The sequence below is a fragment of the Solibacillus sp. iso_87 genome, assembly GCF_056173085.1.
The window spans coordinates 3,667,844-3,725,514 of record NZ_CM149656.1; the positions used below are offsets into that span (position 1 = coordinate 3,667,844).

55 protein-coding genes (2 of these 55 running past the window's edge) are annotated in these 57,671 nt (G+C 38.3%); 18 read left to right on the forward strand and 37 right to left on the reverse strand.

The genetic code is table 11. From position 1 onward, the window contains the following. The 4 genes from menC to hflX form a co-directional block, all read right to left on the reverse strand. On the reverse strand, positions 1–1,103 hold the 5' portion of the coding sequence (menC, locus tag AC0VXV_RS18740) for an o-succinylbenzoate synthase (protein ID WP_475529640.1). It extends 7 nt beyond the left edge of the window; the window shows 1,103 of its 1,110 coding nt (coding positions 1–1,103); the start codon lies at positions 1,101–1,103; the stop codon falls past the left edge of the window. Between the two features lie 47 nt (positions 1,104–1,150). Further along, on the reverse strand, positions 1,151–1,984 hold the full coding sequence (locus tag AC0VXV_RS18745; RefSeq protein WP_475529641.1) for a GNAT family N-acetyltransferase: 834 nt from the start codon (positions 1,982–1,984) through the stop codon (positions 1,151–1,153). A 401-nt stretch (positions 1,985–2,385) separates the two neighbouring features. Further along, positions 2,386–3,870: a peptide MFS transporter gene (locus tag AC0VXV_RS18750; RefSeq protein ID WP_475529642.1), complete on the reverse strand. Its 1,485-nt coding sequence runs from the start codon at positions 3,868–3,870 to the stop codon at positions 2,386–2,388. Positions 3,871–4,179: 309 nt separating this feature from the next. Further along, on the reverse strand, positions 4,180–5,457 hold the full coding sequence (hflX, locus tag AC0VXV_RS18755; RefSeq protein WP_475529643.1) for a GTPase HflX: 1,278 nt from the start codon (positions 5,455–5,457) through the stop codon (positions 4,180–4,182). Between the two features lie 135 nt (positions 5,458–5,592). Here hflX and AC0VXV_RS18760 point away from each other — a divergent pair, with 135 nt between their 5' ends. The 4 genes from AC0VXV_RS18760 to AC0VXV_RS18775 all read left to right on the forward strand — a co-directional run bounded on the left by AC0VXV_RS18760 (position 5,593) and on the right by AC0VXV_RS18775 (position 10,840). Continuing rightward, a complete protein-coding gene (locus AC0VXV_RS18760; protein ID WP_475529644.1) occupies positions 5,593–6,756 on the forward strand; it encodes a class I SAM-dependent methyltransferase in 1,164 nt (387 codons plus the stop codon). Positions 6,757–6,957: 201 nt separating this feature from the next. Next, the gene (locus AC0VXV_RS18765; RefSeq protein WP_008405849.1) at positions 6,958–7,578 is read left to right on the forward strand and encodes a DUF47 domain-containing protein; all 621 of its coding nucleotides are present in this window, start codon (positions 6,958–6,960) and stop codon (positions 7,576–7,578) included. Positions 7,579–7,597: 19 nt separating this feature from the next. Further along, positions 7,598–8,614, forward strand: a complete 1,017-nt coding sequence (locus AC0VXV_RS18770; RefSeq protein ID WP_413079742.1) for an inorganic phosphate transporter — start codon at positions 7,598–7,600, stop codon at positions 8,612–8,614. A gap of 108 nt (positions 8,615–8,722) precedes the next feature. Continuing rightward, positions 8,723–10,840 (forward strand): MMPL family transporter, encoded by a 2,118-nt coding sequence (locus AC0VXV_RS18775; RefSeq protein WP_475529645.1) that lies wholly within the window; start codon positions 8,723–8,725, stop codon positions 10,838–10,840. A 471-nt stretch (positions 10,841–11,311) separates the two neighbouring features. On the opposite strand, the gene AC0VXV_RS18780 is transcribed toward AC0VXV_RS18775, so the two are convergent. The 7 genes from AC0VXV_RS18780 to ypfJ all read right to left on the reverse strand — a co-directional run bounded on the left by AC0VXV_RS18780 (position 11,312) and on the right by ypfJ (position 17,883). Next, positions 11,312–11,536, reverse strand: a complete 225-nt coding sequence (locus AC0VXV_RS18780) for a hypothetical protein (RefSeq protein ID WP_475529646.1) — start codon at positions 11,534–11,536, stop codon at positions 11,312–11,314. A gap of 20 nt (positions 11,537–11,556) precedes the next feature. Further along, positions 11,557–12,021 carry a hypothetical protein gene (locus AC0VXV_RS18785; RefSeq protein WP_475529647.1) on the reverse strand — a complete coding sequence of 155 codons (465 nt, stop codon included), beginning with the start codon at positions 12,019–12,021 and terminating at the stop codon, positions 11,557–11,559. 109 nt (positions 12,022–12,130) lie between these two features. Then, positions 12,131–13,219: an AI-2E family transporter gene (locus tag AC0VXV_RS18790; RefSeq protein ID WP_475529648.1), complete on the reverse strand. Its 1,089-nt coding sequence runs from the start codon at positions 13,217–13,219 to the stop codon at positions 12,131–12,133. Positions 13,220–13,367: 148 nt separating this feature from the next. After that, positions 13,368–15,071 carry a M3 family oligoendopeptidase gene (locus tag AC0VXV_RS18795; protein WP_475529649.1) on the reverse strand — a complete coding sequence of 568 codons (1,704 nt, stop codon included), beginning with the start codon at positions 15,069–15,071 and terminating at the stop codon, positions 13,368–13,370. Between the two features lie 166 nt (positions 15,072–15,237). After that, positions 15,238–15,816: a methyl-accepting chemotaxis protein gene (locus AC0VXV_RS18800; protein WP_475531499.1), complete on the reverse strand. Its 579-nt coding sequence runs from the start codon at positions 15,814–15,816 to the stop codon at positions 15,238–15,240. 326 nt (positions 15,817–16,142) lie between these two features. Further along, positions 16,143–16,862, reverse strand: a complete 720-nt coding sequence (locus AC0VXV_RS18805; protein ID WP_339196418.1) for a YebC/PmpR family DNA-binding transcriptional regulator — start codon at positions 16,860–16,862, stop codon at positions 16,143–16,145. Between the two features lie 157 nt (positions 16,863–17,019). After that, complete coding sequence (ypfJ, locus tag AC0VXV_RS18810) at positions 17,020–17,883, reverse strand: KPN_02809 family neutral zinc metallopeptidase (protein ID WP_475531500.1); 864 nt, start codon at positions 17,881–17,883, stop codon at positions 17,020–17,022. 173 nt (positions 17,884–18,056) lie between these two features. Here ypfJ and AC0VXV_RS18815 point away from each other — a divergent pair, with 173 nt between their 5' ends. Then, positions 18,057–18,575: a sigma-70 family RNA polymerase sigma factor gene (locus AC0VXV_RS18815; protein ID WP_475529650.1), complete on the forward strand. Its 519-nt coding sequence runs from the start codon at positions 18,057–18,059 to the stop codon at positions 18,573–18,575. Continuing rightward, positions 18,568–19,938 (forward strand): hypothetical protein, encoded by a 1,371-nt coding sequence (locus tag AC0VXV_RS18820; protein ID WP_475529651.1) that lies wholly within the window; start codon positions 18,568–18,570, stop codon positions 19,936–19,938. Before AC0VXV_RS18815 ends, AC0VXV_RS18820 begins: the two co-directional genes overlap by 8 nt. Before the next feature lie 53 nt (positions 19,939–19,991). On the opposite strand, the gene AC0VXV_RS18825 is transcribed toward AC0VXV_RS18820, so the two are convergent. From AC0VXV_RS18825 to AC0VXV_RS18855, 7 genes are all read right to left on the reverse strand, one after another. After that, on the reverse strand, positions 19,992–20,450 hold the full coding sequence (locus tag AC0VXV_RS18825; protein ID WP_475529652.1) for a low molecular weight protein-tyrosine-phosphatase: 459 nt from the start codon (positions 20,448–20,450) through the stop codon (positions 19,992–19,994). A 54-nt stretch (positions 20,451–20,504) separates the two neighbouring features. Beyond that, entirely contained in the window at positions 20,505–21,107 is a 603-nt protein-coding gene (locus AC0VXV_RS18830; protein ID WP_475529653.1) for a lysophospholipid acyltransferase family protein, read from the reverse strand. A 66-nt stretch (positions 21,108–21,173) separates the two neighbouring features. Continuing rightward, complete coding sequence (locus AC0VXV_RS18835; protein ID WP_475529654.1) at positions 21,174–22,061, reverse strand: NAD-dependent epimerase/dehydratase family protein; 888 nt, start codon at positions 22,059–22,061, stop codon at positions 21,174–21,176. A 6-nt stretch (positions 22,062–22,067) separates the two neighbouring features. After that, on the reverse strand, positions 22,068–22,904 hold the full coding sequence (locus AC0VXV_RS18840) for a putative RNA methyltransferase (RefSeq protein ID WP_475529655.1): 837 nt from the start codon (positions 22,902–22,904) through the stop codon (positions 22,068–22,070). A 100-nt stretch (positions 22,905–23,004) separates the two neighbouring features. Next, complete coding sequence (locus AC0VXV_RS18845) at positions 23,005–23,883, reverse strand: polysaccharide deacetylase family protein (protein ID WP_475529656.1); 879 nt, start codon at positions 23,881–23,883, stop codon at positions 23,005–23,007. 132 nt (positions 23,884–24,015) lie between these two features. Further along, entirely contained in the window at positions 24,016–24,684 is a 669-nt protein-coding gene (locus AC0VXV_RS18850) for a nuclease-related domain-containing protein (RefSeq protein WP_475529657.1), read from the reverse strand. 58 nt (positions 24,685–24,742) lie between these two features. After that, complete coding sequence (locus AC0VXV_RS18855) at positions 24,743–25,462, reverse strand: YjjG family noncanonical pyrimidine nucleotidase (protein ID WP_475529658.1); 720 nt, start codon at positions 25,460–25,462, stop codon at positions 24,743–24,745. 132 nt (positions 25,463–25,594) lie between these two features. Here AC0VXV_RS18855 and AC0VXV_RS18860 point away from each other — a divergent pair, with 132 nt between their 5' ends. Next, positions 25,595–26,365 (forward strand): TSUP family transporter, encoded by a 771-nt coding sequence (locus AC0VXV_RS18860; protein ID WP_475529659.1) that lies wholly within the window; start codon positions 25,595–25,597, stop codon positions 26,363–26,365. Positions 26,366–26,442: 77 nt separating this feature from the next. Here AC0VXV_RS18860 and AC0VXV_RS18865 read toward each other — a convergent pair whose 3' ends face one another. The 5 genes from AC0VXV_RS18865 to AC0VXV_RS18885 all read right to left on the reverse strand — a co-directional run bounded on the left by AC0VXV_RS18865 (position 26,443) and on the right by AC0VXV_RS18885 (position 31,494). Further along, entirely contained in the window at positions 26,443–26,913 is a 471-nt protein-coding gene (locus AC0VXV_RS18865) for a DinB family protein (RefSeq protein WP_475529660.1), read from the reverse strand. A gap of 82 nt (positions 26,914–26,995) precedes the next feature. After that, positions 26,996–27,502: a DNA-deoxyinosine glycosylase gene (locus AC0VXV_RS18870; protein ID WP_475529661.1), complete on the reverse strand. Its 507-nt coding sequence runs from the start codon at positions 27,500–27,502 to the stop codon at positions 26,996–26,998. A 107-nt stretch (positions 27,503–27,609) separates the two neighbouring features. Then, on the reverse strand, positions 27,610–29,232 hold the full coding sequence (locus tag AC0VXV_RS18875) for a glutathione ABC transporter substrate-binding protein (RefSeq protein ID WP_475529662.1): 1,623 nt from the start codon (positions 29,230–29,232) through the stop codon (positions 27,610–27,612). Positions 29,233–29,389: 157 nt separating this feature from the next. Next, on the reverse strand, positions 29,390–30,970 hold the full coding sequence (locus tag AC0VXV_RS18880) for an amidohydrolase (protein WP_475529663.1): 1,581 nt from the start codon (positions 30,968–30,970) through the stop codon (positions 29,390–29,392). A 17-nt stretch (positions 30,971–30,987) separates the two neighbouring features. Continuing rightward, a complete protein-coding gene (locus tag AC0VXV_RS18885; RefSeq protein ID WP_475529664.1) occupies positions 30,988–31,494 on the reverse strand; it encodes a fructose-2,6-bisphosphatase in 507 nt (168 codons plus the stop codon). A 598-nt stretch (positions 31,495–32,092) separates the two neighbouring features. On the opposite strand from AC0VXV_RS18885, the gene AC0VXV_RS18890 reads away from it, so the two are divergent. Beyond that, the gene (locus AC0VXV_RS18890; RefSeq protein ID WP_475529665.1) at positions 32,093–33,835 is read left to right on the forward strand and encodes an ABC transporter ATP-binding protein; all 1,743 of its coding nucleotides are present in this window, start codon (positions 32,093–32,095) and stop codon (positions 33,833–33,835) included. Further along, a complete protein-coding gene (locus AC0VXV_RS18895; protein WP_475529666.1) occupies positions 33,832–35,568 on the forward strand; it encodes an ABC transporter ATP-binding protein in 1,737 nt (578 codons plus the stop codon). Before AC0VXV_RS18890 ends, AC0VXV_RS18895 begins: the two co-directional genes overlap by 4 nt. Positions 35,569–35,856: 288 nt before the next feature. Here the strand turns inward: AC0VXV_RS18895 and AC0VXV_RS18900 are convergent, their stop codons facing one another. Next, positions 35,857–38,058 (reverse strand): MMPL family transporter, encoded by a 2,202-nt coding sequence (locus tag AC0VXV_RS18900; protein ID WP_475529667.1) that lies wholly within the window; start codon positions 38,056–38,058, stop codon positions 35,857–35,859. A 168-nt stretch (positions 38,059–38,226) separates the two neighbouring features. Between AC0VXV_RS18900 and AC0VXV_RS18905 the strand changes: the two genes are divergently transcribed. Then, the gene (locus AC0VXV_RS18905; protein ID WP_475529668.1) at positions 38,227–39,099 is read left to right on the forward strand and encodes a MerR family transcriptional regulator; all 873 of its coding nucleotides are present in this window, start codon (positions 38,227–38,229) and stop codon (positions 39,097–39,099) included. Positions 39,100–39,231: 132 nt separating this feature from the next. On the opposite strand, the gene AC0VXV_RS18910 is transcribed toward AC0VXV_RS18905, so the two are convergent. The 8 genes from AC0VXV_RS18910 to AC0VXV_RS18945 all read right to left on the reverse strand — a co-directional run bounded on the left by AC0VXV_RS18910 (position 39,232) and on the right by AC0VXV_RS18945 (position 45,469). After that, the gene (locus AC0VXV_RS18910) at positions 39,232–39,453 is read right to left on the reverse strand and encodes a hypothetical protein (protein WP_475529669.1); all 222 of its coding nucleotides are present in this window, start codon (positions 39,451–39,453) and stop codon (positions 39,232–39,234) included. An 86-nt stretch (positions 39,454–39,539) separates the two neighbouring features. Then, the gene (locus tag AC0VXV_RS18915; RefSeq protein WP_475529670.1) at positions 39,540–39,833 is read right to left on the reverse strand and encodes a helix-hairpin-helix domain-containing protein; all 294 of its coding nucleotides are present in this window, start codon (positions 39,831–39,833) and stop codon (positions 39,540–39,542) included. A 98-nt stretch (positions 39,834–39,931) separates the two neighbouring features. Continuing rightward, the gene (gene ahpF, locus AC0VXV_RS18920; RefSeq protein ID WP_475529671.1) at positions 39,932–41,488 is read right to left on the reverse strand and encodes an alkyl hydroperoxide reductase subunit F; all 1,557 of its coding nucleotides are present in this window, start codon (positions 41,486–41,488) and stop codon (positions 39,932–39,934) included. A gap of 212 nt (positions 41,489–41,700) precedes the next feature. Next, positions 41,701–42,264, reverse strand: coding sequence for an alkyl hydroperoxide reductase subunit C (gene ahpC, locus AC0VXV_RS18925; RefSeq protein ID WP_087618112.1), 564 nt, complete (start codon positions 42,262–42,264; stop codon positions 41,701–41,703). A 444-nt stretch (positions 42,265–42,708) separates the two neighbouring features. After that, positions 42,709–42,831 (reverse strand): hypothetical protein, encoded by a 123-nt coding sequence (locus AC0VXV_RS18930; protein ID WP_008405892.1) that lies wholly within the window; start codon positions 42,829–42,831, stop codon positions 42,709–42,711. Between the two features lie 24 nt (positions 42,832–42,855). After that, positions 42,856–42,978, reverse strand: coding sequence for a hypothetical protein (locus tag AC0VXV_RS18935; protein ID WP_285848962.1), 123 nt, complete (start codon positions 42,976–42,978; stop codon positions 42,856–42,858). Positions 42,979–43,358: 380 nt separating this feature from the next. Continuing rightward, a complete protein-coding gene (locus AC0VXV_RS18940) occupies positions 43,359–43,760 on the reverse strand; it encodes a DUF948 domain-containing protein (protein WP_475529672.1) in 402 nt (133 codons plus the stop codon). A gap of 131 nt (positions 43,761–43,891) precedes the next feature. Further along, the gene (locus tag AC0VXV_RS18945) at positions 43,892–45,469 is read right to left on the reverse strand and encodes an NlpC/P60 family protein (protein WP_475529673.1); all 1,578 of its coding nucleotides are present in this window, start codon (positions 45,467–45,469) and stop codon (positions 43,892–43,894) included. 355 nt (positions 45,470–45,824) lie between these two features. Between AC0VXV_RS18945 and AC0VXV_RS18950 the strand changes: the two genes are divergently transcribed. Together AC0VXV_RS18950 and AC0VXV_RS18955 are read left to right on the forward strand one after the other, a co-directional pair. Next, positions 45,825–46,559, forward strand: a complete 735-nt coding sequence (locus AC0VXV_RS18950; protein ID WP_475529674.1) for a MerR family transcriptional regulator — start codon at positions 45,825–45,827, stop codon at positions 46,557–46,559. Then, positions 46,556–48,268, forward strand: a complete 1,713-nt coding sequence (locus AC0VXV_RS18955; protein ID WP_475529675.1) for an ABC transporter ATP-binding protein — start codon at positions 46,556–46,558, stop codon at positions 48,266–48,268. The genes AC0VXV_RS18950 and AC0VXV_RS18955 overlap by 4 nt, the downstream gene beginning before the upstream one ends. Before the next feature lie 102 nt (positions 48,269–48,370). On the opposite strand, the gene AC0VXV_RS18960 is transcribed toward AC0VXV_RS18955, so the two are convergent. The 4 genes from AC0VXV_RS18960 to AC0VXV_RS18975 all read right to left on the reverse strand — a co-directional run bounded on the left by AC0VXV_RS18960 (position 48,371) and on the right by AC0VXV_RS18975 (position 50,944). Continuing rightward, positions 48,371–48,727: a hypothetical protein gene (locus AC0VXV_RS18960; protein WP_475529676.1), complete on the reverse strand. Its 357-nt coding sequence runs from the start codon at positions 48,725–48,727 to the stop codon at positions 48,371–48,373. A gap of 76 nt (positions 48,728–48,803) precedes the next feature. Next, positions 48,804–49,850, reverse strand: a complete 1,047-nt coding sequence (locus AC0VXV_RS18965; RefSeq protein WP_475529677.1) for a DUF4097 family beta strand repeat-containing protein — start codon at positions 49,848–49,850, stop codon at positions 48,804–48,806. 2 nt (positions 49,851–49,852) lie between these two features. Next, the gene (locus tag AC0VXV_RS18970) at positions 49,853–50,167 is read right to left on the reverse strand and encodes a PadR family transcriptional regulator (RefSeq protein WP_339174242.1); all 315 of its coding nucleotides are present in this window, start codon (positions 50,165–50,167) and stop codon (positions 49,853–49,855) included. 114 nt (positions 50,168–50,281) lie between these two features. After that, the gene (locus AC0VXV_RS18975) at positions 50,282–50,944 is read right to left on the reverse strand and encodes a phospholipid phosphatase (protein ID WP_475529678.1); all 663 of its coding nucleotides are present in this window, start codon (positions 50,942–50,944) and stop codon (positions 50,282–50,284) included. Between the two features lie 120 nt (positions 50,945–51,064). Here AC0VXV_RS18975 and AC0VXV_RS18980 point away from each other — a divergent pair, with 120 nt between their 5' ends. Both AC0VXV_RS18980 and AC0VXV_RS18985 read left to right on the forward strand, forming a co-directional pair. Further along, on the forward strand, positions 51,065–52,276 hold the full coding sequence (locus AC0VXV_RS18980) for an NAD(P)/FAD-dependent oxidoreductase (protein WP_475529679.1): 1,212 nt from the start codon (positions 51,065–51,067) through the stop codon (positions 52,274–52,276). Positions 52,277–52,357: 81 nt separating this feature from the next. Further along, entirely contained in the window at positions 52,358–52,759 is a 402-nt protein-coding gene (locus AC0VXV_RS18985; protein WP_475529680.1) for a PH domain-containing protein, read from the forward strand. Positions 52,760–52,800: 41 nt separating this feature from the next. On the opposite strand, the gene AC0VXV_RS18990 is transcribed toward AC0VXV_RS18985, so the two are convergent. Continuing rightward, entirely contained in the window at positions 52,801–54,504 is a 1,704-nt protein-coding gene (locus tag AC0VXV_RS18990) for a sensor domain-containing protein (RefSeq protein ID WP_475529681.1), read from the reverse strand. A 373-nt stretch (positions 54,505–54,877) separates the two neighbouring features. On the opposite strand from AC0VXV_RS18990, the gene AC0VXV_RS18995 reads away from it, so the two are divergent. From AC0VXV_RS18995 to AC0VXV_RS19010, 4 genes are all read left to right on the forward strand, one after another. Continuing rightward, entirely contained in the window at positions 54,878–55,420 is a 543-nt protein-coding gene (locus AC0VXV_RS18995) for a GNAT family N-acetyltransferase (protein ID WP_475529682.1), read from the forward strand. 19 nt (positions 55,421–55,439) lie between these two features. Continuing rightward, complete coding sequence (locus tag AC0VXV_RS19000) at positions 55,440–56,612, forward strand: M20 metallopeptidase family protein (protein ID WP_475529683.1); 1,173 nt, start codon at positions 55,440–55,442, stop codon at positions 56,610–56,612. 42 nt (positions 56,613–56,654) lie between these two features. Next, a complete protein-coding gene (lepB, locus tag AC0VXV_RS19005) occupies positions 56,655–57,215 on the forward strand; it encodes a signal peptidase I (protein ID WP_475529684.1) in 561 nt (186 codons plus the stop codon). Positions 57,216–57,372: 157 nt separating this feature from the next. Next, positions 57,373–57,671: the 5' portion of a DUF6773 family protein gene (locus tag AC0VXV_RS19010; RefSeq protein WP_475529685.1), read on the forward strand. Its footprint extends 232 nt past the window's final position; the window shows 299 of its 531 coding nt (coding positions 1–299); it begins with the start codon at positions 57,373–57,375; its stop codon lies off the right edge, out of view.

Genomic DNA, 57,671 nt, shown 5'->3' on the forward strand with positions numbered 1-57,671 from the left:
CGATATGTTTTTTTATTTACACTGTATTTATTTATTGCTTCGCGATTTACCTTATAGCCAAGCCCTTTTGTTTTGGGAACGGTAATGTAGCCATCTGTTACGGTTACTTCCGGTTGAATAATGTCTTCATGCCAATAGCGTTCAGAAGCAGCGGTATCTCCAGGCATTGTAAAGTTTGCAAGACTTGTCAGTGCTACATTTTGTGCACGGCCGATACCCGCTTCCAGCATTCCCCCGCACCAAACAGGAATATGGTGTTCCATGCAGTAGTCATGAATACGCTTCGCCTCACTAATACCGCCAACTCGCGCAATTTTAATATTTATCACCTGACAGCTGCCTAGTTGAATCGCTTTTCTCGTATCCTCTAAAGATGTGATACTCTCATCTAAACAAATCGGTGTCTTTATTTGTTTTTGCAATACGGCGTGATCGATGAGGTCATCATGGGCTAATGGCTGCTCAATCATCATTAAATTGAATGCATCCAGCTCTTTCAAACGATCGATGTCAACCAATGTATACGCAGAGTTTGCATCTGCCATTAAAGGAATTGCCGGGAATGCTTGCCGTATTGTTCGGATCAGCTCAATATCTTTTCCCGGTTTAATTTTTACTTTAATTCGCTTATAACCTTCATCCAAAAACTGCTGAATTGTATCGATCAGCTGTTCATCTGTAGGCTGTAAACCGATGCTGATTCCTACTTCAATTTTTCCCTGGACTCCTCCAACAGCCGTTGCCAGCGATTGGTTCGTCAATTGAGCATAAATATCCCACACCGCTCCTTCAATTGACGCTTTCGCCATGTTATTGCGTCGAATCGTACGGAATAGCTCATACACATCATCCGGATGCTTCAATTCTTTCCCGAGTAATGCGGGGATTAAAAAATCATCCAATAAATGAAGTGAAGTTTTAAATGTTTCTTCTGTATAGGAAGGCTCTTCAAATGCAACCCCCTCACCCCAGCCGACTACGCCACTTTCATCCATCGCTTCCACAACTAAAAAACGCTTGTCTTGCATGGTACCTAAGCTTGTCGTAAATGGAGTCTTCATTCGCATCACTATTTCATGTATTGTCACTTCTACTAATTTCATCTTTGTTGCTCCTAATAATATTTAGCTGCGGCATCATTCACTCCTAATTAAAGAGCAAATAATGAACGCTTTACAAGTAAGTAATGGCTAATATTATCATCTATTTTGTTTAAATAAATTATCTTATAATTTCGGTCAAACATTGCCTGTAAAATATGTCTTGTTTTATAACGCCAATCTTCTGCTAAAGCAACGCTTTCCACTTTGATTTTCTGGAAATTCGTAGGGATAGGTAACAGATAGGCATCATGAATAAGCGCCTCTTCTTTATCAAACTTTTGCTCCGGATCCAATGTCGGAAGGCCCACCATATTCTCTTCCCAATTAACTACCGGCTTTGCTTCATCCAGTAATTCTTCCACTTTTGCATCCCAGCGCAAGTAATCATTATCAACAAGTTGCCATTCTACACAAAGACGGTCTGTAGGCAGTACCCGATTGAACGGGTCTTCCATTTCACCGTAGCAATTTTCTATATAAGTATCGCTATAACTACGCAACTTTGAAAAGTTCAAAAATCCGCTGCGCGCTTCAAGTGGATCAAATGTCCAGCGGCAAGTTCTGTAACCGCGCTCTATTGCGATATCCTTTAAGTAATTTTTAAGCAGTTCTCCAACGCCTTGCTCTCGATAATTACGCTTCACACCAATCATATGGGAATATAAGTATATATTCTCATCCATATATCCAGGGCAACTATAGTTAAAACCAATTATTTCATCATTTAAATATGCACCGAGTACAATCCCGCCATTGCGAATCGTCGCAATTGTTTGATGTACTGGAATGCTGCCGACAGCCCAAATTTCATGTTCTAGCTTACGTGCCTCTTCAATTTGTTCAATTGTCGTTAATTCTTTAATCGTCACTGATTCTAACATAATTCTGCCTCCCCTATAGTTACTTTTCTTCATACTTAAAAACGCCTTGCTTTACTTAGTGTCTTTCCGCAATCATGCTTTGTTGCATGATTTTTGAAAAAGATGTGTAACCATCGGGAATGTTCTACATATATCGGTTACCCCGGTTATTTTCGACCAAATGTTGCGAAATTAACCCAAATGGGTCTCTTTCGGCAAAAGTTTTTGACAATCGCTGAAAGAAGTTAATGTGAAGAATCGATACTTCCTTACTGAAAGAATTCATAGCGCTTCATTAAGTATCATCCCAATCCCATTATATACCACATACTACCTTTTTAAGTAGTTAACTTTTATTATTCCTTATTGACCAAAAGAAAAAACCTTTATTTACAGTAATTCTGCAAATAAAGGTTTGAAAATTATTTAATACCGCGCATTGCTCTAGAGATGATTGGCGAAATCAGGAGAATAATAACCCCTAATACAACCGATAAACCACCTAATACACCGAAGTAAGTTGTTTCAGATACGATTCCGTAAATTCGAACTAACTGTGCGTTAATTGCTTGTGCAGCAGCTGATGCTAAGAACCATAACGCCATTGTTTGGCCTGCGAATGCAGCTGGTGCCAATTTCGTTGTAGCTGATAAACCAACTGGTGAAAGCAATAGCTCACCTAATACTAACAAGAAGATTGAGAATACAACCCAAAGTGGGTTTACTAACGTATCTTCCGGAGTTAAAACGATTGCTGCAATCATTACGAAGAATGAAATACCTGCAAAGAATAAAGATAAAGCAAATTTCTTCGGAGTTGATGGTCCGCGATCCGCTAATTTCGTCCACATAAACGCAAACATTGGCGCTAGAACAATGATGAATAACGGGTTAAATGACTGGAACCATGCAGCCGGAATTTCAAAGCCCCATAAATTTAAGTTTGTACGAGTATCAATGAACGTTGCAATAACTGTTGAAGATTGTTCAGCAATTGCCCAGAACATTACCGCACAGATGAATAATGGGATATATGCTAATAGACGAGATTTTTCGTCTGCATTTGTTTTTGGACTACGATACATATAAATAATAAATAACGTAGGAATCATTACACCTAAGAATGTAATTAATAATGAGAAGTTCTCAATGCTTGCGTTACCTGTTTGGTAAGCTACAAAACCTAAGATTACAATAATCAAACCACCGATTGTGAAGTTACGAGTTGTCGTTTTCTTCTCTTTATCAGAAAGTGGGTTTGGTGCTACAGAACCTGCTAAACCAAGGCTCTTTTGCGACATTAAGTAAACAACTAAACCAATGAACATACCTACTGCAGCAACACTGAATCCTGCATGGAAGCCCCAGTTTTTTTGGAATAAACCAACTAATAAAGGTGCCAGGAAACCACCCATGTTGATACCCATATAGAAAATAGAGAATCCTGAATCACGACGTGCATCATTATCTGCATACAAGTCACCAACTACTGATGAAACGTTTGGCTTTAATAAACCAGTACCAATGATGATAAAGAACATCGATAAGTATAATGCTGTTACACCAAGCGGCAAGGCCAATAATATATGACCAATCATAATTAATATTCCGCCATAGAATATCGCTTTACGCATACCAGTAATACGGTCAGCGATCCACCCGCCGATAATACCTGACATGTAGATTAATGAACCGTAAATCGACATGATGATGTTAGCTTGTGTACGATCTAGTCCTAATCCACCATCTTTAACTGCATAGTACATGTAGAATAGTAGAATGGCACGCATACCATAATATGAAAAACGTTCCCAAAACTCTGTAAAGAATAGTGTAAACAACCCTTTAGGTTGACCGACAAAACCAGTTTGAGGAACGGACTTCACAATTTCTTCTTTTGAATACATTTGAAATCCTCCCGATTAATAAATATTCTGAAAATAAAATCCGTCGTCTGTTGTCTGACATTTGAAATAATATACTTGAACACTTTAGCCTAATAGTTGATTAAAATCAACAAATAATCAAAATGTTATAATTTTGCGTTTTTTCGTTATTTTCAGACAAATAAAATAAATTAGCACAACAGGATTTTTGTATTATAAAACAATTAATTCAGTAAATAAATTATTTTGACTTTTCATATAGGCAAAAGTAAAAAGAAAAAGCTAGAGTACGATGCAACTGCAACGTACTTTAGCTTGCTTAGTTCTTTATTACTTTACTACATAAGTTTCATACTTCTGATAATCCACTTCTTTAAGTTCAAGAGTTAATAATGTACCCTCTTCTTCATATTCCATTTCCAAAACAGTTGCCTGCTCATTTAAATAGGAAACAATTCCACCCTGATTATATGGAATAAGCATTTGACATGTAACATAATTAGCAAAAATTTGTTGTTTAATTTGCTGAAGTAACTCTTCCAGACCTACATCTTCCTTTGCAGAAAGCCAAATATTGTCCCCGCTAACTAACGGATATTCCACATCAGCCAAGTCGGATTTATTGTATACATAGATAGTAGGAATATTTTCAACATCAATTGCTTTTAATGTTTCATTCGTTACTTCCATCATAAAGCGGTATTCCTCATTTGAAACATCGACAACGTGCAGCAGCAAGTCGGATTCTCGTGCTTCTTCCAGTGTCGATCGGAATGCTTTTACTAAGTGATGCGGCAGTTTACTAACAAAACCAACCGTATCAGTCAGTAAAAAGGATTTATTATCTTCCAGTTCAATATTGCGGACCGAAGTTTCAAGTGTCGCGAACAACATATCCTTTTCAAATACTTGCTTCGTATCATCCTGCCCCGCCTTCGCAAGTAACTGGTTCATAATCGTGGACTTCCCTGCATTTGTATAACCGACAATTGATACGACAGGTACTGCATTTTTACGGCGTTGCTTCCGCTGTGTTTCACGCTGTTCTTTAACGGATTCAAGCTCTTTCTTGATTTTCGAAATCTGATCTTCAATTTTACGACGGTCAAGTTCAAGTTTTGTTTCCCCTGCACCACGGTTTTTAAAGCCGCCGCCTGTTCCTCCCCCTTGACGGGACAGTGAAGCATGGAGCCCAACTAGGCGCGGAAGCATATACTGTAATTGAGCGAGCTCTACTTGTAATTGCGCTTCACGTGTTTTTGCACGGCGGCTGAAAATATCTAAAATCAGCATTGTACGGTCAATTACTTTGCATTGCAAATCACGTTCTAAATTACGGATTTGTGATGGTGAGAGTTCATCATTAAAAATAACGATGTTGGCATCCGTTTCATCAAAGAACGCCTTAATTTCTTCAATCTTTCCTGTACCTACATAATGTGAAGGTGTCACACGTTCCAGATTTTGCGTCACCATGCCGACAACTTCTACATCTAAAGCTTGTGCTAAATTTGCCAACTCTTCCATTGAGTAATCAAAATGCTCATCCTTTTGTAAATTGACGCCAACTAATATACCGCGTTCAATTAATACTTCAACATCTTTCAAATTTTTGCCTCCTTGCTACCATCTATAGTTTTTCCCCATCGTAACATACAATTCAAAAGCCTGTACAATGACAACATATAAGCGCATTATGATACTATAGGGACACATTATTTTTAAAAAGAAAAGGCGGTTTTTATGGAATTCGAACAAATGAAAGTGCAGCTTCATGCACTCATTTCTAATAAAACACTACTTCAAGCAACTATTAGCCAGCCACGTCAAAAATCCAGTGACTTAAAACGGGTCAAAATCAAGCCCGTAGAAATTCGTGGAGAATATATGATCCAGCTGGAATATCAATATGAGCGCATTTTAAAGCATGAAAATATTACAGTGGATGATTTAGCCTCGAAGCTCGATGCTCTTTTAGAACAGTTCCGTCAAGTACATGCTGAGTTTCAGGAGCAGACAGTACAAGTGCAACTCTCGAAGAAAAATAAAGTGCTTTGGAAATCTGATCAAAATGCTACAACTAAACAAGTGAACTTATCCCATAACCGAAAAAAACAATATCTATTGGATGATTCCCGTATTCACACGTTTTTAGTCCGTTTAGGAGTGCAGTCAGAGGATGGGAAAATAAAGAAACAGAAATATGATAAGTTTAAACAAATCAATCGCTTTGTTGAGTTTATCGATGATTCTTTAGCCCATTTACCGAAAGACAAAACGATTCGCATACTAGATTTCGGTTCAGGTAAATCCTATTTAACATTCGCTTTGTATCATTACTTAAAAATTGAAAAGGGTCTTGATATACATGTCACAGGCCTTGATCTTAAAAAGGAAGTAATTGAGGAATGTAATCGGATTGCGAGAGATTTACAATATGAAGATCTTCAGTTTTTAGTTGGGGATATTAATGACTTCAATGAAGAAGCTGCTGTAGATATGGTCGTAACCCTTCATGCTTGTGATGTTGCTACAGATATGGCATTAGCCCGTGCAGTAAAATGGGGCGCAAAAGTTATTTTAAGTGTTCCTTGCTGTCAACATGAGCTGAACCGACAGTTGCAGACACCTGCATTATCGATTATGACACAGCATGGTTTAGTGAAGGAGCGCTTTGCCGCATTAGCTACGGATTCAATTCGAGCTGAACTATTATCACTTGTCGGCTACGATACTCAATTATTGGAATTTATCGATATGGAAAACACTCCAAAGAATATTTTAATACGTGCTTATTTCACCGGGAAGAAGCCAACAAGTGAACAGCGATTAAAGTATGATGAATTTGTGCGCTTTTTAAATGCGAAACCATTTTTGGAAAATGAGCTACAAAATTTACTATCATAGCAAAATAGTTTTCTCGTTTCATTGTATTTTTTCTATTTTTCGACTAAAAATAATTACTTATTCAATTTTTCCTTTTGTTACAGAATTGTAAAGATTGATAAGGTTAGAGTAAAATTTGTATAGATTTTTTTAAGTTTTTGTTATGATAATTTAGGTTAATTTTTAAAATTATTTTAATTATATATATCCAGGAGGCATTCCATGTTTAGTTCAAAGAAGCAAGATCCGTTTTTCTCAGCGTTATTGAAAATTGCTGAAAATATGCGTGAAGGTATCCATTATGCAAATGATTTCCGCATTGAAACGGTTGCAGACTTAAAGGAAATTAGCATTCGTATGAAACAATACGAAACAGCAGGTGATAAATTAATTCATGAATTAATCGTCATGCTTAATAAATCATTTATGACGCCAATTGAGCGTGAAGATATTTTGTCATTAGCAATTCGTATGGATGATGTGTTAGATGGCGCAGAAGGTACGATTGCACATTTCGAAATGTTTTCATTAACAGAAATCGATGAATCGATGCGCGATTTCCTAGCCTATATCGCCAAATCTACTGATGAAATCGTTAAAGCGATGGAACTGTTAAACAAAAAAGATCTTGTTGGAATGCGCCAACACGCAATTTTAATTAAAGATTATGAGCGTGAATGTGATGAAGTTTTACGTTCTTCTATTAAAAAGCTGTTTTTAAACGAAAAAGATCCTATTCGTCTAATTAAATTCAAAGATATTTATGAGCAGTTAGAAGAAATTGCCGACTACTGTCAAACAGTTGCTAACACAATCGAAACAATCATTATGCGTAATGCGTAATTAATGAGGAGTCCTTTTAATGAATACACTACTTATCATTACTGTCTTAGTAGTCTTTTTTGCACTTGCATTTGACTTCATTAATGGTTTTCATGACACGGCAAATGCGATTGCAACGTCCGTTTCAACACGTGCGCTACCTCCTCGAGTAGCGGTAATCATGGCAGCGTTTATGAATTTCTTGGGTGCCATTACATTCGTGGGTGTTGCAAAGGCGATTGCGTCAGATATTGTTGACCCGTTTGCATTATCTACTCCCGATGCACCATTAATCGGTACTGTTGTGATATTGGCCGCTCTGTTATCGGCGATCACTTGGAACTTAGTCACTTGGTATTTTGGAATTCCATCAAGTTCTTCTCATACATTGATCGGTTCGATTGCAGGTGCTGCCATTGCAGCATCTGGAATCGGGGTTTTAAACTATAGCGGATTCACAAAAATCATCATTGCTTTATTAGCATCACCAATCATTGCGATTTGTGCCGGTTATATAATGATGACAATAATGAAATTCATTTTTAAGAATATGAACCTATATAAAACAAATAAAGGTTTCCGTATTATGCAAATTTTCACTGCTGCCATTCAATCATTTACCCACGGAACAAACGATGCTCAAAAGGCGATGGGTATTATTACGATGGCGCTTATTGCAGCGAATTGGCAAACAACGGATGATGTACAAGGTTGGGTACGTTTTGCCTGTGCTTTAGCAATGGGTCTTGGTACATCAATCGGCGGTTATAAAATCATTAAAACAGTAGGCGGCAAAATTATGAAAATCCGTCCTGTAAATGGTGCTGCTGCAGACCTTGCTTCCGCATCCATCATTTTCGGTGCAACATTAATTCACTTGCCTGTATCAACAACACATGTTATTTCTTCTGCAATTATGGGTGTTGGTTCGGCTCAAAATGTAAAAGGCGTAAACTGGGGTATGGCTCGTAAAATTGTCACTACTTGGATTATTACAATGCCTATTTCTGCTGTCATGGCAGCGGTTATTTATACAATATTAAATCTATTCTTTTAGTAAAGAGGAGAGGTATGTTTCGAAACTTTTTTCGGACAAACCTCCCTCTTTTCTTTTTTTCTACGAATCCATTACACTGTATTTATGGAAAAAGAAAGGCGGTAATTTATGAGACAGTTCGCAGCATTCATTACAAAATTCGCAAAACCGATTGTTCTACTATGGTGTGCACTTTTAGTTGTTCTAGCATTTTTTGCGCTTCAACTCCCTTCTAAACTGCAAGGGGATGGGTTTTTCTATGATGGCGACCATTCGTATGTAACGAATGAGCTATCGGATACATTCAATTTACCCGCAAAGACGATTTTTGTACTGTTTGAAAATAAAACGGATGAGGAAATTTCGTCTGCCCTTGAAAGTTTAGAAACAATTGAAGAGATTCAAACAATAACATCTCCTGTAGGTGTCGAAGAATTAAATAAAGACGGCTATGCCTATGGAATGCTGGATTTTGATAATTCAGTGGATGATTACTTCCCAATTATTGATGAGCTGCGTGAAAAGCTCGGTGAAAATAACGGTATTTCCATTACAGGTGAACCGGTTATTTCAAAGGATATTAATGTCGCAAGTCAAAATGATTTAATTAAAGCAGAAACTATTGGTCTTCCGATTGCTTTAATCGTTTTATTGTTAGCATTCGGTACGATCGTCGCTTCTTTACTGCCGATTTTAGTTGGCGGTGCCACGGTTGTCATCACACTTGGTCTATTGGCTCTTTTAGGCGATAGTGTAAACTTATCGATTTTCGTATTAAATATCGTCCCAATGCTCGGGTTAGCTTTAAGTATTGATTTTGCATTGCTGCTTATTAACCGTTACCGTGAAGAACGCATTACACAATCGATTGAGCAGTCAGTTCAAATAGCTATCCAAACAGCCGGACGATCGATTATCTTCTCAGCGCTTTGTGTCATGATCGGACTTGGCGCAATGATTGTAATTGATGTAGAAATCTTCATGAACATCGCGCTTGGCGGATCAATTGTCGTTTTGTTGGCTGTTTTAACAGGGATTACACTTTTACCAGCAACATTGATGCTTCTTGGTGATCGTTTAAATAAAGGCCGTGTTTTCCGTATAAAACCGACTGCCTCTCGTTGGCAGAAGTTCGCTGCCTTTGTTATGAAACGACCTGTTACTATTATAGTTGTGGCAATCATTCTCTTATGTGTTGCAATGGTACCGATTAAAGATATCGAGTTAACGATCCCTTCAACGGAATCATTGCCGGAATCATATGAGTCGCGCCAAACGTTCGATACGCTTGATGAACAGTTTGGGCTCGGCGATAATACACCGGTATTCCTCCTGGCAGAAAGTGAAGATGCCGGTGATTGGGATACGACAGAAGGACGCGAAAAAATATTCGATATTCAGCAGCAGCTGTTGGATGACCCTCTTGTCGATCGTGTAACATCGATGTTTACTGTAGCCAATATTGAATCCGTTGAAATGTGGGAAATGGCAAACAGCAACCCGCAAGCACCCGGTGCACTGGATGAAGTGGCGGAAAACTTTATTCAGGAAGACAAAATGTATATGGTCGCTTATTTAGATGCAGAAGGTTCTTCATTCGAAGCTCAGGATTTTGTACGCGACTGGAGCGAAAAGGATTTAGGTATCGATTTTGCCTTATCCGGTCAAGCGAAGTTCAATCAGGAAATCTTTGATGAGATTGCCGGTAAAGTACTCATTGCCGTTGCGATCATCATTATATCTACATTCTTCATTTTAATGATTGCATTCCGTTCGATTTTAATTCCGTTGAAAGCGATCTTAATGAACATCCTTGGCTTAGGTGCGACATTCGGTATTCTTGTCTACATTTTCCAGTACGGTCATTTCGGTTTGGAAGCGACGACAATTGTATTGATTATTCCGGTGTTGACCTTCTGCCTAGTGTTCGGCTTAAGTATGGACTATGAAGTATTTTTAATCTCCCGTATTCAGGAAGAATATTTAAAAGGGGCAACAAATACGAGGGCAACGGTCGATGGACTTGTATCTACAAGTAAAATCATTACGTCGGCAGCGCTTATTATGATTGTCATTACAGGCGCCTTCGCATTTACGGATGTTATGCCCGTGAAGCAAATAGGAGTCGGTATTGCAATCGCAATCGCCATTGACGCAACAATCATCCGCCTGATGCTCGTTCCAAGTTTCATGAAGCTGTTTGGCGACTGGAACTGGTGGCTGCCTTTTAAAAAGAATACGAGATAATGTTCAATAAATAGTCGTCCGGCCTGTTGTAAGGGTTGGGCGGCTTTTTTTATTCTGTTAGTAGAAGAATTGTCGGGAATATTAAAAGATATTTGGTGGTTATTAAAAACTTCCATAGCTTTTATTAGAAAACCGGGTGAAACGGGTAACGGTTAAGCTGCTTTTTAGTTCAATTGAGGGCTTCCGGGTGACCGAACTTGAGTTTACTAGAACATCTTACGCAGATATTAGAACAACCTGGCAGGATATTAGTACATCCATATCCACTATATTAAATCTCGAAGACTTATTAGCATATTGAGCAAAGATATTAGAAAATCGGACCTTTATTAGAACATTTTAAAATATATTAGAACATTCCACCTGTTTATTAGAAAACAACAACACCGCCCCGCAACCCCAAATAAAGAAATCCCCCGCGCCGCATGCTATCATGCCGACGAAAGGGATTTAGAAATCGAAGCAATAAGCCTAACCTAAATACAGCTGCTCCTCAAACGGAAGCATAACTGAATTTACATCGCTCGACTCTTCACTTTTATTCAACTCGATTTGTTTCGGGTCTTTAGGTTCCCACAACATGTAAAATGCTTGAATTGCAATGACAATCACAATGGATGCTACTAAAATTGTACCGACGATAATTTTGACCATTTTATTTCCGGACATTTCTTTCGATGAATTCTGTTGTGTCATTCTTCAATTCCCTCACTTATCTATTTTGAAAGTCGGAAACCTTCATCACGTAAATAAGCCACAGCGTCTTCACGCGTACCGAAAGATTCCTCTAAATTTCCTTGATGAAAAATATTCCAAGAACGATCGTTAAACTCAAGCTCAAGCTTCGTGCCTTCACGCGATGTCCATGTCTCGACAATCGGTAAGATCTCCTCTTCTTCCTCAGATAAATAGTTGATTGCATCACGCACAATCTCACGTAACGCTTCCTCGCTGTAGTCGCGAATATTAACAAGCCCGTTATCGCCAGCTTCTTTTTCATATTTCAATAAGTCGCCCACGAAAACAAAGCCATTGCCGTTTGGATGCAATTTTTCTACAACGATTGATTTTTCGTAAAGACTTCCTTCAAAGTGATAATTTACACGTTTTAATGAAATCTCCTTTTTAGTCAACTGCGGAAATGATTCAATAATTTCTTGTTTTTGTTCAAATTTTAGCATTGTCTGCTCCTTTTAAATGTCTTTTCAATTAATAAGTATACCGTGTCCGGCGAAAATTAAAAAGCGAAGCATATGCTTGTCACATATGTCCCGCTTCTGATTCTATTTATTACACATTCTTAGTTGCAGTCTCTTTAATCTGTTTACGTTCTTCATAAATATTTTGAACGATAACTTTAATGACGCAGTAAGTAGGGATGGCGATTAAAATTCCGATAAATCCTGCAATATTCCCTGCAGCCAATACAATTGAAATTACTGTTAACGGGTGAATATCCAAAGATCGTCCCATAACATTCGGTGTAATTAAGTTACTTTCAACTTGTTGTGCGACAAGCGTTACAACACCAACCCAAATAATATCAAATGGATCATTAACCAATGCTACAATCACTGCCGGTACAAGGGAAAGCCATGGCCCGATAAATGGAATCATGTTCATGAAAAATGCAAATAAGGCAAGTAATAATGAATACTCCAAGCCAATGATTAAATAGCCGATGTACATCATAATCGCGAGTAAAAAGCTGACCAACACTTGTCCTTGAACGTAGCTTCTTAATACGTTATCAATGTCTTCTAATGTTTTCTTTACCCATGTACGGCTCTCCCCGTTAAATATACCGTAAATTTGAGGAGCGAATTTTTCATGGTCTTTCAACATAAAAATAAAGAAAAATGGTGCTAGTACTAATGTTAATGTTACCGTTACAGCTCCACTTAAGAACGAGACAAGATATTTACTACTTGCGACAGCAATATCTTGTATAGAAGTAGTGACAGATCCTATAAACTCTTCTACTTGCGGTGGCAGCATCGGGATATTTTCCTTATTATCTAAAATAAAATCAGCTGCTTCTTCAATATCCTTAGCGATTGTCGGTGCATTTTCAACAAGTCTGTTTACTTGGTTTGCAATTGGAGAACCGACTAAAACTAAAAAGGTTGCGAATAAACCTGCAATTATAAGGACTATTGTTATTAAACTTCCCCATCTCGGCATACCCCGTTTTTCCAATATACGCTGTAGCGGCTCTGAAATATAATAGAGCACCCCACCAAGTAATAACGGTACAAGGATGGTCGTAAAAATAATGATAATCGGATTAAAAATCGAATGAATTTCAATAAAATATTTGATAATTAATAATGTAATTAGAATACCTACGCCAACTTGGAACCACAGTTTTCTAGTCATCGGCTCACTCTCTTTCTCAAACTTTCTTTTACTTTTAATTTTCACTATAACTATGTACGTTTTAGCATGCCATAAAGCTTCAAAAAATACAAAAAATAAAAAAGGTTTGTTTCGCAAAATAATATTTGCGAAACGCACCTCTTAATTTTTATAGCTCTTTATCGTCGATCGAATTTAAATAGTCTTCGATTGTTCCTACAACTGATTCCACGCAGCCATCGTCAAATGGCGAGATTAAACCCGCTTCCTCAACAAGTTTTGTGAAAGCAAATGAACCGCCAAGGCTACATAAGTGCAGGTAGTCTTTCCAAGCTCCTTCAAAGTCTTCTCGTGAACGTTTCCAGAACTGGAATGCACAAATTTGCGCTAACGTGTAGTCAATATAATAGAATGGAGATGAATAAATATGCCCTTGTCGCTGCCAAATAGCTCCTGATTCTAAATAGTCATGGCCATCATAATCACGATGCGGTAAATACTTCGCCTCGATTTCTTTCCATGCAGCATTGCGCTCAGCTGGTGTCATTTGTGGATTTTCATACACGACATGCTGGAACTCATCGACTGCTACACCGTATGGTAAGAATAGTAACCCGCTGCTTAAGTGCGAGAATTTATACTTATCTGTTTGGTGCTTGAAGAATAGCTCCATCCAAGGCCATGTAAAGAATTCCATACTCATAGAATGGATTTCTGCTGACTCATATGTCGGCCATAAGTATTCCGGAATCCCAATATTTCGGCTAGAATACACTTGGAATGCATGTCCTGCCTCATGTGTTAATACATCAATATCACCAGATGTGCCATTAAAGTTCGAGAAGATGAACGGTGATTCGTAGTCTTCGATAAACGTACAGTATCCGCCGCTTTCCTTACCTTTTTTCGCAACCAGATCCATTAGGTCATGCTCGATCATATAGTTGAAGAACTCGCCTGTTTCTTTTGATAGTTCTTCGTACATTTTTTTACCGTTATTGATAATCCATTCCGGATCACCTTGAGGCACAGCATTTCCTGTTAAGAATGTTAAACCCTCATCATAGAATTTAAAGTCTTCTACACCGATACGTTCTGCTTGGCGCTCGTACAGTTTTGTTGCAAGTGGTACGATATTTTCACGCACTTGCTCCCGGAATTTTGCGACCATCTCTGCGTTGTAGTCAATACGGTTCATATTGACATAACCAAGTTCCACATAGTTTTTAAAGCCTAACTTTGTCGCGATTTCATGACGAAGCTTTACTAACTCATCATAAATCTGATCGAACTTTCCTTTGTTTGAAGCATAGAAATCTGCACTTGCTTCACGTGCCGCTTTACGAACATCACGCTCAGTCGATTCTGCATATGGTCCAAGCTGTGCCAATGTCAAAGTTTTGCCGTCAAATTCAATTTGAGCAGAAGCAACTAGCTTGCTGTATTCAGACGTTAATTTATTTTCCTTTTGCATAAGCTCGATTACTGCAGGCGAGAAACCTTTTAGCAAGTTTTCGGCTAAGGCAAATAACTGCGTACCCCATTTTTCTTCCAGTTGAGCTCGGAATGGCGATTTCACTAGTTCCGTATAGTAATTAAATACAAGCTCATCTGCCATTGGGCTTACTTCATCGAAATGGTCACGCTCTTTTTGGTAATATTCATTATTTGTATCAATTGATGCACGTACATAGACGATATTAGCCATTGTAGAAAATGTGTTGCGAATCGCATTTAATTTTTCGATAACTTCGCTTTGTTCATCTACAGTAGTTGCAGCTTTAAATTCCTCTAATAATGCTGCTGTCTGTTCTTTCATTTGTTCTAAATCTGGACGTTTATAATCAAAGTCTTTAAATGTTACCAAAATCATTCACCCCATCTGTTCACTTCATTCGGAATTCGAAATTCCCTCTTTTATTATTTATGATTATGGCAAAAATTGCAATTATTTTCAGAATATTTATCCAGCTTTATTTTGGGATTAAAGCGATAAAAATATGCAGCCGAGAAAAGGTCTCTGCTGCTTATGCCAATCTTTATATTTTGAACTTATTCATTTCCAATACAACTTGTTGTGAATGGTTATCCAATTCTTCAACCGCTTTTGTTAAATCATCGACTACGAGTGTTTGTTCATCTGAAGCAAGAGCCAAATGTTTTGCATAGTCGGATGTATCATTTACTAAACGGCTCATTTCCTCAGTCGAAGCTAAAATTTGTTCTGCACCTGCTGACATTTGCTCAACAACTGCTGAATCGTCCTGAATTCGATTGTTGACATTCAATACAGAATTTAAAATTTGTTCTAAGCGTTGGCCAATTTCACCTACTGCCATCGTTCCTTCTTTAACATCTGTTGTTGTCATATCAATCTCAACTAGTAAACGATCAGTAATATGCGAGAATTTTTGAAGATGACCTGAAATTTCCTCCGCTGATGTACGGGACATTTCAGCCAGTTTCTTCACTTCATCGGCTACAACCGCAAATCCTTTTCCAGCTTCTCCGGTACGTGCTGCTTCAATTGCTGCATTAAGCGCCAGTAAATTCGTCTGATCCGAAATATTCGTAATGACTGTCACCATTTCTTTAATTGAGTGGAAGTTTTCTCCCATTTCTTTCACTAGCTTAGCCGTATTTTCTACCCCTTGAATCTGGTCATCGCAGCATTACGATGCATCGATATCAACACCTAAATAGGCAATCGTTTCCCCTATAGGCATACATGACACCATTGTATTGGCGTAATTCATTTAATTGTTCACGTAATTCCCAATATTAAATTTATTTTGAATTAAAGATTATTTAAAAGCAACTTCTTTTAGAGAATACTATATTATTAATGAATAATAAGAAAATAGCACTATACATTTCCCGTTAGTTCCCAGCAGGAATTGGAAGCACAAAAAAAGCCCAAAGAATCATCTTTGAGCTTACATTTTTATTCGCCTAAATCAGCATTGTGGTAAACGCGTTGCACGTCTTCCAAATCTTCCAATGCATCAATCATTTTTTCGAATTTCACTAAATCATCACCAGTTAAAGCAACATCTGTCATTGGAAGCATCGTTAACTCTGCTACAGTAAATTCTTCGATGCCTGCACCTTTAAATGCTTCTTGTGTAGCATGGAATTGTTCCGGCTCAACATAAACGATAATTGTGCCTTCTTCGTCCATAATGTCACGCATATCTAAATCCGCTTCCATTAAAATTTCAAGAATTTCATCTTCTGATTTACCTTCAATCCCGAATACAGCTGTATTTTGGAACATATGCGCCGCTGAACCAGATACGCCCATGTTACCGCCATTTTTACCGAATGCTGCACGTACTTCAGAAGCTGTACGGTTTACATTGTTTGTTAATGCATCAACGATTACCATTGTACCTGCGACACCGAAACCTTCATAGCGTAACTCATCAAATTGCTCATCGCCGCCGCCTTTTGCTTTGTCGATTGCTTTTTCAATAATATGTTTTGGTACAGAGTAAGTTTTCGCACGTTCTAAAACTGTTTTCAGTGCACGGTTAGATTCCGGGTTTGGTTCACCTGATTTTGCCGCTACGTAAATTTCACGACCGAATTTAGCATAAATACGACTATTTGCTGCGTCTTTCCCAGCCTTTTTATCTTTAATGTTATTCCACTTACGCCCCATTTTGTTCACTCTCTTTCATACTCTATTAGTAACGTTATTTAAAAACGAAAAAATATATTTAACTTATTTATTATACATAAACTTGAAATAATTTTAAATTACTCTGCATAAAAAAATGTAAAAACCTATAGCACTTTTTCTATGCTATAGGTCACGTTTATAGTTGAGAAGCCTCTAAGTTAAATGTATCGCCGCCTTGAAGTGTTCCGGCAGTATAGCCTTTTTTGAACCAGCGCATCCGTTGTTGACTTGTACCATGTGTAAAGCTTTCCGGAACGACATAGCCTTGCGCTTCCATCTGCAATGTATCGTCGCCAATGGCATTTGCTGCCGTTAATGCCTCTTCAAAATCGCCTTCTTCCAAATAGCCCTTGTCCTGGACATGGTGTGCCCATACACCCGAGTAGTAGTCCGCCTGCAGTTCCAGACGTTTCACTGCTTCATTGTACTTGGCTTGAGATACTTTTCCGTTTAGCGCATGTACTTGTTCGGAAGTGCCCAATAATGTTTGAACATGGTGTCCAACTTCATGTGCGACTACATACGCCATCGCAAAATCACCCGGTGCATCAAACCGGTTTTTTAACTCTTTATAAAAACTTAAATCAATATAAAGCTTATAATCTGCCGGACAGTAAAATGGCCCAACCGCAGCACTTTGCATCCCGCATCCGGAACTTACACTATCCGTAAATAATACGAGCGTCGGGTTTTCGTAGGTCAGCCCATTATCAGCAAACAATTGTTGCCATATATCCTCTGTATCCGCAAGTACTACAGAAACGAATTCAGCCAGTTCCTCTTCTTCAGCGGTCGGTTCATAGTTTTCAGAAGTTGCACCGTTTTGCGTAATGCTCTTTGATACTTCTGAAACAACATCCCCTGCATCTCCACCATTGAGCAATGTAAAAATAATGGCAATAATTATCCCGACCCCGCCAAGACCTCCGCCGATTTTCCCGGCACTCATCCCACGACGATCTTCCACATTGCTGCTTTTTCGTCTTCCCTTCACATCCATAGCTATTCCCTCCATATGAATCTTTACATACTTTGCCATATAATTACCCTTAACAGTTCTTCTTATAACCGACAGTAATAAAATAACATTTTTAATTAATTATGCCTTTAACTAAAACGTAACTATCCTTTGCTTCGTCTAATGGGTAATTAAAGAGAAAGGAGTGCATTTTTATGATGCTATCCGATGAACAGGCATTTCAGGAATCGATGCAAATTCACAGTGATTATTTATTGCGCATCGCTTATTTATACGTCAAAGATTGGCAAGTTGCGGAAGATATTGTTCAAGATGCGTTTTTATCTTATTACGTAAAGTTCGAACAGTTTGAAGAACGCGCCTCTCTCAAAACCTACCTTGTACGAATTGTTATAAATAAATGCAAAGACTATTCGAAAAGCTGGGCCTATCGTAAGCAGCAATTAACAAACCGTTTCTTTCAGACAAAAACAGATCCGCAAAAAGTACTTCAACAGGCTGAGCGATTGGATATTGCAGAGGCGATTTTGCAATTGCCTATTTCTTTAAGGGAAGTAATTATTCACTACTATTATGACGAATTGTCTGTTTTGGAAGTAGCCGCTTTATTAGGCATATCAGATAATACTGTCAAAACAAGGATGCGCAGGGCAAGACAGCTCTTAAAAGAATCACTTGCTGAAGATGAATGGGAGGTGCTTTCGAATGAATGAAATTAAACGGCAGCTAAATAAAAATATGGGTTCCACGTCTAGAAGGGCGGAACGAATTATATTAAAAGTAAACGAGCAAAAACGGCAAAAGCCGCAAACAAAAAAATCTAATCGTTTATACTATGTAGCATTCACAGCTTTTTTCGCACTAGCAGCACTTACAATTTTCGTCATGAAGCCTTGGTCAACAAATGATTTCAATCAAGCATTCCTACCTTCAAGCGAAGAAAATGATTCAAGTAATGGAGAAACCGGAGAAAAACCAAACTTACCATTACGAAACTATTTTAAACAAGACGGGGATGTCGCATATTTTTTAGGAACAGGCAACGAATATTCATCATTTAAAGAAACAACTACATGGCTTTTCGATGATTATGTTGAAATACAAGAAGATAATGGTGGTGCAGTGATGCAAAAAGTTTATCGCATAAAACAAGATGCGATAGAGCTCGTGTATGAAGAAATGATTGAAGTCGAAAGAAAATCATTTACCTTAGCACAGTTGAATCAATTAGAACCTATTCATACTATTTTACAACCGCCGATAGCTAATGGCGAAACATTTGAAAATAAAACGGTAACGTATCCAGTAAATTTTAAAACACCTTACAAAAACTATGATAATATAATTCAAATTACCGAAGATGTTGAGGGTGGGAAAAATCACTTTTATTATGACTATGGAGACGGGCTCATTGCGGAACAGTATATTATGAATGATGGGAATGAGATAACTTCAGTGCTCGCTTCAATTAACGAGCCTCCAACACAAACTATAGAGGAAATGGTTTCATTTAAAAATATCGAGACAGAGCAAACCGAGGTTTTGCCATTAACAAAACTGACCTTTTTAGATCCACTCACTTTCTATAAATCTGATTCTGTCCAATTTGATATGACATATGAACCATTTAGATTAAGTAAGTATAGTGAAACTGAAATCGGTTTATTCCGATATAATTGTGATGAACTCAATTGCGAGATGGCATTTGCAAAACGCTCCAATGGAGAATTTAATTTTGGTGCAACATCTGCAGGAACGATTGATAGCTTCAAACTCTCACCGAATTTAGAAAGAATAATTTTTTCAATTACACGAGACGAAAATTATGCAGGAAATACCCTGTCTCGAACAATGTTACTCATCCTTAATATTGAAACGATGCAAATGGAAATACCGACGTCACAGCCATTTTATTTTGACAGTCACCTTTATCCCATCACACATTATGATTGGATAAGTGATACGACGATTCAAGCCGAAGTAGCGAATATTTCAGATTATGAACCGGAAACAATACTAAAATGGCAACAGTTACAGGAGAAGGAAACAAAAGTAATCGAAGTATCTTTGCCGTAGGAAGATGAAAAAACGGATTTGATTACATACAATCAAATCCGCTTCCCTCATTATTATATATCCTGTAATATCCGCTCTAGCAATGCCTCGCAGCCCTCTAAACATAAATCGTACGTTTCCTGGAAATCCCCTGTATACCAAGGATCCGGAACATCTTTTTGATGTGATGTTAAATCAAGGAATCGGAGCACTTTTGCATCTGCTTCAGCACGAAGCATTTCAATCGTATTTTTCACATTGCTTTCATCCATACAGACAATATAGTCAAAGCTGGCTAAATCGGAAGTGCGTAACTGTCTTGCAAGCATACCTGTTGTCATAATTCCGTATTCCTGTAATTTCGCCGTCGTCCCTTTATGCGGGGGTTCTCCAATATGGTAATTGCTCGTGCCAGCTGAGTCGACTGTAATTTTATCCGTCAAATCCCGTTTAGTGATTAAATCACGCATAACTGCTTCCGCCATAGGAGAACGGCAAATATTGCCCAAACATACGAATAGTACTTGCTTCATCTCTTATTCCACTCCTAATAAAGAAGCCGCACGAAAGATTCCGCGCAGCTTTTGTTATTTTACTTCCGGGTGCATTTCTTTCAAATGCTCCGTTAATCGGTTCAACTCATCTTCCAAAAATTGAACGGATTGTTCACGGCCTTCTTTTCCTGCGCCAACCGTAAATGGCTTTCCGTAAATTAAATAGCCTTTTTGGCGTTTGAAAACACCTTTCGCATCTTTCGGACCGATATAAGCAGCCGGTAAAATTTCCGTCTTCGCCAGTTGGGCAATCGTCACTGCGCCGGCTTTTAGTTCCGAGTTTTCCGAGCTTCTCGTTCCACTCGGGAAGATTCCGACAACTTTTCCTTCTTTAATAAGCTGACGAGGGATTTTAATAACACTTGGTCCCGGATTGTCACGATCCACCGGGAATGCATTCAATCTCGATATTAGCCAGCCTAATCCTTTCACATCGAATAGTTGTTTCTTAGCCATAAAGTGTACTTCTTTTGGAAGCATCGAAATCCCGAGGTTCAAAATATCGATATAGCCATTATGTGTACAGGCAACGACAAAGCCGCCTTCTTTCGGTATATTTTCTTTCCCATATACCTTTGCCTTTGACCCGTTAACCCCTAAAATTCCATATACAACTCTTGCAATAAATTTATACACGTTTCATTCCTACCTTATCGTTAATCTCACTTCATTTTAATTGAAAGTAATACTTTCATTCAATGACTACTGTTTTGCCGTAGTTCCCGCAATTTGCTCGATTAATGGAGGCAGCCAATCTTCAAGCTGACTGAACGAAAATCCTAAGTGCTCTGCCTTGTCATTTTTCATATACCATGTTGCAGGAATGGCGTATGGTGAACGGATTTCCTCTGTCCCAAGCAACGCTATTTTGGCACGTTCGCCCGACTTTTCTTCAATAAGAGAAATTAGATCTTTTAAAGAAATGACCCCATTTGCTGTCGCATTAATTGGGCCTTCCACATTATCACTACCTGCCCACTCTAAAAATCGGGCCGCTTCTGTTGCCTGAATAAAGGACATTTCCGCATCCATGTTTACAAATCCAATCGGTTCCTTATTAATTATGCGCTCAATATGGAAATGCAAACGACGCGTATAATCATCTTCTCCCATTACGATTGGGAAACGAACTGCGACTACAGGGAACTCGGCAAACTTATAAAATACCGCCTCTGCCAGACGCTTTCCTTCACCATACGTAAATTCATGTGTGTCTCCCATGATAATGCCATATGAAGTCGGATCGAAATCTTCTTCATAATGCGGCCTGCCATCTGCCTCATATACCGCTAATGTAGATGTGTAAACGAGCTTACCGATTTTCCCGTTGAATAGATCGCACAGCTGTTTTGCTTCGTTTGGCGAGTAGCAAATATTATCATAAACAATATCAAATGTACGATTTTGCAATGCTTTCTCAAAAGCCGCTGTATCTTTACGATCCACTTTAATATGCTCCACTGCATCGCCAAATGGATTTTCCGACATTCCGCGTGTAACAATTGTTACTTCATGCTTTTGCTCCAATAAAAGTTCCACTAATTTACGGCCAAAAAATCGTGTCCCGCCTAATACTAAGATTTTCTTCATCTACGATCACTCCATTCCAATTAATAAATCTAAATCAATTGTAATTTCCTGTAATTGAATACTTTCTTTATCGTCAATATGCCAGCCCATCGGTGTCATTTCAAGCAAATTTTGTACTAAATGGGCTTCAAGCGGTTCTGTATACGTAATTCTTTTTACTTCTGTATTTGCAAAACTTGCTTTAAAACGTTCTACAGTTTGGGCATTTGTATAGCTTTCCTTTTCTGAATCTGCAAACGCCTGTTTACGCAGTTCTTTTAAGTAATTTTCCTGTGGCACGACTTTAATTACTTTGCCGCCTCGCTTTAATAGACGTTTAAACTCATCGTAATTTGCAGGGGATAAAATATTTAAAATCGCATCAAACGATTGCTCGTTGAACGGACTATTCGCTAAATCACCGACACACCATAGCTGCTCGGGATTATACTTTGCCGCTGCGATTATCCCTTCTTTTGAAATATCGATTCCTACACCAACAGGGCGATCAAGCTGTTGGCAAATACGATGTAAATGAGATCCCTCGCCACAACCTGTATCTAAAATTACCGGTTGTTCTACATTGATTTCCCGGGCAATCGCTGCTTGTAACCGATCATAGATTCCTGCTTGAATAACAGTATGGCGAGAATCGAATAATTCCTTTCCATACATTGATTGGACAGGACGGTTTAACATATAAACATAGCCTTGTTTTGCCACATCAAATGTATGATTCGATAGACAGCTCATTTTCCCTTCATTACTTATCTCTATTTCCTTTTTACAAATAGGACATGCAAAAAGTCGGCTATTGAATTGAAACTGCTGAATACTTAACGCTCGTTTTGATAATAGACCCATGATGGATCCTCCTTCATATGTGTTCGCTAGTATCGTACCATAAACTCATTCAAATAAAAAAAGGAAATAGTGGTCACTACTCCCTTCAAATACTTTCAATCTATAATAGTTGGCTCGTTGTCACAAATTCATAGCCTTCTTCTTTTAAATACAATATGACGTCCTCTAATGCATCTGCGGATTGCTGGTGAATATCATGCATCAAAATAATGCCATTGTCCTTTGCTTGTGCCTTTAAATTCGCCAATGTTTTTTTAGGTGTTTTATGCTGCCAATCAAGTGTATCAATATTCCACAGCACTGGCGTTAAATCAATCGATTCCCGTACGTTTTCATCCAATGCTCCAAACGGCGGTCGATACATTGTAGGCGTCTTTCCTGTTGCATCACAAATTGCCTCGTTTGCCCGGTCGATTTCCGCGCGCATTTGTTGTGCGTTTAGCTTCGTTAAGTTTTTGTGACTCCACGTATGATTGGCAATTTCATGACCGAAAGCATCCGCTTTTTTCACAACATCGGGATACTTTGCAGCATTTTGACCGAGTACAAAAAATGTTGCTTTCACTTCATACTTTTGCAGTGTCATTAAAATTTGGTCAGTCACATTTTTATGGGGGCCGTCATCGAACGTGAGTGCTATTCTTTTATGACTGGCCTGCTGTTCTGCTTGTTTTGGCTGCCGGTCACCTTCTTGTACAACATCGGCCTGCTTATTATTCAATATATTTTCAACCTTTATGTATGCTGTACAATTTCTGCCCGGCGTCCCTCCGTCATTCATATAAAACGGCATCATTTTATTTAAGCTGCCGGATGGATCGTTTATATAATCTTTGGAAGCGGACGGCTCTTTATAAGTAGCATTCACCGCCGCCGTTTTATTACTTGCATAAGTTGGCGGTGTATCAGTCCAAAGACGAAATCCGACAACTATTAATATTCCACATAATATGCTGAGCACTGTTATTTTTTTGCCCATTCTACTACCCTCCTTTCTTCTTATATTTATTAGACGTATGAAGAGAGCAAAAAGTTGATAAAAATTTGGATTTTTTTATAAATTTTTTCCATAAAAAAAGCAAAGTAAAAAACTACTCTGCTCTCTTTCTTATCAATTTGCGGTTGTAACAGTTTTTGAACGTAATGTTGTATTTTTACGATGCATAAAGGTCTCTAATGTTGCGTACAAATTTTCAATCTCTGTATCTGATAAACGTTTTCCTTCAATTGTTGCTGCCCATTTTTTTAATTCCGCGATTTTCAGCACTTCAACATTGGAAGATTGAATTTCAACCTGCTGGAATGAACAATCATTCGTAAAAACTACCATTGTTTCAAAAAGTGTACCATCTACTTCCGGGAGCTGATCTTTTAATATATGGATTAAACGTTTTGTTTCATGGATTGGGTTATTAAATACTTGTTTTTGATTTTTATGTAATAATTCAATCCATTCGATGCTCTGTTCCCGTCCGTTAATCCAGCCAGATTTCTCTTTCACATTCATTACATAAATCCCTGATTCATGAAGTAAAAGAGCGTCAATTGTCTGAACTTCATTGTGAACAGGAAACTGTAGATTCAACATTATTTTTTTTATACCTTGAACATGCTCCAGTTCCTTTATAAGCTGATAGGAAGTTCGGACACTTTTGTTCATAAGGACGTCAAAATACGAATAGCCGATCAATTGATAAAATGTTGTATTGTCATGACTATATAATTTAAATATAAAGTAACCTATAATCGCAATTAGGACGACCAGTATAAATAAGGTCATTGCGCTCACTCCTTGCTGCATCATCGCATTTCATTTTGTATAGCATTAATGCTTTTTACTAAATTCCTAAAGGCTGTTGATTGATAGCTTTTTTACTGTTTATAATCGGTAAAAGTTGAGCAAGCTTTTGTATTTCATAAGTGGGATGAATTGTTGTTGGTACTGCATTCAACGGGTTAAGCCAGCATGTATCGATTCCGGCATTTGCACCACCGATAATATCTGCATTGTAGGAATCACCAATAATCACCGCCTTGTTAGGATCGAAATTTGGAATCCGTTCAAACACGAAATCAAAAAATGGCTTCATCGGTTTTTGATATCCTGTATTTTCCGAAACGAAAACTTGCTTAAAATAAGGTGCCAACCCTGTTACTTGGAGGCGTTTCATCTGTGTCTCCGCCAATCCATTCGATGTAATGTACAATTCATAGTCAGGTGCCAATGTTTGAATCAGCTCCAATGCACCTTCAACAAACACTTTACTTTCTGCTAAATAGCTACGGTATTCAGTATCCAATACCCTGCCATCCACTTCAACGCCAAAATGCTCGAATGTCTTTCCGAATCGGGTTTCCATTAAAAATTCACGGGTAATAAGCCCTTCTTCAAGCGAGCGCCATAAACCGGTATTAATTTCGCGGTAAACAGCTTCGATTTGAGGTGTTAAGGGTAGCTGATGTGCTTCAAATAATTTTGGCAAAGCTAATCTTTCTGCAGCTTTAAAATCCAGTAATGTATCATCTAAGTCAAACAATAAAAATTGATAATCCTTCATTTGTGTACTCCGTTTCCATTATACTAATATATTACCTTATCATAATCGAATCATAATTTTAACTATTTACACTACTCCTAATTTTCGATAGCATGAGTGTATTGCTCTACGTGAAGAAAGAAGGGTTCTTTTATGGGATTTGAGTTAGACCCACAACTAGTTATTATTTTAATTTGTTTTGGCTTTTTAGCAGCATTTATCGATTCTGTTGTGGGAGGCGGTGGCCTTATTTCACTGCCTGCATTAATGTTTGCAGGGCTAAGCCCCTCTGCAGCTGTTGCAACAAACAAACTCGCCGGGACAATGGGATCCTTAACGAGTACTATTACCTTTTATCGGTCTGGAAAGCTAGATATTAAATCTGTCATGAAGTATTTCCCATGGGTTTTTATTAGCTCGATGATCGGGGCTTGGATTGTCCATTTACTTGATCCAAACTTATTGAAACCTTTAATGCTGATTATGCTGGCAGCTGTAGCTGTCTACACAATTTTCAAAAAAGATTGGGGCAGTATTTCGGCGGTCAAATCACTTTCAAAGACAAAGTATATTTTATTTTTTTTAGTGATTTCACTGATTGGTTTCTATGATGGATTTTTAGGTCCTGGTACTGGGTCATTCCTGATTTTTGCATTTTTAATGGTCGGCTATGATTTTTTAAAGGCAGCCGGTAATGCAAAACTCCTTAACTTTGGGAGTAATATCGGGGCTCTTTTAATGTTTATCTATTTAGGGCAGATCAATTATACATACGGTTTAATAATGGGGGCCGCTCAAATTTTCGGAGCGATTGTCGGTTCACGGTTTGCAATTAAGCGTGGAAGCGGCTATGTGCGTGTCCTTTTCATCATCGTCACGATTACATTACTTGCAAAAAATGGCTATGATTTTTTCCTGAAATAAATGTACTGGATGTCCAACATAAACTTGGGCATCTTTTTTTATAAAATAAGCCCCGAAACATGTTCGGGGCTAAGCTCTTATTGCATTTCTTTTGTAGGTCCCATTACTGGTGGTACTGTTAAACCTGCTTGGCGAAGTAGTACTGTCATTTGGCCAACATGATGTGTTTGGTGTGTAATTACTGTGCGAAGTAATTCACCGCGCTTCATCATACCGCCAAAAGCAGGTACTTCTTCTAAAAGCTGTTCCTCTGTTAATGATGCCGCTTCTTTTTTATACGCTTCGCGCACCATTTCATACTTCTCTATAATTTCAGCCATTGCCTCTGGCTGTGGCATATCAGGACCTGGACCCGGAATTTGCAATCCTGCAAAATGGCCGAATGCGCCTGCTACACTTACTAAATGCCATGATAACCATCCTAATGAATTGTGCTCATCTACGATGGCGATATGCATTTTGTCATCTGGAATTGCTTGCATTACTTTCAATGCACCCTTTGATGAGATCGCCCAATCTTTCACAAAATCTTCAGCTACACGATACATAAATAATTCCCCTTTACTCGATTTGTTTTTATCATACCGAATAAGACCGGATTGTGCTATAAATCACATTCCACATTTTTGATTAAGATAAATAATCCAGCAAGATACGCCATATTTCAACTTTTTCATCAAAGGTTTTAATATTCTTCCCTGGAATCGGACTTGTTGATGGCATTTTTTTGTACGCCCTGCCGTCCAATTCATCGAGTCCAATATGCCTTTTAAAAACATCTAAGCTTTTCCCGCCATTAAATAGGACAAGCTTTATTTGCGGATATTTTTTAAACAGCTCCGAAAAGTTATTTGGTACTTCATTTTTTATTGTTGCATCCAGGCTCCCTTCGCGTTCACAGCTTTCGATCGAATCCCATAGACCTATTCGATGTTTACGAAGAAGTGCAATTCTTTCGTTATAGTCTTCCGGAATATCGGTTGCTAGAAGCCTTCCTATAATCGGCCAAAAGTGATTCCGTCGATTGCCGTAGTATTGCTGCTTTTCCAGTGATTGCTTTCCTGGCATCGATCCAAGGATGAGCACTTTAGTTTTTTCATCCACAATCGCAGGTAATATATTTCGGATTGGCTCCATCGTATTCCATCCCTTCACTATAGTCAGTCTTATTATAAATAACTTTTCCAAACAAAAATACTGTCCACAAAACCAAATAGCCTGGTTTGTGAACAGTACTTATTAAATCAATGTGAAATTTTCACGTTTTGGATCTGATAAATTCCAGTCGCATCGATTGAGAAGCCCGTAACGCTATTTGCATAGCCTGTTAAATAAGCTTGGTGATGGATAAATGCTGCAGGTGCTTCAGTAATAATAATATCCTGTGCTTGTTTATAAATATCCATGCGAATCGTTTCGTCTGTTTCAATACGCCCAACTTCCAATAGTTCATCTAATTCTTTATTGCTGTAACGTGTACGGTTGTTATTACCGATATCAGACGTGTGGAATAGCGGGTAAAGTGCCCCATCCGCATCTCCGGTAGAAGGAGCCCATCCAAGCATGAACATATCATGATCGCCTTTAGATGTTCTTTCTAAATAAGCGCCCCATTCCATTACTTCAATTTCCACCTCTATGTTGAGCTGCTTTAACGTTTCTTGCAAAATGATCGCAATTTGCTGGCGTTGCGGGTTATCATTTGTCCATATTGTCGTTTTAAATCCATCTGGGAATCCCGCTTCTTCTAGCAATTTCTTTGCTTCTTCAATATGTGTATCCTGCCTCGCCACTTCTTCGTTATAACCCCATACCATTGGCGATAGTGGGCCGAATGCCTGCACACCAAAACCATCGTAAACCCCTTTCAAAATCGCTTCGCGGTCAAGCGCTTTTGAAATGGCCTGACGTACTTTCGGATTATCGAATGGAGCTTTTTCTGTATTGAAACCTAAATAGGAAATGGAAACAGAAGGCTGTTTTACTACTTGGGCAAACCCTTCTACAAGCGGTACTTCTGTTGGTTGCACAGGATCGATAATGTGAGCATAGCCTGCTTCCAAATCAGCTGCCCGTGTAGCACTTTCCGGCACTGTCTTGAATACGGCCGAATCATAGGCTACTTGCTCGCCCCAGTATTCTGTATTTTTTACAAGACGAATTTCCTGACCAGGTGTCCACTTTTCTAACTTCAGGAAGCCAGTGCCGATTGGATTTTCATTTCCGTATGCACGTGCTTCACCGCCACTTTCCATACGTTTATAATCTTCTTCAATTACTGCAGGGCTCATCATATTGCCGCCCGGATGTGTTAAGGCAAACAGCAACGGTCCATAAGGCTCTTCTGTTTTAATTTGTACTGTATAGTCATCGACAACGACTACTTCTTTAATTGGTTCAAAGTTAGAAAGACGAGGTGATGCAATATCCGGATCAAGCAGACGGTCTAAATTCAATTTAACCGCTTCTGCATTGAAATCTGTTCCATCATGGAACTTTACCCCTTGGCGCAATTTTAATTGCAATGTTAAATCATCGAGATATTCCCATGACTCGGCTAATAGAGGTTCGATTTCTCCAGTATCAAAGTTGCGTACAACTAATGTTTCAAAAATATTGCGTTGTACATTTGATGAAGGGACATCATTTGAGCCGTGTGGATCTAATTCAACTGCTTCTGAAAGGACTTCAATCACAAGCTCGCCCCCTTCCGATGCCGCATTCTCTGTAGCTGTATCTTTACCAGCATCCGTTTCGGCATTAGAATTGGCCGAACTATCTGTGGATGTTTCCTCGTCATTACTGCATGCAGTCAATATGAGAATAAAAGAAAACAACAATAACAACCATACTTTTTTTAACTTCATTTACCTTCCTCCCCCTCTAACTGAATTTTCTGTTTTTTATATATTAACTTTTATTGGAAATAATAGCAACCAATCACACCAAATACTATAAGCTTACTAGGTTAAATATATCAAAAGAAAAAAGAACCACATTATTACATGTGATTCTTTTTCTATCCTATTCTCTTTTATAGACGATAGTTCCCCCAACGACAGTCAACAATGCATTTGTCTGGAGAATTTCTTCCGAGCTGCATTTCATTAGATCCGTATCAAGTATTGTAAAATCCGCATCATACCCTTTTCGGATATAGCCGCGTTCGTCTTCTTTACAAATTGCCTCGGCACTCCCAACCGTGTACATTTTTACTGCCTCAAAACGGGAAACCTTTTGCTCACGGTTATAACCTTCATGTGTATCTGTTGGCTTCTTTCGCTCGACTGCTGCATAAATTGTTTCAAATGGACTCATCGCTTCGATCGGTGCATCGGTACCTGCCGCACATATGAATCCTTCATCTATAAACGTTTTCCAAGCGTAATGATGACCAGCACGGTTTTCACCAAGCTTCTCAGATACCCATGGATAGTCTGATGTAACAAAGGCCGGCTGCAAATCCAATATAACCTGCAGTTTCTTCATTCGGGCAAGCTGTTCTTCTGATACGACGCAGCAATGGATCAGGCGGTCGCGCTTCCCTTCAGCTACTGGATATTTTTCTAAATATTGAAGCACCTGTTCCATTGCACCATCACCGATTATATGAATGGCTACTGCTTCATTATATTTTCGCGCTAATTGAATGAGTGCCTCCATTTGAGCATCAGTATGAATGAGCATCCCTTTATTATGTTCATCATTTGCATAGGGAGCCAATAGTGCAGCAGTAGAGCCGCCTAATGAACCATCTGCGAAAATTTTCATCGCACCCGGCTCGATATATGGTTCATTAAACGGCGCATTATTCGTAATCATTTCCTCGAATACCGCGTGATGGCGCAGTAAGTTGACGCGGAAATGCTTCCGTTCACCAACAACGCGATGATAGGCAGTTAATGGATTCATATAATGACCATAATAACTCATTTCTTCTGTATGTCCGCCAGTTAAACCAAAGGATTGCATATGTTCGATCGCCAGTTGCAAGGACTGTGCCAAGCTTTCAATATAGCTTTCTCCCTCTTGTTTGAATAGCGAGGATACTAGATTCGTTGCCTGTTCGTACAACAATCCGTTTAGCTCATCGTTTTCATGACGGCCAAGCTTTCCGCCTGCCGGATCTTCAGTATTTATTGTAATACCCGCCAAATGGAGTGCGGCTGAATTAACTAAAGCAACATGGTGACACACACGGTTAAGGAATAGCGGGTTATTAGTGACAGCATCCAATTCTTCTTTCGTTGGGATACGGCCCTCTTTAAATTGATTTTCATTCCAGCCGTCCCCAATGAGCCACTGCCCATCCTGAAGTTGGTCTGCTGCATTTTTAACCAGTTGTACAAGCTCTTCACCGCTTGTCGCTACTGTCAAATCAAGGCGCATCAACTTTTCACCGTGTCCAATCATATGGAGATGGCTATCTACAAAGCCCGGGTACATAACTGCCCCTTGCAAGTCGATAATGTCATCTGCATATACTTGTAAATCCTCGAATGTTCCTGTCTCCACGATTTTTGCATCCTGTACAAGCACTGCCTGCACGGTCGCACCTTCTTGTTCCATCGTATATATCGTGCCATTAGTCCATAGTTGCTTCATCTTCAGCTATCCCCCGTCTACATATCAAAATCTTGTCGTTTATATGGTAGTCCTATATTCATATGATCTAAGATTGGTTCATCCGATCCTTTATAAAGAAACGTTATATCCTGCAATTCTGGTAAATTCTCAAAATAAGAACGCGCTAATGTCTCAACAAACATATTGGCACCTGCAGAACCTTGAATTGTATAAATATCATCACCTAAATTAAGCACTAAACTTTTATCTTCGTTTTCTATCGTATAATCAAGCAGCTCTACCTCATGTTCATTCACTTTTGAGAAAATAAACGTTACTAGCTCTTCTTTACTGCTATCATATTTTTCATCAAATGGAACGGTATTTTCAGCATTCTCATCTGATTTATATAAAGTAATCTTTTCCTCTTTCACTTCAGGGCTACCCTGTGTCACGTTGTCTGAATTATTTCCCGGGACATTATTTACATCATCACTCGTCTCTTTTGTCCCGCATGCTGCGAGCACAAGCGCAAATAGCATGACTAATAACAATTTCTTCATCGTTGTCTCACTCCTTTTGATGTATTACTTTCAAGATACAGAATAAACAAACAATTTTCAAACTTCCGGTGGCTTTTTCCAACTACCATTTCTGGTAGAAATATAGATAAGCCTATTTAATTATAAGAAAACCAATAAATTACAACACTGAAAATAAAATGTTTTCAAAAAATATTGACAACGATAATTGCCTCCACTAATATTAAGGAACACTAAATAAATTAAAACAAGGAAAGGAGTTAAGGGATATGAACACATCAATTGTTAGTTTACACATTTCAAAAGCGACAATTTCATATTGCCCTAACCTGAACTTTTGTTTTAATATTGCACGTACATGTAAATAAAAGGCACAGGTGCGGATTCCCCTGTGCCCTTTTTCGTTTTGACACCTTTTCGAAAAATCGGAATAGGTGTCTTTTTTGTTTACATTGTGCCGACGTTTAAATACCGTCGAGAACTGTACGATGTATTTTAGTGTAACAACATTTCAGGAGGGCTTTATATGACTATCTTTTTGCAACGCAAACTATTAAAAATGGATCGATATGATGACGGGTAGCAACACGATCAACATTGAAGAAAGAAGGTATACGTAATGTTTAATGTATTTGTGAAATTAAAATGGTTTTTAAAAATGTATCGTAAGCAGTATACAATTGCGATTGTACTCCTTATGCTGGCGAGCTTTATCGAAGTTTTGCCTCCATGGATTTTAGGAGAAGCCATAGATGTGATGACGAATGGAGAAATGGATCAGATGCAGCTGATGAAGTATGTAGGCTTCATTATTATCGCTGCCATCGTGAGCTACGCTTTAAACTTCATATGGCAATACCAGTTATTTGGCGGTTCAATTACACTTGACCGTATTTTACGAAAAAAACTGATGCACCAGTTTTTAAAAATGACCCCTACGTTTTATGAAAAGAACCGTACTGGTGACTTAATGGCCAAAGCTACAAACGACTTAAATGCAGTTACATTGACTGCCGGCTTTGGTATTATGACCCTCATTGATTCGACGGTCTATATGGCACTGATCATTTTAGCAATGGGCTTTTTCATCTCTTGGAAGCTGACATTTTTTGCGATGCTCCCAATTCCAATCATGGCTATAATCATTCAATATTTAGGGAAAATTGTTCATGAACGCTATATGAAAGCACAGGATGCATTCGGAGAAATGAATGACAATGTGTTGGAATCTGTTGCGGGAACTCGTGTAATCCGCGCATATGTTCAAGAAAAGAAAGATGAAGAACGCTTCTCGGAAATGAGCGAAAACATTTTTGCCAAAAACATGCGTGTCGCTTATATTAACGGACTCTTTATGCCAATTACGAAAATCGGAACTGGTATTTGTTATGTAATCGCATTAGGTTACGGAGCTGTTCTTGTTTCAAATAATGGGCTAACGGTTGGTCAGCTCGTTTCATTTAACGTGTATTTAGGTTTGGCAATTTGGCCTATGTTTGCAATTGGCGAGCTTATTAATGTCATGCAGCAAGGAAGTGCTTCGCTTGACCGTGTACAGGATACTTTGGAATATGAAGCGGATGTACAAAATCCTCCTTCACCAATGACACATCATGTACCGAATTCTATTGGGTTTTCTGAGTTTACATTCCAGTACCCTCTATCTCAGGTGAAAAACTTGCAGCAAATCTCACTGAATCTTAAAAAAGGGCAAACACTTGGTATTGTCGGGAAAACAGGTTCAGGTAAGACAACATTTATTCGTCAGCTGTTGCGTGAATACCCGTTAGGCAATGGGCAAATTTCCATTAATGATACGGACTTGGCAAAAATGACAAAAGAACAAATTTTGGACTGGATCGGCTATGTACCACAGGACCATGTACTATTTTCCCGTACAATCCGCGAAAACATTTTATTCGGGAAAGAAAATGCTACGAACAGTGAAATCGAAGAAGCGATTCGACTGGCAGACTTTGAAAAAGATTTAGCAAATTTACCGCTTGGCATTGAAACACTTGTCGGTGAAAAAGGCGTATCTTTATCTGGTGGCCAAAAACAGCGTGTATCAATTGCACGTGCATTGATTAAAGATCCGGAAATTCTAATTTTGGACGATTCTTTATCGGCTGTCGACGCTAAAACAGAATCAAAAATCATTGAAAATATACAAACAGAGCGCGCTGGAAAAACGACGATCATTTCAACTCACCGCCTGTCAGGTATTCAGCATGCGGATGAAATCATCGTGCTGGATGATGGTTATATCGTTGAACGAGGTACACATGAAGAGCTCCTACGCTTAGGTGGTTGGTACAAAGAGCAATTTGACCGCCAGCAGCTTGAGGAGGTGGAGCAATGAGTACATCAAAACGACTGTACCTGTATGCTTTAAAATTTAAAAAACCGATTTTAATCGGGTTAGCTTTATTAACAATTGCGGTCGCAACAGATATTGCAGGACCGTTCATCGCAAAATATATTATCGACCATTACATGGAACCGGGTAATCTGCAAGTTGAACCGATTGCAATCCTGCTGTCGATTTTCTTCTTATTATCTGTGCTGACTGCTGTGTTCCGTTATTTAATGTTCATCTTTTTACAACGCGGTGCAAACTTCGTAATTCAGCAGTTACGGAAGGACGTATTCGGGCATATTCAAAAGCTGCCAATTGAATACTTCGATAACTTACCAGCCGGGAAAGTTGTTGCACGTGTCACAAATGATACAGAGGCAATACGCAACCTGTATGTAACTGTACTTTCGCAATTTGCGAACAGCTTTATTACCATTGCAGGGGTATATATAGCTTTATTTATTCTAAATTGGAAAATGGCACTCTTTGCTCTATTACTCATTCCTATTGTTTATGTTTGGATGATTCTTTACCGAAAATTCGCTTCACAGTACAACCATATTATTCGAACAAAAATTGCGGATATTAATGCAATGATCAATGAATCAATTAATGGGATGACGATTATTCAGGCATTCCGCCGCGAAGAACAGATGAAACAAGAGTTCGACGAGATGAATGACGAACATTATAAATACAATCGTAAACTTTTAATGCTGGACTCCGCGACGTCCCATAACCTTGTCAATATTTTACGACTTGGAATGTTTGCAGTATTTGTTTTTTACTTCGGTACTCAATCGATGACATTGCCTGAAGCGGTAACAGCAGGTACGCTATATGCGTTTGTTGATTATATTACGCGCCTGTTCAATCCGATTACGAACCTAGTCAACCAGTTCTCTCAGCTTGAACGTTCACTTGTAGCAGGTTCACGTGTTTTTGAACTGCTTGATCAGCAAGGGGAGGCAGTAAGTACAGAACGAATTGAACGTTATAAAGGAAATGTTGTGTTTGATCATGTCTCATTCGCCTATAAAAATGATGAATATGTATTGAAAAATATTCACTTTGAAGCAAAAGAAGGCGAAACAATTGCACTTGTCGGTCATACAGGATCAGGGAAAAGTTCGATTATGAATTTACTGTTCCGCTTCTATGATCCGCAAAAAGGCCGTATAATCATTGACGGGAAAGATATTACGAAGCTTCCTCGCCAAGCGATTCGTGAGCATATGGGAATCGTATTACAGGATCCGTATTTGTTCACCGGGACGATCGCTTCGAATATTAGCCTCAATGATAAACGAATTTCAAGAGAAACCGTTGAAAAAGCGCTCGAAGCAGTCGGAGGCGAACGTGTCTTATCAAAATTCGAAAAAGGAATTGATGAGCCTGTAATCGAAAAAGGAAGTACGCTTTCTTCTGGTCAGCGCCAGTTAATTTCGTTTGCGCGTGCGCTTGCATTTAATCCGGCTATTCTTATTCTGGATGAGGCGACATCGAATATCGACTCAGAAACAGAGGAAATTATTCAACATGCAATGGATGTACTGAAAAAAGGTCGTACAACGTTTATTATCGCCCACCGACTTTCCACTATTAAAAATGCAGATAAAATTTTAGTATTGGACCGTGGTGAAATTGTTGAACAAGGCAACCATGATGAACTTGTCGCACTTGGCGGTAAGTATGAACTCATGTATCGCCTGCAATCCGGTTCATTAACTTCTTAAAAAGCAATTGGGACATAACCCAAAAATGCTATTTTTCTCAAAGAGAAAAATAGCATTTTTTTGATGAGCGTTAAGAATTTCCATTCCGGGACGCTTTCCGCGGGCGTGGCCTGAGCCTGTAGTCTCAGGCGTCACGCTATTCCCGTAGGAAGCTTCGCTTGTAGCGAAAGGCGTTAGCCAACAGCTACACTCGCCCTACATTCCAATCAATTTTATATAATATCCTTTTCTTAATAGTATTTTCTTCGTATCCAACGGTGCTTCTATTCTTGGCCCAACCGCTTTTTGTTATTTTTCGAGCTTTTTGTTCGGCCAGTATGACCATTTACCGAACACCGTAATGATGGCCGGTACGAGTAATGGACGTACGACAAACGTATCAAGCAGTACCCCTACCGCTGTTACGATACCGAATTGTACTAATAGCTGGATTGGTAATGTCGCTAATACTAGGAATGTACCAGCTAAAATCAGACCAGCAGATGTAATTACTGCACCCGTTGAAGCAATACCATTTGAAATGGCCTGTTTATGCGCAATACTACGCTTGCGGTTTTTCCATATATCAGAAATCATGAAAATATTATAGTCATTACCTAATGCAATAATAAATACGAAACTGTACAGTGGAATCGAACTAGCCATCGCTTCATGTCCTAAACCGTAATGGATAATTAACCAGCCTGCACCTAAAGCAGAGAAGAAAGATATTACTACTGTTACCATTAATTGAATCGATGTGATTAAAGCACGTAAGTATGCTAATAATACGACGAAAATAATAATGATCATGACAGGTTGAATGATTTTTTCATCGCCTGACTGAACGACTTTTGTATCAAGTTGCGAGCTCGTTTCGCCCCCGATCCAGAATTGGCCGTCTTCCAGATTGTTATCCGAAAGAATCTCTTTAACATCGTCCTTCATTTGCTCAACATCATCCATCGCTTCATTTGAGTATGGATTTTTATCCAAATCAATTTCATAAAGTTGGATGTTGTTGTTTGTTTCACCTTTACGCATTTCTTTTATTACACCGACATATGGGAGTCTTAACAGTTGCTCTGTTATGTCCAGATCAGTTCCTTCACTGTCTACCAACAACTGAACTGGTGCCAATTCACCTGGTGTAAAGTTTTCTTCAATGATTGTAAATCCTTCACGTGAAGGCATATCTTCAGGGAATGAAGAAATTAAATCGTAGTTGTACTTAATGTTTATGGAAGTAATTGCCAAACCTATTAATATCGCTCCTGCAACAATTATGACAAGCCATGGTTTCGAAGTAACAAATTCACCGACCTTACGCATATAACGGTGATTAGGTTTACGTTGTTTATATGGTTTGTTTTTCTTTTCGGCATTTGCTTTTTCAGCTTCCTCCGTGCGAGGAACAAATGGCCAAAACGCTGCGCGCCCTAAAATACCAAGAATAGCCGGAAGCAATGTAACTACTGCAAAACCTGTAATCAATACACCAAAGCTAAACGGAACAGCAAAACGCTGGAATGCGCCGTAATCCGCCAATGCCAATGTCGCTAAACCGATTACTACTGTTAAACCACTCATTACGATTGCGCCTGTTGATTCACGGACAGCCGATGCCAATGCTGTAAATTTATTATCTTCAGTCAGCAATATATCTCGGTAACGTGTGATTAAGAATAAACAATAGTCCGTACCTGCACCAAACAGTAAAACAATCATAATCGCTACCGCTTGTGCATCTTTATCAATCCATCCGTTTTCAGCCATCACGCCCAATAATGGACTTACAACTAAATACGCTATTCCTACAACAATTAACGGGATAATCGCTAAAATTGGTGAACGGTAAATTACTAATAAGATGACTAAAATGATAATTACAGTGGCAACCATTAGTTGTACGTCAGCTGCTTTGAAAAGATCTGTCGCATCAATCGAAATACCAACCGGTCCAGAGAATCGAGCATGAAGTCCATCATCATTTATATTAGTATCATATGGATTTTCACCAAATTGACTTTCTGTACGTTCTTTGATAATCGCTAAATTTTCTTTCAGAACATCCGAATTCTTATCTGTTGAAAAGAAAACAGGTGTGACAAGTGCTGCACCGTTCTCAGAAAGTGATCCCATCAATGCTTGAACGGGAAGGTTATGGAATGGCGGGATTGTTTCCTGTCCATCTAACGGGTCATCCGCCAGTTGTTTGTATAACCCTTTAATATTTGTCAAATCTTCTTCTGTAAGACCTGATTCGTTATACCAAGTAATTAGTAACGGGATCCCACTATCAGAAGAAAATTCCTCCTCCATTATTTTTCCTGCCTGAATGGATGTATAAGTATCAGGGATTTCATCGCCCGCAAAGTTTTCAACACTATTAATTTGCGGGAAGATAAGTGCAAATAAAACGGCAAACATAATCCATAAAGTCAAAACAATCCAACGTGTTTTCTTACCGCCCATTACACTTCCCCATTTTTCCAATGGATGTTTAGACATCACATAGCCTCCTTTTTAATTTTACCTTCCAAATATTACAAGATAATATGCAATACCCCTTAACCTATGTTATACAAACATTGTACAATATACGAAAAACATTTGACAAGTACTTTCTTTTTCGGTTGAATAGAGTTTAACAAGGATTCTTTTAGGAGGTGGTAAAATATGACTAAAAAAACTTACTCGATACAACAAGTATCTAACTTGACGAATCTTTCTAAACAACTGATCCGAAAATGGGAAGATCGCTACCAAATTATTCAACCCGATAGATTAGACAATGGCTACCGCGTTTATACGGAAGATGAAGTTCAAACGTTATTGCAGCTGAAACAATATATAAATAGCGGTATGACGATTAAACAAGCGGTAGATCACTATATAAAAAATAAGGATGTACCAGAAGCAGACCCTGTATCGTTCTTCCACAAAGCACTAATTCAAGCTGGGACCGAAGCGAACGAACATGAAATTTTGCATTTGCTCGAACAGGCTCACCATAAATTTGGTGTAGAGAAGCTGATCCGGGATATTGTCGTCCCCTTCCTCCATGAAGTTGGACAGCTTTGGTGTGAAAAAGCATGGGGCGAATACCAAGAAGCGATTAGCAGTCAAACAGTGCGTGACTTTTTAAGCCACCTTCGTCGACATTTTTATGTTTCGGACGATGCGCCACTCGCATTAGGGAGCTGTCTACCTGGAGAGAGACATGAAATCCCAATGCAAATTCTGCTTATCCAATGTATGTTGCGGGGTTACCGTACACTAATGCTCGGACCTTCACCGGCTCCAACAGCGATACAATCTGCTATCGCTTTAAAGAAGCCAGCCATTGTACTGCTGACCGGATCTACCGGGATTGCTTACAATGAATTCGCCCAATCCATTCACACACTTGAAAAATTGGCACAAGTTCACGAGCATATTTCTTTTTATATTGGTGGTGCAGGGACAGAACTTTTTTATGAACAGTTCCAATTAAAAGCATTAAAATTAGCAAGGACAATTGATGATATTCTTCCTCCTGCTAACCTTTAGCAATATTCCATACTGAGCTCGCTGTATTTCTAATACAGCGAGCTTTTTGCTGATTTTTTCGAAAAGAAAAATTGACCACTTTGCCTTATTTGCAAAATGGTCAATTTTTTTGTAATTACTATTATTTGAAGTTTATGCGTCTTTCGTATCGTCCGGCTGGTTTTTACGCTCACTACCGGAAGTAGTTTTTGTGTTCGCACGATATTTCTCATCTTTTACTTGGTCATTCAATTCCTCCATCGGAATTGGATCTACAAATTTCATTTCCTCATCTATATCGAAAATGCTTTCCTTTTCGGTATTCAATAAATCCGGATTGTCGAGCTTTTTATGCTTTATTTTATCGTCTTTCATATATAAAAACCTCCTTTTCGAATAGTCTTTTATCTATTACCCGAAAATAGAGATGGTTACACTTTTAGTTTTAAGCTAAACCCTTTTTAACTTTTAAAATTTACATTTTTCTCGGCCATTGCATGTTTTAATGTAGGCAATGAAGAAGGTCCAATCCCATGCAATTGTAAAATTTCTTTTTCCGTATATTCGGCAAGATGCTCCAACTCGGTAATGCCCGCGTTTATTAATGCATTACACGCAGGTGAGGATAAACGAGATAAGAATCCTTCTGACGGCTTACTCGCCTGCTCACATTTAGGGCAAGTTCCACAATCTGTACTTTTATAATACCGGTGCCCCATTGGACAAATACGCAATGTCCGCTTCCTTTCCACCATACCATCAACCCCTGTTTCATTTAAAATCCTTATCTAATCACCATTATTTTACTCTTTAAAAAAATCCGTTGCACGATTTACGTACAACGGATTCTCTATTATGCTTCTACAAATTCACGTGAATCAATATTACGGATCATATAGTCAAATGCCCCTAAAGCAGCTGTTGCCCCAGAGCCCATTGAAATAACAATTTGTTTGTATACTGTATCTGTGCAATCGCCTGCAGCAAAGATTCCCGGAATATTAGTTGCACCGTGCTTATCTATAATAATTTCGCCATGTGCATTCATCTCTACTGCCCCTTCAAGGAACTCTGTATTTGGCAATAAACCAATTTGAACGAATACACCTTGTAATTCAATATGCTTTTCTTCACCTGTCACAACGTCTTTATACGTTAAACCATCTACTTTATCAGTTCCTGTAATTTCAGTAGTTAAAGCGTTTGTAATAACTGTAACGTTTTTTAGACTGCGAACGCGCTCTTGCAACACTTTATCCGCCTTCAACTCACTGTTACGTTGTATTAGCGTAACATGATTTACAATACCCGCTAAGTCGATCGCAGCTTCTACACCCGAGTTACCGCCACCGATTACTGCAACATCTTTCCCTTTGAAAATCGGGCCGTCGCAATGAGGGCAATACGCAACGCCTTTATTTTTAAATTCTTCCTCACCAGGCACCTCGAGTTGACGATAACGAGCCCCTGTAGAAAGGATTACTGTTTTCCCTTTTAATACCGCGCCATTTTCTAACGTTACTTCGATTAAATCCTTTTTCTCGATCTTCGCCGCACGTTGTGATTTCATCACATCGATATCATAGTCTAATACATGTGCTTCTAAGCTAGAAACAAATGCAGGGCCTTCAGTTGCCTTTGTTCCAATAATATTTTCAATTGATAACGTATCGTTAACCTGACCACCGAAGCGTTCTGCTACGATACCTGTACGAATCCCTTTACGTGCTGAATAAATAGCAGCCGCCGAACCTGCAGGACCACCACCTACTACCAATACATCAAAAACTTCTTTATCTGCAAATTCCGAGCCGTCCGATACTTCACCTAACTTCGTTAAAATATCTTCCAACTCCATACGACCGCCCCCGAAGTTTTCGCCGTTTAAATATACAGTAGGCACTGCCATAATGTCTCGATCCTTAATTTCAGCCTGGAATGCCCCACCTTCAATCATAACGTTCGAGATGTTTGGATTTAAAACCGCCATAATGTTTAATGCCTGCACAACATCCGGACAGTTGTGACAAGTTAAACTCACGTACGTTTCAAACTTCAATGGCTGCTTAATCGCTTGAATACGTTTTACAACTGCTGCATCGATTTTCGGTGCACGACCTGAAACTTGTAAAAGCGCTAAAACTAATGAAGTAAATTCATGGCCTAGTGGTAACCCAGCAAATGTAATACCAGATTCCCCTTCACCAACTTTATTAATACTGAAACTCGGTGTACGTTCTAATAATGCATGTTGCACCGTAATACGCGGCGACATTTTTTCCAACTCTTCAACCAAATTGAGCATTTCTTGCGAAGTTTTGTCGTCATTAACACTCACTTTAATTAATAAATCACCTTCGAGCATTGATAAATACTGCTGTAATTGCGCTTTAATCTGATTATCTAACACTGCACAAGCTGCTGTATGAACACCTCTTATCGTTCCCTCCCGAAAAATAAGCGGCCATTCTCCCTCAAATACAGCTAGCCTTTCACCTCTTTCATATTAAATTTTGAAGATAGAGAGCTTACCTTTCTTTTCTCTAATTAAAAACAGAGCGACAAAAACCAAGCCGTAACGGTTGTTTTTGTCGCTTACTTGTTTGTTATTTACTACTCAGATTAGATTTTACCTACTAGATCTAAGCTTGGTGTTAACGTTTCGCCGCCTTCTTCCCATTTAGCTGGGCAAACTTCACCTGGATTGTTACGTACATATTGAGCTGCTTTAATTTTGTTCACTAAAATTGAAGCGTCACGGCCGATACCGCCAGCATTAATTTCTAATGCTTGTACAACACCGTCTGGATCGATGATGAATGTACCGCGTTCTGCTAAACCATCTTCTTCGTTTAACACGTCAAATGCTTTAGAAATTGTATGAGATGGGTCACCAATCATAATGTACTCAATTTTACCGATTGCTTCAGAAGTATCATGCCAAGCTTTGTGAGTGAAGTGTGTATCAGTCGATACCGAGTAAACTTCTACTCCTAAAGATTTTAAAGTAGCATATTCGTTTTGTAAGTCTTCTAACTCAGTTGGGCAAACGAATGTGAAGTCTGCTGGGTAGAAGCATACTACTGACCATTGTCCTTTGAAGTTTTCTGAAGTTACGTCGATGAATTCACCTTTTTGGAATGCTTTCGCAGCGAATGGTGCGATTTCTTTACCGATTAATGCCATTTTAAAATTCCTCCTATAAACATAAATGAAATAATTATTATAAAATAATTATTTTTACACTCTAAAATTATCTTATATTAGCAATATTTCGTCAACCTTCTAGGACTTAAATTAAGAGAATTCTTCTTTATAAATCACACATTTGTGCCAAACAATAAGAAGGAATGAATTTCTACGCACCAAAAAAGTATTTAAAAACAAAGTTATGTCTTTTAAACGTTATTTTTGTATATTCACTTAATTCAAACAGAATTATTAAATTTATAACTTTCTCCTCTTCCCTTATAACTAGCAGCAAAAACTCTTTCTAATAAACGCCATTCTCGTTTATCGTTGTTTCATACTAATAAATGAGAAAAACGGACCTATCCACTCTCCGTATTTCTTAAAAATAAAAAAAGCCTATGCAGAAAGCTTTCACTTTCTACATAGACATTTCTTTAACTAGTTTGTAAACGACAGGACAGCATTTTTGTACTTTGCTAAAAATGCAGCAGCCTCGCTTTTAGTTGTGTATTCGAACATACGAATGTCATTGGGATTATTGAACACTGTTACTACCCACATATTTTACCGCTCCTTTTCCATTTTTTATTTTGTATATGATAATATTGCGTTTTTATATTTTTCTAATTTTGAAGTCGCTTCAATTTTCGTCGTATATTCAAATATACGAATATCGTTTATATCGTTAAATACTGTTACTACCCACATGTTTCATTTCTCCTTTTTTATAAAACTGTATTATAAATAGTCGATTCTCCCGTGACAGTTGCAGATTGTTATATAACACCCTTCCTGGTTTTTATTTTACTCCTTTTCAATTAAAAAGAAACCTCCTAATCCCTCTCTTCACAATGTGTTCATAATTTATCAGATTTCTTTGAACACTTTGTGAATGTGTTGAATTTCATGTTTTAAACAAAATAACAGAAGAATAGAAGATAAGCCAGCAAGTTCTGTTATGGTACAGAATAATAACGCTTACATATAAATTGACACTTATATTTAATTATCATTTTCTTATTTTTTACGCTGTTTAATTTTGAAAATAAAAAAGGAATGTACAGAAAATCTGTACATCCCTTTTCCTATTATGCTTTTCGCTGAATAATACCCATTGCGGTATTAGTCCAACGTTCCACCTCAGCTTGTCGTTGAGGATCATTGTTTGCTTTCTTCATAACCTTCACAGTCGCATCGTGTGACACGTCGCTCACTTGATCCAATACCTCACCAGTATGTTTGACAGATTGAATGACAGACTGAACAGATTCTTTTTTATATTCGATATCTGCCATCATACGATTGACTGTTGTTGTTAATTTCGTTGTTTCGGTTTGAATAGGGTTCAGCTGTTTTTTAATTCCTTCAGCATGTGCCAACAGCAGTGTAACAACTTTTTTTATAGGTCCAATTACAACAATAATACAGACGAATAACAGAACTACAGCAATTCCCAATATAACGAGAGCTGCTATTAACCACGGATTCATAAAATATGCCTCCTTATTTAAAATTCCTTTATTCCTTACATATACCCAACTTACTCCTAACAATACACTAAATATTTTGTCATGTAATTTAAAAAGAAACGGAAAATTTTTATTTTAATACTCATGCCCTTTTATAAATAACGTCTTGCACCGGAGTAGTTCTTTTTGTAAACACCATTGTTCATTGATTCAATTTTTACTTTTGATGCGTAGTGTGGTGCATGTAACATTTTACCGTCACCAATATATAGGCCAACATGGTACACTTTCCCCTTGCCGCCATTATAAGCAAAGAATACAAGGTCACCCGGCTTTAAATTTTTCTTCGCAACAGCTTTACCGCCTGTTGCCTGATAAAATGAATCCCTCGGAATCATGATGCCGTGTGTACGGAATACCGCATATAAAATACCTGAGCAGTCATAGCCCCACGAAGAGGTTCCTGCCCAAAGATACGGTAAGCCCAAATAACGCTTCGCTTCATTAATAATTGTAGTAGCTGTCGGTTTTGGAACTTCACTATAGGATTCATACGATTTTGCTGCATTTTTCTTTAGTAGTTTAACCCCATCACCCGGTGTCTCTACATAATAATATTTTGCAGTCTCATCAATTACCGGCAAAATAGTTGCATAGCTAATTTGTAAAAATTTCGTTTTCGCATCTTTTTCTAACAGATTCGTTTTATCTGCGGTAATAATCGCAATGCCGCAATCATCGTAGTTTTTGTTCGTTGCCACAACATGAGATTGTGGAACCCATCCAGGATAACCTGCCTTTAAATATGGAACATATTGATCTTTTGCCGCGATACGTTGCCATTTTCCTTTTGTTTCAAGCAATGAGACTTCATCGCCATATAACGCTTGGGTATCTGTACGTCCAACAAGCCATTTCTTTTGAGATAAACTTAATGATGAAATCCATTTTTGCATTTCTACCGGGTTTTTTGTCGAAGGATAATCAACAGCTCGCGCTTGGTTAGGTTTATTCCATAAATTTGTTACTGCGACATCAACTACATAACGTTTTTTCGCCGTTTCTTTTACACAGCTTTGGAACACAGGCTGTTCAGGTTCAGTAGGTCTTAATGATGGCTCAATAATTCTTGCAATATACGAAACAAAATCTCCGCGAGTCATCATATCGCTCGGATTGAATTTTTGATTTTTTGCCGGGTATACAATTTTATTTGCTACTAATGCTTGAATTGCAGGTACGGCACTATGATTTTTTGCAATATCCGTATATGGAATTGCCGCCTGTCCAGTTAACTGAAACGCAGGCACCAAAATCTTTACCGCCTGTGCACGCGATAATTTTGCATCCGGATTAAATTTCCCTTCAAACCCTGTCATCATGCCAAGCTCAGTTATTGCGGCAATGACAGGCATTCGCGAATCATCTGCCGGAATGTCTAAATATGTAGGAATTGTACTCATTTCTAAATCAATTTGCAGTGTGCGTACGATAAACTCAGCCACTTCATAGCGTGTAATCGGATCATCTGCACGAAAACTTTCGTTTGGTGATTGTACCACTCCACCTAGATTATTTAACACTGTAAGTTCTTCATTTAATTTAGAATCATTTTTCACATCCGAAAACATTTGGGCATAGCCTGTGTTTGTTGCTGCTGCTAACAGGAAACAAATTACCCCAATTTGAAGTAAAATTTTTTTCATTCTTTTCATGTTACTGCTCTTCATTTTCCTTAACCTCCCATAATATAAAAATTACCTATCTATCTCTATACGCCCTTACTCTTTCTAAATATAATAGTATTTATTGTAATTTTTTTCTATGTAATTTCGTGACTATTTGTTGATTTTTACAAATTTTTATTATTTCCTATTAATTAATTGGTTCATATTTAGTTGAATTTTTTTCACGTGGAACATAATGTGACAACTTTCGATAAATTTGCACATTATTTTTTTGTAAAACAAAAGAGATCGTCCCTTTATTTTTTTATCGCAAATTCATCATATTAATATTTTTTAAATGTTTTCATTGCATGTTACGTTACGTGAGCTTTTATACTAAATATAAGGAGTGAGGAATATGTATTCAATCGGGGAATTTTCTAAAAAGACCGGCATTACAATTCGGACTTTGCGTTATTACGGAGAAAAGGGTTTATTAATACCTGCTCGTATTTCTGAAGGCGGACAGCGCTATTATAATGATGCTAATATCATCACTGTTCAAAAGATCGTGACTTTCAAATATCTTGATTATTCTCTAGAGGAAATCAAAGAGCTGCTCAATAAAGATGATTCTTTGCTTCAATCTTTGGAACATCAAAAGTTGCAGTTACTAAAGAAGAAAAAACAGCTTGAACAAATGCTTGCAACGATTGATACAGCTATTCACATTCATCAGGAAAATACGGCTGTCGATTCCACTACATTGTTGCTCATCATTCACAGTTTACTTACAGAGGAAGCCCAAAAAGATTATTTAAGACAGTATATTCCGGAGCCGCTCATTGAACGGATTTACAGTTATTTAGATATGAATTTTATCGAAATTAATCGACGTTACATTGAAAGTCTCTATGAAATTAAACAGGCTTTCTTGCATCCTCCAGAAGATACGGAACTAAAACAACTAATCGAACAGCTATTTTCCATTATCCCTCCAGAACTAACGAAAAGTTTAGCGCAGGAATTTGAAAAATACGCAAATATTGATTTTGATAATTGGTTATTTACGATTCCGCTTTCTAGTGAGGAAGAAAATTGGCTCTTGGATCAAGCTGCACGATTGAACATATTAGAGGGGGTTATTACATGAACGTTCAGCTAAAGCAATTATGGGAACTCATTAAAAAAAGCAAATTCCCCAAAAAGCTCGTCATTGTTGTTTTTGTATTAAGTATTATCGAAACACTCGCTTCACTTGCTGTACCGTTATTTACGATGAATATGATCAACGATTTTTCGACTACCGGTTTTGCTTGGACAGCGGTCACTGCCGTTGCTCTAATCTTAGTTATACAGGCGGTTCTTAGTGGTTTGACTTACTTTCTAATGCGTATGCTTGGAGAACGGATTGTCGCGAATTTACGAAATAAACTTTGGCAACATATTTTACATTTAAAAACCCCTTATTTTGATGCCCACGAATCCGGGGAAACGATGAGCCGTATTACACAAGATACAAGCGTCGTAAAAGAACTGGTAACAGATCATCTAGTTAGCTTTGTATCGGGGATTTTCTCTATAATCGGGGCAATTGCAATTTTACTTTGGATTGACTGGAAAATGACGCTTCTTATGTTAATAGCTGTACCGCTTGCGATTTTTGTTACATTGCCACTTGGACAAAAAATGCATAAAATCGCTAAAGCCAATCAAGACGAACTCGCTTCATTCAGTGGGCATCTTGGACGGGTATTATCAAATATCCGACTTGTAAAATCTTCGCAAACCGAACCAATGGAAAGAGAACGGGGTGAAAACCGGATAGAGCAGCTTTACCGATTTGGTTTAAAAGAAGCGAAAATACTCGCTATTTTATCACCGATTATGACGCTCATTATGATGATTGTACTGATTCTTTTATTCGGTTATGGGGGCACACAAGTATCTTCAGGAGCAATTTCTTCAGGGGAGCTTGTTGCGATTATGATATACCTTGTGCAAATCATCATTCCCTTTACACAAATGGCTACTTTTTTTACAGCCTTACAAAAAGCGCTTGGTGCAACAGAACGTATTCAATCGATCATTGCTCAGGCAACCGAAAAGATATCCGGTCTTTCAATTCCTGCGGCCGCACAACATATCATTTTTCAAAATGTAAAGTTTCAATATGCCGAGCAACCTATTTTAAAAGGGATGAACTTTACGATTCCCTCTGGTAAAACAACCGCTTTTGTAAGCAGTAGTGGCGGCGGGAAAACGACGATGTTTTCGTTAATCGAACGCTTTTATGAAGTGACAGAGGGCAAAATTTTATATGGACAGACAAATATTGAACAGTATGATTTATATGAATGGCGGAAATTGTTTGGCTATGTGACGCAAGACGCGCCCCTTATGAATGGGTCGATCCGTGAAAATGTTTTGTATGGTCAAAACGAAGCAACAGACGAACAGGTAATGGAAGCATTGAAGGCTGCCTATGCCTATGATTTTGTAATTGCACTTGATCAAGGAATCGAAACAGATGTTGGTGAAGGAGGCATTAAACTGTCAGGAGGACAAAAGCAGCGGATTGCGATTGCCCGTGCAATTCTACGCGATCCACAAATATTACTGCTTGATGAAGCGACATCAAATTTGGACAATGAATCCGAACGTGAAGTCCAGCTCGCTTTACAGACATTAATGCAAAACCGGACGACCATCATTATTGCACATCGCCTTTCTACAATTACAAACGCCGATCAGATTTTACTGTTTGAAGATGGTCAGCTGTCAGGCGCAGGTACACACGCGGAGCTTATTAACTCCCACTCATACTACAAACAACTTTGGTCAAAAATGCAAATGATTTAGAGTGAAAAGTGCTCCGAAGGAAACTTCGCAGCACTTTTAAGCTATAAAAAACACGCCGAAAGTTGATTTACTTTTGACGTGTTTTTTGAATTTTAAGCAATTTTAAGCTTTCAATTGAGCGAACTGTATATTTTTACAACGCTTTTTTAGTATATCCAATACTTCGTTTAAAAGACTAATTTCATCTTTTTCGACCATCCAGGCGTTTTCATCATGCTGAGATACATACGTACTGCTTACGTATGGAGCATTTTCCGCTGTAATAAGACGCACATAACCGAATGTCATACCGGCTTCCTTGTAATCCACTCTCAATATATCTACATATGAGATAGTTTTCATCCGAGGTTTTGATTTATTTATAAATAGAAACTTTTCACCAGCATAGTCAATTGTTATTTCTGTTTTATCAAGTATCACCTTATAGCCACCAAATAATCTAAAGCTATATGTTTTCATCGTTAACGACTCCATTTCAACTATCATTAGTTTTATTATACGGATTGTGCCGATGAATTTCTAACTTTTACAAAGATTAATGAGCTAAAAGATCCTCAACCGTAATTTTCCCATTACTTGTTTTTAATTGTATGGTGTTTTCTCTAGTGCCGTGCGAATAATGCGAGGTTTTTTCATTATAAATAGATACGGATCCCCAAGCAGTCCAACTATCAATTTCAATATTTTGAAGTTTTCCTTCTGTACTCAATATTATTTGACCATTATCAGATTCAAATTTTAATGGCGATTGAACAGTTTTTAACTGTGCAACAATCCGGCCATTTCGTGACTGTGCATTGATTTTACCTAACACATTCTTAATCTCGACACGTCCGTTATCGGACTCTAACTGAAGTTCTTGACCTATCACATCCTCTGCAATAATCCGGCCATTATTGGAACTTGCTTTAACATGTTCAATGCTGGTTTCTGTAAGCACCACTCGTCCGTTAGCCGAATGAGCGTCAAGAACTTTCCCTTGGATATGGTCTGTTAAAATACGACCGTTATCTGATTTTAGATAAAATTGCTGTGCGATTGTTTCAGACACCTTAATTCGTCCATTGTCATTATGAATCACAAGCTTTTCATACTGCTTTTTAGGCAGATAAACAACTGTATCTATTGTATTGATCGTTCCTACTATTGTAATAAACCAAAAACGGCGGACCTGTTCCTGACGCTTTATAGAGATGAAAAGAGTGTCATCTTTTATCTGCATTGTTGCTTCTGTCATATGATCTTTATCCTTTGTTTCAATAAGAGCCTCGTCAGCGTCAGTAGGAACAATTACAACATTCACACCGTTAGCTTCAATTTCTACATTTTGATACGGGGTTGGCTTATCATTTTTCACAACCGCAACATTTTCCATGAAGTCCTCTTCATCATATGAAGCAAGGAGCTCTTCTGCCAGTTCTTCAATACCCCCGAATGATTTTATAATTTCTTCTGTCGTTTTTCCTTCTGCTCGGCCATTTTCAAAGTACTCTTCAAAGTCTCTGCGGATGTCATCTCTTTCTTGCTGCTGTAATTTTGCTAAATGGTAATCAAGTAAATCTAAAAATTGTTGTTCGTTCATTTTTATTCGCTCCCTTGAATTAAAGTATTTACACCTGAAATAAAACTTTCCCATTCATTACGTAAGCTCTGTAGTTGTTCAATCCCTAGTTCAGTAATTTGATAATATTTACGCGGCGGGCCTTCTGTGGACTCCATTAAATATGTTGTAAAAAGACCGTCTTTTGTTAATCTGCGTAACAGCGGATATACCGCTCCTTCTGATATTTCGATTTGTGTAGAAATTGCTTGCACGAGTTCATATCCATACATATCTTTCTTTTCCAATAAGGCGAGGACACATAAATTCAACACGCCTTTTTTAAATTGAGGATTCATTATTCCACCTCACTACTATTTTATATACAATAGTGTAACAAACACTACTATTCATTACAAGGTAGTGTACAAAAAATAATTGTGCTAAGTTATCCTTAGCACAACCTTTCTTCGTTAAAACCTTCTATAAGGTCTATCGTTTGAAAAATGGATCGCTGTCCACATTAGAGTCGCAATTAACACTAACTCAAAGGCATTTGTAATCGCATCACTGCCAATATCAATCGGAAATGCACTACCGATTGTCATAACAATTGTACCAACAAGCATCCACCACCATTTTCTTTTCCAGGCAAGCATGATTGCGGCGATTAATAAGGCGACAAGGACAATCAAAATCATTGGTGGCGGTCCGGATGCTGTTTCTGTTGTACTGTAGCTAAGTACACCATACGATTCCTCCGGAGCTAGTTCCAGTCCACTCAGCTCCCCAAAATATTCAACAATCATGGCAACAACCCATAAAGCGCCAAATGTAAAAGTAACCCAACTCCTATAGGCAAAATGAAGGTTTGCCTCTTTCATTACAAACAATGAAAAAAGTATTAAAGTCGGTGTAAATATTGCATGGAGCCAAAAACGGCCATAGCTTAGGTTTTTAAGCAGATCTCCCTCTCCAATGACATGGCCTAACGCTAATATCGCATTATCATAAATAAGGGCAGCGATAACTAAAAATAAAATGGCGGATGCAGTTTTCTTATGTTTTGCCATTCCCCAAATGAAGATCGCAATATAGGCAATCGTGAAAAAACCGAAAATATAAGGATCCATCATATCCCTCCTCTTCTTTTCTATTCTTTCCCCTTTACCCTGAAATTAAGTTATTAAAAATTTCAAGATTAAAAATGGGAAAGAGCGGGAAATATTCTTTAGATGATACAAGGGGGATTTTTTATGGAATTACACAAAGGCCTATTGTTTTGGCCGACTACACTTGTAAAAGAACCACACACGAACCCACCAATTAAACCTCATTACGATGCAATAATCGTAGGTGCCGGAATGAGTGGAATACTGACGGCGAAAGCACTAATTGATGAAGGCTTAACGGTAGCCGTTTTAGAGCGAAACGGACTCGGCTCCGGCAGTACTTCCGCTAATACAGGACTACTTCAATATTCAAATGATATTCAATTACATGAACTAAGTGATTTAATCGGGGAAGAAGATGCTGTACGTTTTTATAAACTTTGCTATGAAGCAGTTGACCAGCTCGAAAAAATTGCGCAACCTTTAAAAGATCAGGCTAATTTTATTCGACGTCCAAGCGTCTGTTTTGCCAGTGAAAAAAAAGATGTATCAAAGCTTAAAAAGGAATGTGAAGTATTAGTAAAGCACGGATTCCCTGCTGAATTTTGGAATGAACTTGTCGTAGAAGAGCGCTTGCCTTTTAAAGCCCCTGCTGCTTTGTACACACAGAATGATGCGGAAATGAACCCTTACAAATTCGTTGTTTCTTTAACCGAGCAGCTTATCGCTAAAGGGCTGGACTTATTTGAAAATACGTACGCCAATATTATTGAAGATGAGGGAAATGAGATTATTTTGCACACAATGAACGGAATTTTTAAAACATCCCGTATAGTATACACGACCGGCTACGATCGTCTTCCTTATGGAAAAATGAAGGGTGCTGACATTAACCGTTCATATGCGATAGTGACAGAGCAAAAACCCGGTTTTGAGGGCTGGTATGAAAATGCACTCATTTGGGAAACTGCTCGCCCGTATTTATATATGCGAAAAACATTGGATAACCGCATTATAATTGGCGGATTAGACGAAAAGAAAGCCGATCCTGCCAAACATGACACAAAAGTGGACGCAATGGCAAATGTGCTGCTTGATAAACTTCATGAATTATTGCCTGACGAGACCTTTCATGCACCGTACAAATACTGTGCTTCCTTCGGCGAATCATTAGACCATCTCCCTTTTATCGGACAGCATCCAGAACAGCCGAACCACTATTACCTGCTCGGATTTGGAGGTAACGGCACGGTTTATAGTATGCTTGGCTCTCAAATTATTGCCGATTTAGTCATGAACCGCCCGAATGACGATGCACGTCTCGTGACATTGGACAGGAAATATGGAATTAAATAACCAAAAAACCTCTATTGCTAGAATTGTATTTTTAATTTTGACCTTTTGTTATAAGCTATAAAATAGAAGGGGGGCTTTTTCATGGTTTTTAAATCGAAGGTGGATATTTGGATGGCTATCATATTTATTTTTGTGCCAATCTCAATGATATATGGGGTCATTACTGAGCCAAGTGCTGTTTTGCTGCTTGTTACGGCATTCATTATTGTGTTATTATGCATACTGTTTTTTGGTACAAAATACGTCATTGAAAAGGAAGAACTCATCGTTTACGGCGGTATTTATAAAAAGCGAATTCCAATTAAACAAATACGCAGCTTACGTCCATCGAAAAATCCTCTATCGGCTCCGGCTATGTCATTCGATCGTATTGAAATAACCTTTGATCCGCATATTCAGTTCATTCTTATATCCCCAAAGGAAAGGGAACTGTTTGTAAAAAAACTTCTTGAAATCAATCCAAGTATTACACTCAAATCATAAAAAAGTCCACGCAAATTGAATGATCAATCTGCGTGGATTTTTTATACGAGTATCCCCTTTTCACTTAAACGTTGCGAAAAATCATCAATCGTTAATGGACGGCTATAATAGTAACCTTGTACAAATTCACAATCAAACTCCCGTAAAAGGTGCAAGTCTTCATGTTCCTCGACACCTTCCGCAACTACTTTTAAATTAAGTGCACGTGCCAAAGAAATCATCGCTGAAACCATGGCAATGTCTGCATTGTTTTTATACATTTCGTGAATGAACGTACGATCTATTTTCAATAAATCTACCGGGAAATTCTTCAAATAGCTTAATGAGGAATAGCCTGTCCCAAAGTCATCAATAGCTAACGTAATATCCATTTCACTTAACTGCTTAATTGTATTGAGTAAATCTGAATTTTGATCTAAAAAACTCATTTCTGTTATTTCGATTTCCAATGCACTTGGTGAAATTTCATACTCCTGTAAAATTTGATTTAAACGCTCGATAAAATTATCCGCTTTCAAATGGCTTGGTGAAATATTAACAGCCACACGAAGATTTAAATTATATTGCTTATTCCATTCTGTTACTTGGCGACCGGCTTTAGCAATAACCCACTCACTAATGTCACTGATCAGTCCAAAATCTTCTGCAAATGGAATGAACTGATCCGGTGGTACAAAACCAAGTTCATCGTCAAACCAGCGAATAAGTGCCTCCATACCTTCAATTTTATTTGATTGGAGATTCACTTTCGGTTGGTAATACAGTTCAAATGCCTGATTTTTTATAGCATCATGTAACTTTGTTTCCAATGTCAGTAGTTGGTTATGTGAAAAGCGCTGTTGTTTTTTGTAAATGACAAAACCTTTATTATTGCTTTTTTTCGCCTCATACATCGCAATATCTGCATATTTTAATATGTCTTGTGCGGAATGACCATGCTCCGGGTAATTTACCGCTCCGATACTTATTGATGCATAAAACGCATAGTTATTTAAATTGAATTGGCGTTTAAATAGCGCTTGTATATCTTCTGCAGCCTTTTCAAGTAGTGTTGCATCTCTTAATATACAGATAAATTCATCTCCACTTAATCGGTAAAAAGTCATAAGTGGACTATTCAACGTTTTTGTTCGTTCCGCAATTTCTACTAAAAACAGATCTCCCACCCGATGCCCTAAGCCATCATTAATATTTTTAAATCGGTTCACATCAAATAACATAAGTGAAAATGGCTGTTGTTCCACTTCGATCAGCGTTTTTAATTCATTAAGCAACATCCGGCGATTTGGCAGTCCTGTCAAATCATCATGGTGTGCAATATGTATCATTTCCCCAATTTTCTTTTGTGCGGTAATATCTGTACGAATCGAAATATACTGATAGGGTTTTCCTTTTTCATTCAAAAAAGGCACAATCGTCGTCTGTACCCAATATGTTGAACCATCCTTTGCGCGGTTGCATACTTCTCCATGCCACGTCTTACCAGAACCTATCGTACGCCACATTTCCTTAAAAAAAGATTTTGGGTGATAGCCTGAATTTAAAAGTCGGTGATCTTTACCAATGAGTTCACAACGTTCATATTTGGAAATTTTACAAAATCGGTCATTTACCATTGTGATAATGCCTCGTTGATCTGTAACAGCCAAAATGGACGACTCGTCTAATGCAACTTTAATATTTTGTAATTCCTCTACCGTCAGTTGCATTGAACTTAGTACATTTGTATCTTCTGCTTTCACCATCTATCCACCAACTTCTATTTAGTGATTCTTTTCTAATGTATTTTCTAAAAATTTGCATTCTTTAATCCATAATTATAGTTCTTAGTTAATGATTTAGATAGTTCTTTTAGATAATTTCGACTATTTTTTATAATTTTTTACTTTTTCTCTCTCATTTTTATTTAGTTTCTGAAATTTACTAGAAACTTTTTATTGAGGTTCTTTATTAAATGTTCAATATTCTCTACTTTTACTGGAATATTCTGATAAAATAATAGTAATTTCCATTGAAAGGATTGATAAAATGAAAACATTTACGAAAGTGATTGAAAAGTAATCTTTACACTCTTTTCAATCAAATATGAACCTAAAATTATTTGAAAAGAGGAAAACGATGTATACAGATCAGGAACTAATCATCCGACCAATTATTGAACAAGATATGGAACGTTTATGGGAACTAATTTATAAAGATGAGCAGCCCGAATGGAAAAAATGGGATGCGCCGTATTATCCGCATAGAGCGATTCCTTATGAACAATTTATCCAGACAATGCAGGATTGGATCAGCGATAAAAGTATGTGGGTTATTGAAGTATCCGGGGTTGTTCGCGGGATTATCTCATACTACTGGGAACACGAGCCTTCAAAGTGGATTGAAATGGGCATAGTTCTGCATGAAGGGCAATCGTGGGGAAAAGGGATTGGAACACGGGCATTGAAATTATGGATTGCGCATTTATTTCATACAATGCCATTAGTGCGTGTTGGTTTAACGACATGGTCAGGCAATGAACGCATGATTCGTGTTGGCGAAAAACTGGGGATGCAGCTAGAAGCAAGAATCCGTAAAGTCCGCTATTACGAAGGGCACTATTATGACTCGATTCGCATGGGGTTACTCAGAGAAGAATGGGAAGCATTGAATAAAGAATAATTTTTCAGGGGTGGAGAAGATGAGCGTAAAAGAGAAACTGCAAGCAAACTATGAGGATATGGTCGAAATCCGAAGACATCTGCATATGTATCCCGAGCTTTCATTTAAAGAAGTTAATACACCAAAACTCGTTGCCGAAAAGCTTCGATCTTATGGGATTGATGTGAAAGAAAATGTTGGCGGTAATGGGGTTGTAGGCTATTTAGAGGGTGCTTTTGATGGACCGACAATCGCGTTCCGCGCGGATTTTGACGCACTACCGATTCAAGATGAAAAAGAAGTACCTTACAAATCAAAAGTCGATGGAGTAAGCCATGCTTGTGGTCATGATATCCATACAGCCGCACTGCTCGGTTTGGCAAAATCACTTGCTGATAACCGTGACGCACTTCACGGCAATGTCGTATTCATCCATCAATTTGCGGAGGAAGTCGTACCAGGTGGTGCAAAAGCAATGGTAGAGGCAGGTTGTCTGGACGGTGTTGACTATGTGTACGGATCTCATGTTTCATCCTGGAGCGAATTAGGCACTGTGCTGTTTTGTGAAGGCTACGCAATGGCAGCTGCCGACTTTTTTGAACTTACTATTCAAGGTAAAGGCGGACATGGCGCATCTCCTCACGAAACAATAGACCCGATTGTTGCAGCGGCACAGTTTGTATTTGGTGTGCAGCCAATTGTCAGCAGAAATACCGACCCGATTGAATCTGCTGTTATTACAATCGGAAAAATTGAAAGTGGCACAGTTGGCAATGTCATTCCTGATAAAGCCCATTTAACAGGGACTGTTCGTACATTCAATCCGGCGATTCGCGATATGGTAGAGCATAAGTTAAACAATTTATGCAAAGCGATTGAAATTCAGTATGGTGCTACGCTTGAATTTAACTATACTCGCGGCTATGACGCTGTATATAATCATCCGACTGAAACAGCTATGCTACGCGAAGCTGTCTCAATAAATTTGCCAGACTTGCAAGTACTGAATGCCCCACCTCGCATGGGAGCAGAAGATTTCACCTATTATTTACAGGAAAAGCCCGGCACGTTTTTCTTCACAGGTGGCGGCAATCCGAAAATCAATGCAGTCTACCCGCATCACCACCCAAGATTCGATGTGGATGAACAGTCCATGTTGAATATTGCCGATGTATTTGTGGAAGCATTAAAGCTTCATGGGGTTGTAAAATAATTTTGACTTGAACTGACTGGTTCTTTAAGGAGGTTATAGAAAATGAAAAAAGAAAAAAATGAGCTTTTTGAATGGATTAAAGTTATCGCCATAACCGCCTTGTTTGTTGTAGCTATTCGCGCGTTTATTTTAACTCCGATTGACGTGAAAGGTGCTTCCATGATGCCGACATATGAAGATGGAGACCGGATTATCGTCAATAAAATCGGGAAATCGCTTCATGATTTTGATCGATTCGATGTCATTGTGTTCGATGGGTTAGAAAGCGAATATTTTATTAAACGGATTATCGGACTTCCAGGTGATCATATCGAATATAAAGACGATGTACTTTATATAAACGGTCAGGAAATCGACGAGCCCTATCTGGATGAATACAAATCTGCTCTTAACGATCCTGGTGACTTGACTCCTGATTTCACGCTGGAAGATTTAGTTGGTGTATCAGAAATTCCGAATGACTATTATTTTGTTATGGGTGATAACCGCCGTAAAAGTAGTGACAGCCGAGATCCACGCATCGGTCTCGTCTCAAAAGAACATATTCTTGGCTCTACATCTATCCGTTTTTATCCGCTCGACTCATTAGGTTTAGTAAAATAATCCGCTAAACAGATATGCCGCGATTGCTTTAATTAGCAGTCGCGGCTTTTTATTTCTTAGATAAGAATAAAATAAATTACAAAATGACATTTATAAATTGCATTATGAATTATATAATGTATAATAAGTTTAACAATAACAATTTGGAGGGGATAAAATGGGGTTTTGGAACAATAAAATAGTGGATGAGCGTGTGTACAATACGCAAAATAAAATTTACCGGGAAATCTATATACTTACAATGATCATTGTTATCGTTTCGATTGGGGTTAAATTTTACCGTTTCGGAGTAAGTATGGAGTCTATTGCTACAGAGATGGTCATTTTAATAAGTGCCAGTTTATATTACGGCTTCCGTTCATCGCAACTCGGGGTATTTTCGGATGAAGTTGAACTTCATGATGCCAACAGCAAGTCTTCATACAGCACAAAACAGCTGATCATCGGTATTGGATT

Excerpts from the sequence above, each read along its gene's own strand:
- lepB (WP_475529684.1), top strand. The coding sequence starts at position 56,655 with ATGAAAAAAGAAAAAAATGAGCTTTTTGAATGGATTAAAGTTATCGCC.
- AC0VXV_RS18805 (WP_339196418.1), bottom strand. The coding sequence starts at position 16,862 with ATGGGGCGTAAGTGGAATAACATTAAAGATAAAAAGGCTGGGAAAGAC.
- AC0VXV_RS18960 (WP_475529676.1), bottom strand. The coding sequence starts at position 48,727 with ATGAAAACATATAGCTTTAGATTATTTGGTGGCTATAAGGTGATACTT.
- AC0VXV_RS18905 (WP_475529668.1), top strand. The coding sequence starts at position 38,227 with ATGACTAAAAAAACTTACTCGATACAACAAGTATCTAACTTGACGAAT.
- AC0VXV_RS18940 (WP_475529672.1), bottom strand. The coding sequence starts at position 43,760 with ATGAATCCGTGGTTAATAGCAGCTCTCGTTATATTGGGAATTGCTGTA.
- ypfJ (WP_475531500.1), bottom strand. The coding sequence starts at position 17,883 with ATGGATGTGAAGGGAAGACGAAAAAGCAGCAATGTGGAAGATCGTCGT.
- AC0VXV_RS18975 (WP_475529678.1), bottom strand. The coding sequence starts at position 50,944 with ATGATGGATCCTTATATTTTCGGTTTTTTCACGATTGCCTATATTGCG.
- AC0VXV_RS18820 (WP_475529651.1), top strand. The coding sequence starts at position 18,568 with ATGAATGAAATTAAACGGCAGCTAAATAAAAATATGGGTTCCACGTCT.
- AC0VXV_RS18890 (WP_475529665.1), top strand. The coding sequence starts at position 32,093 with ATGTTTAATGTATTTGTGAAATTAAAATGGTTTTTAAAAATGTATCGT.
- AC0VXV_RS18995 (WP_475529682.1), top strand. The coding sequence starts at position 54,878 with ATGTATACAGATCAGGAACTAATCATCCGACCAATTATTGAACAAGAT.
- AC0VXV_RS18900 (WP_475529667.1), bottom strand. The coding sequence starts at position 38,058 with ATGTCTAAACATCCATTGGAAAAATGGGGAAGTGTAATGGGCGGTAAG.
- AC0VXV_RS18745 (WP_475529641.1), bottom strand. The coding sequence starts at position 1,984 with ATGTTAGAATCAGTGACGATTAAAGAATTAACGACAATTGAACAAATT.
- AC0VXV_RS18955 (WP_475529675.1), top strand. The coding sequence starts at position 46,556 with ATGAACGTTCAGCTAAAGCAATTATGGGAACTCATTAAAAAAAGCAAA.
- AC0VXV_RS18915 (WP_475529670.1), bottom strand. The coding sequence starts at position 39,833 with ATGGTGGAAAGGAAGCGGACATTGCGTATTTGTCCAATGGGGCACCGG.
- AC0VXV_RS18965 (WP_475529677.1), bottom strand. The coding sequence starts at position 49,850 with ATGAACGAACAACAATTTTTAGATTTACTTGATTACCATTTAGCAAAA.
- AC0VXV_RS18865 (WP_475529660.1), bottom strand. The coding sequence starts at position 26,913 with ATGTATCGTGTAGCTGAAGATTTTGTGAAAGATTGGGCGATCTCATCA.
- AC0VXV_RS18790 (WP_475529648.1), bottom strand. The coding sequence starts at position 13,219 with ATGACTAGAAAACTGTGGTTCCAAGTTGGCGTAGGTATTCTAATTACA.
- AC0VXV_RS18825 (WP_475529652.1), bottom strand. The coding sequence starts at position 20,450 with ATGAAGCAAGTACTATTCGTATGTTTGGGCAATATTTGCCGTTCTCCT.
- AC0VXV_RS18845 (WP_475529656.1), bottom strand. The coding sequence starts at position 23,883 with ATGGGCAAAAAAATAACAGTGCTCAGCATATTATGTGGAATATTAATA.
- AC0VXV_RS18785 (WP_475529647.1), bottom strand. The coding sequence starts at position 12,021 with ATGCTAAAATTTGAACAAAAACAAGAAATTATTGAATCATTTCCGCAG.
- AC0VXV_RS19000 (WP_475529683.1), top strand. The coding sequence starts at position 55,440 with ATGAGCGTAAAAGAGAAACTGCAAGCAAACTATGAGGATATGGTCGAA.
- AC0VXV_RS18990 (WP_475529681.1), bottom strand. The coding sequence starts at position 54,504 with ATGGTGAAAGCAGAAGATACAAATGTACTAAGTTCAATGCAACTGACG.
- AC0VXV_RS18910 (WP_475529669.1), bottom strand. The coding sequence starts at position 39,453 with ATGAAAGACGATAAAATAAAGCATAAAAAGCTCGACAATCCGGATTTA.
- AC0VXV_RS18840 (WP_475529655.1), bottom strand. The coding sequence starts at position 22,904 with ATGGGTCTATTATCAAAACGAGCGTTAAGTATTCAGCAGTTTCAATTC.
- AC0VXV_RS18945 (WP_475529673.1), bottom strand. The coding sequence starts at position 45,469 with ATGAAGAGCAGTAACATGAAAAGAATGAAAAAAATTTTACTTCAAATT.
- AC0VXV_RS18885 (WP_475529664.1), bottom strand. The coding sequence starts at position 31,494 with ATGAAGAAATTGTTATTAGTCATGCTATTTGCGCTTGTGCTCGCAGCA.
- AC0VXV_RS18775 (WP_475529645.1), top strand. The coding sequence starts at position 8,723 with ATGAGACAGTTCGCAGCATTCATTACAAAATTCGCAAAACCGATTGTT.
- AC0VXV_RS18795 (WP_475529649.1), bottom strand. The coding sequence starts at position 15,071 with ATGATTTTGGTAACATTTAAAGACTTTGATTATAAACGTCCAGATTTA.
- AC0VXV_RS18880 (WP_475529663.1), bottom strand. The coding sequence starts at position 30,970 with ATGAAGCAACTATGGACTAATGGCACGATATATACGATGGAACAAGAA.
- AC0VXV_RS18855 (WP_475529658.1), bottom strand. The coding sequence starts at position 25,462 with ATGAAGGATTATCAATTTTTATTGTTTGACTTAGATGATACATTACTG.
- AC0VXV_RS18895 (WP_475529666.1), top strand. The coding sequence starts at position 33,832 with ATGAGTACATCAAAACGACTGTACCTGTATGCTTTAAAATTTAAAAAA.
- AC0VXV_RS18860 (WP_475529659.1), top strand. The coding sequence starts at position 25,595 with ATGGGATTTGAGTTAGACCCACAACTAGTTATTATTTTAATTTGTTTT.
- AC0VXV_RS18950 (WP_475529674.1), top strand. The coding sequence starts at position 45,825 with ATGTATTCAATCGGGGAATTTTCTAAAAAGACCGGCATTACAATTCGG.
- AC0VXV_RS18835 (WP_475529654.1), bottom strand. The coding sequence starts at position 22,061 with ATGAAGAAAATCTTAGTATTAGGCGGGACACGATTTTTTGGCCGTAAA.
- AC0VXV_RS18750 (WP_475529642.1), bottom strand. The coding sequence starts at position 3,870 with ATGTATTCAAAAGAAGAAATTGTGAAGTCCGTTCCTCAAACTGGTTTT.
- AC0VXV_RS18930 (WP_008405892.1), bottom strand. The coding sequence starts at position 42,831 with ATGTGGGTAGTAACAGTGTTCAATAATCCCAATGACATTCGTATGTTC.
- AC0VXV_RS18765 (WP_008405849.1), top strand. The coding sequence starts at position 6,958 with ATGTTTAGTTCAAAGAAGCAAGATCCGTTTTTCTCAGCGTTATTGAAA.
- AC0VXV_RS18870 (WP_475529661.1), bottom strand. The coding sequence starts at position 27,502 with ATGGAGCCAATCCGAAATATATTACCTGCGATTGTGGATGAAAAAACT.
- AC0VXV_RS18935 (WP_285848962.1), bottom strand. The coding sequence starts at position 42,978 with ATGTGGGTAGTAACAGTATTTAACGATATAAACGATATTCGTATATTT.
- AC0VXV_RS18980 (WP_475529679.1), top strand. The coding sequence starts at position 51,065 with ATGGAATTACACAAAGGCCTATTGTTTTGGCCGACTACACTTGTAAAA.
- AC0VXV_RS18800 (WP_475531499.1), bottom strand. The coding sequence starts at position 15,816 with ATGGGAGAAAACTTCCACTCAATTAAAGAAATGGTGACAGTCATTACG.
- AC0VXV_RS18850 (WP_475529657.1), bottom strand. The coding sequence starts at position 24,684 with ATGACCTTATTTATACTGGTCGTCCTAATTGCGATTATAGGTTACTTT.
- AC0VXV_RS18770 (WP_413079742.1), top strand. The coding sequence starts at position 7,598 with ATGAATACACTACTTATCATTACTGTCTTAGTAGTCTTTTTTGCACTT.
- AC0VXV_RS18760 (WP_475529644.1), top strand. The coding sequence starts at position 5,593 with ATGGAATTCGAACAAATGAAAGTGCAGCTTCATGCACTCATTTCTAAT.
- AC0VXV_RS18970 (WP_339174242.1), bottom strand. The coding sequence starts at position 50,167 with ATGAATCCTCAATTTAAAAAAGGCGTGTTGAATTTATGTGTCCTCGCC.
- AC0VXV_RS18985 (WP_475529680.1), top strand. The coding sequence starts at position 52,358 with ATGGTTTTTAAATCGAAGGTGGATATTTGGATGGCTATCATATTTATT.
- ahpC (WP_087618112.1), bottom strand. The coding sequence starts at position 42,264 with ATGGCATTAATCGGTAAAGAAATCGCACCATTCGCTGCGAAAGCATTC.
- AC0VXV_RS18875 (WP_475529662.1), bottom strand. The coding sequence starts at position 29,232 with ATGAAGTTAAAAAAAGTATGGTTGTTATTGTTGTTTTCTTTTATTCTC.
- AC0VXV_RS18815 (WP_475529650.1), top strand. The coding sequence starts at position 18,057 with ATGATGCTATCCGATGAACAGGCATTTCAGGAATCGATGCAAATTCAC.
- AC0VXV_RS18780 (WP_475529646.1), bottom strand. The coding sequence starts at position 11,536 with ATGACACAACAGAATTCATCGAAAGAAATGTCCGGAAATAAAATGGTC.